Origin of the sequence: Paraglaciecola sp. (assembly GCF_051252315.1) — a bacterium.
Lineage (GTDB): Bacteria > Pseudomonadota > Gammaproteobacteria > Enterobacterales > Alteromonadaceae > Paraglaciecola.
Genome location: NZ_JBPOFP010000014.1, coordinates 1 through 57671, shown reverse-complemented (window position 1 = coordinate 57671; position 57671 = coordinate 1). Strand labels below are relative to the sequence as shown.

Below are 57671 nucleotides of genomic sequence, written 5' to 3'. Positions count from 1 at the left end.
CTAGCCTGACGGCAAATGGCGACCAAATGTACATCGACTCTCATTTATCTTCTGACAACAAAGATTTACAAAAAGATGACTTTATGGCTATCTATAAATTTTGTCAGTCAATTGGAATGAAAAACATCAGTTATGACAGAATAAAAAATGGCCTAAAAACCACTAGAAATATGGACATCATCGAAAATCAAAATCCGCCACCCAAGCTTAGAGTGTGCTAAGTAACCCGCACTTTGGATAAGTCATCTTGTTCACTAACCTGAGTTCAGGTTAACTAACAAATAAGATTCGTGCTCGTTAAATTTTTCAAATTTGATAAGCCCATTATCCTTGTTAAAAGTTAATCGGATAATATCCGTCGCTGCCTTTGTCACCAAAAAATAACGCAGCTTGGTGGACTTCTTTAGGTAAAGAAGGAGCTGGTTTAAAACGACCATTTACCTTGAATTGATTATTAACAGGTATATTGACTTGAGCCGTTAAACCAAATGTATTGGGTTCTTTCACCTTCACTAATACTTCATTTTTCTCACAAGCTAATGAAGCGTCGAAATTTCCTAAATCAATAGTTTTACCCACTCCAGCAACCTTGGCATTTATCCATTGGCCTTTACCTTGGACAACTTGGCAACCTTGGATTAAATCAAAATCCAATTCTTGTAGTTCTATCTTAAAACGACCTTCACCCTGAACTGGAATAGGTAAAGGCAGATTCATCAAAACGATATCTGCAGGAACATAAGCAGTTAAATCGTTAGCGCTTGCCTGCGATGATGATACGCTTAATTCACCCTGAATAGATATTTGATCTGCTTGGCGTAAATTCCCACCTTTAATTTCGACACTAACGCTCCCCATTAATAAGGGTAAAACAGATAAAGACCAATTAACATTTTCGATGGGAAAACCTTGATAGCTGAGCATTTGAGCTTGGCCATTCCAAATGGTGCCTGATACGCCCGAGACTTTTATTTGGGCTGGCATTGGCAATTTAGCTAAGACCAGATTGGCCGGTAGTTTAACAACCAAAAATATACAATAAACAAGTAGGCATGCTGCGCCCCACTTTAAAAATGACTTCATGACTTTCCTAATTTTAAGCGCCTGATCTTGACCTGCCCCGGCTCTCCGGCTTCAGCAATATCAATATCTAAAATGTTTATTCCTGTTTTCTCTAAAGATTGTAACCAGCTAAGCACATCATTAAATGGGGCTTGATCTACCCAAACTTGTAACTCACTGCCTTGTGGTTGCATACGAGAAATCTTAATCTTTAATCGACTAGCAGATTGGTTTACTGCTTGAGGCAAGGAGCCAGAAAACTGAGATTTTTTCCCACCAGTACTTTGTAATTGAATCGCACGATTACTGTTCTTTTTTACCCAAGCCAATAGTGATTGTTGACTACTAAGGCTGTTTTTTCCCCGTTCAATTGAGGTGTTTAACGGTGACCATACTAACCAATAAAACAAAGCAATTACTGTAATAACAGCAGAAATAGAAACCAGTAATCGCTCACGCGGATTAAGTTGTTGAAAAGTGCTTTTGAGTTTTTCCATACTAACTCCTAATCGACAATGAGCCGATTACCTGATTATCTTTTTGATTAATTGCACCTTGTTCAACCACAAATCCTTGGGCTTCTGCTTGTTTTTTAAATGTATCTAGTGCTTCAAAGTTACTGGCCACAGCCTGCAAACGTAATTCAGAACGTTTACTGTCAAAACGTAAGGTTTGTGGTTTCACTTTTGAGGACTCAAAAGCAGGTTTTAACTGACTTAACATCAGTAAAATAGAACTGCCGCTACCCCCCTGTTCCAACGCTTTCATTTTACGTTGCATTGTCGTTTTAAGGTTTCTATAAGCCCCTGCTTGAGGAAATGCTCGTTTATATTCTTTATCTATTTCTGATTTTAGGCTCGCTAACTCGGTATCTATTCGATTTAACTCTAGGGTTTTGTCTACTATGCTGGTGAACAAGGCAATTACGGCCAGTACAGCTGCCAACCGCCATTTTTTCCAGTTACCATTCGATTGAGTTTTGACTTTAAATTCGCCCTGCAATAAATTAAATTTTGCAGAGCTGGCGCCTTCGGCCAATAATTTCATTGGTAATTCTAAAGGCATACTATTAACAGATACGCCCTGTATTTGAGTCAAATCTATTGCTGAGTGATTATCTAGCACTAAATTTTGATCTTCATTTTTTACAACCTGGCGAGCTTGATGTTTAATGGCTTGAGTTAACCATGAAGTTTCACCTTGTAATCCAGCCCAGTTATCTTGACGTACAAGTAATTGTTGGCCTAACTCCAAAACATTCCAAGCATCTTTAGTGATAGGTAAAGCAAGTACGTCTGGCAGCATTAAGTTACAAGCTAATCCAGCTTCTTCAACTATGTCTAACCAAGTTTGTAATTTGTCTTTATTGACAATTGCAACTGCTTGCTGATGACCCTCTTTATGCCCCAAGGCAAAAAACTGTTGGCTAATATCACCGCTAATTTCTTCCTCTAGCATAAAGGGGATTGCGGCTAGTGCTTTTCTTCCGGCCTTTGCTGGTAACTCTACCCATTTAAGCAATACGTCACTGGTAGGTACGAGTGTGGTTATCGGTCTGCCACCAGCTCGGTCTGATAAAGTGTGTAAGTCATCGGCATTGGCAAGTTCACCAGATGCAATAATTTCATCTTGTTGTTCTGACCACACTATCCAATGAATGGCTTCTTCTGGATTGGCGCCAAGGCGCACTACTAACTGTTCCATAACGTCTCATTGCCTTGAAAATGATTGTGGATTATAAAATGAATATTTTTCAAAAGCCGCTAAACTCCCGACTTAATATGCCGACTTTATTGCTGCTATCTATCTTAAATATGGTTTGCATGGCAAAAGTTGCATTGTTGTACTTAGTTCTTGTATGTAAAACAAAATATGACGTTTTAACATCAAACCATTTCTTTTGATTCGCATTTAATGTCACCGCTTTCACCTCTGGTGTGTCCAAAAATTCAGACACGTCTTGAAAGCCTTTTTCACCTCTAGCTGAAATTGCAGATTGGGCTTGATTCAAATCCATTCCAGTCATAGCCGCAATTATACTCACATTTTCTTCAGATACGGTATTTACGTTAATTTTTAAGCTATCGTCATTTGGAATGACACAAACCAAATCCATTACAGGGCCTATCCATTTGGCTTGTACACCGTTTATTAAACGTAGTTCGGATTCGTTTACCATTAAACTATTGGCGGCCATATAGGGAAATTGACGGCTTTCGTATTCGCTGTCTTCAGCACCTAAACCTGTTACTCGACTATCTTTATCTAACCAGTCGACTAATGAATCACGCATTATTTCTATATTGTACGAGGGTATTTCAGCATCAATACCAGAGACAAGCTCTTGAAACACCTTCACTCTCTCAGTTAACTCATTTTTAGTTGTGTTAGTAGTTGCCCCGTTAGAGTTCGAATTCACCGTTCCCGAAGAGTTAGATGAGGAAGAAGTAGAAGATGTTGTAGATCCACTTGAAGAACTTCCTAAAGTACTCGATACACCTAACGCATTCAAATTAAAGCACGACTGTAAATCAATTAATTGCGCTTGAATGCCGCCACCTTCAATTGGAAATGTAAATTCTTGATTCCAAGGTTGATTTAGATGAATCACTTTTTGTTTATCAAACAACTCTTTGAGTGACTTTTGCGCAAATTGTTCTGCTCCCATTGCATACCAATAAGCTTGATTGTTTTCTTTAATGTTTGAAGCGCGTTTAACTTGTAACTGTAAACGTGTGCCCATTTCGGTTGCTAATACGCTGACTATTGCCACAATTAACAAAACGATAATTAACGCCACACCTCTTTGTGACTGGTAACGAGACATCATGAACCATTCGCCAACATAAAGTCTCGGTGAATTTCACCAAAAGTTGTACTGACAATAGTGATCGATATGGCGATAGGCAGGGTTTCGCTAGCGAATTCTTCATCCCAAGTGTCGGGATCATCTAAGTTTTGTAGCTTAGTCAAAAACCTAACCTGAAAATCTTCAATGCCTGACAATAAAACTTTAACTTTAGGTTCGTAACCAATCACGTTGTCCACATAATTGCCATATAAGCGTTGTAATTGGTTTTCTTGTAAACGGTAACCTACCGCTTGTAAGGTGCTACGAGGCAACATGAGTTGAGGATTATGCCAACCGGCTCGGACAAAACCTAAACCTTGGGTTTCACTTTCTAAAACATTCTCTCCCGCGGTCATCAAGGTTTTATTAAGCTCACCTTCAATTCGAGTTGCACGGGGCATTGCCTGCATAATATCTCGCTCAATGGTAAGCATAGCTCTTTGAAGGACTTCTAATTGACTAATACGCTGTTTAGAAAGGTTATCGCTTTCAATGACCTGATTTACTACACCTGCACTGGCCAACCCTATCAAGCTGAAAATAGCCATAGCGACTAATATTTCAATTAGGGTGAAACCTGACGCATGAGTTGTTCTAGAATAATTCATAGCTTATTTCTTAGCTATAAATGCTGTGATAGTGGTGACTGAATTAATCAAGGCTTTGTCTTTCCCCACAGTCACTTCAACTAAGACCAAGTCTTTATCATTGGTTTTTTCAACTTTTTGTTGCCAATACCACGTTCTACCGGCCATATCTTCTGAACCAGATTCATTGTTTTTAACTGGCCAAGTCGTATCCAAATGTAAGTGCGTAATACGGTTATTTGCCACCCAAGTAGCAAAGGTTATATTTTCAATTTGGCCAACGCCTGCTAAGTTATCACCCGCTGCTTTAACAATGGCAGAAGCAACTAGAGCAAAAATGACCAATGCCACCATCACCTCAATTAGGGTCAGACCTAAATTCCTGCGCAAACTAGAAAAGGACCTTGAATTAGAGCGAATCAAGGGGGCCATCTCTCAACAACGGAATACTATCTTGACCATTTACTCGATAATACACAGGTTGATCACTAGAAAATTCAGGCTCATAAGTCAGCGTAACTGAGAATGGCGTGATTTCACCGCTTGAAAATATAAACACTTGAGGCGGGGGGAGTTTCTTTTCTTCTTCGTCACCAATTTGAGTTTCGTCGTCATCAAGTGATAACTCTTCATCAAATACTTCTGTGCTGAATAAATTGTCTTCAGTGTCCCAGGGTAAGTCGGTTAATGATAATTCCAACGAGTACAGCTCTGGAAGTTGATGTTCGTCAAATGTTTTATCAATACTTAACTTAACCCATTCTTGATTTTCGTCCAGCAGCATAAAAAAATAACTATTGGTTTTTTCCTCAATACGCAAACCCAATTGCCTTTGATTTAATACGGCATAATCACTGGCCATATTAAATACCACTTCTAACCTTTGAGTTTGTTTTTTAAGTAACTCAACATTGTCTTGCCCTGCAAAACTAAGCACTACAGTACTGGCTGCAATGCCCATAATAAACAGAACCACCATAATCTCGATTAACGTAAATCCGTGTGATTTGGGTAGTTGAGAAGAGGAAGGCAACACAATAATTTCGATGATTAACTAGTTTAAGTAGTCGTTTAAGTTCCAGTTACCAATATCATCTTCTGTTCCAGCATCCATATCTGGACCATTTGAAAATATATCAATCGCACCCAATTCACCTGGGCTAATTATCTGGTAATCGTTGCCCCAAGGATCTTGTGGTAAGCGACGAATATAACCTCCTTCTGGATAATTACGTGGAATGGGATCAATTGTAGGTTGTTCTACTAGAGCTTCTAGTGTTTGTTCTGTAGTGGGGAATACATTGTTACTTAACTTGTATCTCTCCAACGCAGTTTCTAATTGTTGAATATCTACCGCTGCTTTTTTAAGTTGGGCTTCTTCTTGACTACCTAAAATTTGTGGCGCAATGATACCTGCCATTATGCCAATGATCAGTAAAACGACCATGACTTCAATTAGAGTAAACCCGTGAGTTTTTGTTTGGATTGATTGTACTGTTGGTTTTTTCATTAAATGCCTACCATAGAGTTTAAAGCCATAATTGGTTGTAAAATGGCCAGTACGATAAGTAATACTACTGTTGCCATAATTACGATTAAGATTGGTTCGAATATTTTGAGTGACACACCGACTAAAGATTCAAACTGTCTGTCTTGATTATCTGCTGCTCGTCCGAGCATTTGTTGTAATTCGCCACTGCGCTCACCAGATGCAATCATGTGCATCATCATAGGCGGAAACATTTTGGTTTGGTCCAGTGAAGCTCGTAAACTTGAGCCTTCTTTAACAAAACCTGCGGCTTCTTTAATCGCTGCTTTAATATGCAAATTTTCTAATACATTACCCGCAATGCGCATGCTCTCTAAAAGTGGTACTGCACTGGAGGTCAAAATACTCAAAGTACGAGCAAAACGAGCAGTATTTAAACCTTTAGACACTTTGCCAATAAGCGGCAAAGTGAGAATGAATTTATGATAGCGTTTTTTCATGGCAGGTTTAGTTAACAACCTTTTAATGCCGATGATTAACAACACTATGATCCCCGCTAAAATTAAACCGTAATCTCGTAAAAAATCGCTGGTACTGATCATGACTTGGGTAATAGCCGGTAAATCTTGGCCCATATGCTCAAATTGGCCGACTATTTTTGGCACCACCACAGTCAATAATAGAATCACGATGGCGCTAGCAAAAAACATCATGATCATAGGATAAACCAAAGCTTGCGTGATTTGACTGCGAGTCTTTTGACGGTTTTCCGTATAATCAGCAAGTCGATTTAATACTGTATCTAAATGACCTGATTTTTCACCTGCGGCAACCATGGCACAAAACAAGTTATCAAATACATGGGGGAATTCCGCCAAAGCCTCAGCCAGTGCATGGCCTTCTACTACTTTACTACGTACCGCCATCATCATGTTTTTTTGACGTGGTTTTTCGCACTGCTCGGCCACGGCCAATAAAGCCTCTTCAATGGGCAGCGCCGACTCTACTAATGTAGCTAATTGGCGAGTTAATAAAGATAAGTCAGAAGCTGAAATTTTTGGCTTAAATAAAGTAAATCCTTGTTGAGACTTACGTTCCTTTTCGGCCACTTGGTCAACTTGCATGGGAATTAACCCTAACTCACGCAATTGTTGACGTATTTGTCGTGGATTATCGCCTTCTAATACACCATTTTTAGTTTTGCCACTTTTTTCCATGGCTTGGTAAGCATAGGCAGCCATTAGTCTTCCCTAGTGACACGCAACACTTCTTCAAGTGAAGTAAAGCCTAACAAAACCTTTTTACAACCATCATCACGAATACTAGGAGTGGTTTGACGGATATGTTTTTCAATGGCTTGTTCACCATGTCCATTGTGAATGAGCTCACGTATACCTTCATCTACCACCAACAATTCATGAATGCCAGTTCGGCCTCTGTAACCCGTTTGATTACAGGCAGCACAACCTTTTGGGGAATGTATGAGGTTATTTGCAGCGTCTTTAATATCAACACCTAACACTTTGCATTCTTGCTCGCTGGGTTGATGTGATGTTTTACAGTCAGGACAAAGAGTTCTAACTAAACGTTGAGACAACACAGCCAATAAACTAGAAGATAACAAGAAGGGTTCAATGCCCATGTCTTCCAATCGAGTAATGGCGCCAGCTGCGGTATTGGTGTGTAAAGTAGACATAACCAAGTGACCGGTTAAACTCGCTTGCACACTAATTTGTGCGGTTTCTAAATCACGTATTTCACCTACCATCACCACATCGGGGTCTTGACGTAATATCGCCCGTAAACCACGAGCAAAAGTCATATCAACCTTTGCGTTTACTTGAGTTTGGCCGATACCCTGTAGATCAAATTCTATGGGATCTTCAACCGTTAGAATATTTCTATCTTTAGAGTTAATCTCACTTAAACCGGCATACAAGGTGGTAGATTTACCAGAACCAGTAGGACCTGTGACTAATATAATTCCATGAGGTTTACGCACTAAACTCGAAAAATAATCACGGTTAATTTTTGTCATACCTAAATCTTGAAGATTTAAACGTACATTGTTTTTATCTAATAAACGTAATACTACTCGCTCACCATGACTAGAAGGCATAGTCGATACCCTCACATCGACTGCTCTACCAGCAATACGTAAGGTAATACGCCCGTCTTGTGGTACACGTTTTTCTGCAATGTCCATTTTTGACATAACTTTAATACGCGACACCAACATAGAGGCCATTTTGCGATTAGGTTGCAATATTTCACGAAGTACACCATCAACCCTAAAACGCACGAGCAATTTGGTTTCAAAGGTTTCTATGTGAATATCAGAAGCCCCTTCTTTAATCGCTTCGCCCAACATAGCGTTAATCAGTTTAATGATAGGCGCATCATCTTCACTTTCTAATAAATCTTCGGTGTCTGGGAGTTCTTCTGCAAGACTAAACAGGTCACTTTCGTTACCTATATCTTCCATTAATTGTTTGGCTGCTGACGAATCTCGTTGAAAGGCATTAGTAAGCAGTGACTCAAATTTTTCCAATTCGATTTCTTGTAAGCTAAATTCCTCGCCTAAAAATCGTCGTACTTCTGCAAAAACCTGAAATTCAGTATCTTGTGTATGGTACAAAATCGCTGGTGTTTCGCCTGTATCCAATAGAACCTGATGACGTTTAGCAAAACTAAAGGCTAACTGTTTATGTTCAGGATCCTCAATAGGTGCGTCTAAATCTGTACCTGTTTCTACCAAAGCCTGTTCTTCAGCTTCAGCAATATTTATTTGTTCGGAAGACATGACTAGTCTTGTTCCTTCTCTTTGTTTTGAATGTAGTCTTCAAAACTAGGAGGTAAACTCAATTTATCATCCCATTCAGGTAATGATGGACCTTCAGTAAACGGCATCAAAGGAATACCCTGTGACTGTCGTTTTAATTGCTCTGCTCGAATATATTGATATTTTCTGTGGCTGATTTCATTCATAGTCACACCGTCACGCACAATAGTAGGACGAATAAATACCATTAAATTGCGTTTGCGTTTATTAGTGGTAGTTGATTTAAATAAGTTTCCTAAAATTGGAATATCTCCCAATAACGGCACCTTAGATACGCTTTCTTGAACATCTTCATCAATCAGGCCACCCAACACAATAGTGCCACCGTCATCCACTATGACTGAAGTTTTAATTTCACGCTTACTAATGGCAATATCCACAGAAGTTGCTCCATTTACGCTGGACACTTCTTGCTCGATCAACAATTGAACCGCGTCACCTTCATTAATTTGAGGTGTCACTTTAAGTTTAATTCCCACTTCTTTTCGGTCTACTTGCTGGAAGGGGTTTGAATTACTAGAGCTTGCCGTAGAACCAGTAATAATCGGTACTTCTTGACCTACGATGAAGAAAGCTTCTTCATTATCCATAGTGGTTAAATGAGGCGTTGCAAGAATGTTAGAGTTAGTATCTGTACTGACTGCTTGTACTACCGCCCCCCAACCATCTTTTACGAAACCAGCTATCATGCCATTTACACCACCCAATAAGCTGGCTAAAGGTTCAAAGTTTCCTAACTGAGTTTTAGAAGTAGGGACAACAACCACGTCACCATTTGAAGTGGTGGTCACAGTATCAACCAAGGTTTTGTCTTGAGCTAAATCTGCTGCAACGGCTAATGAACCTATGCCGGCTACACCATTAGTAAATTGTGTACCGCCACCTTTTTCACTGCCAAATTGCACACCAAGACTTGTTCCATCACCTTCAAACACTTCAACAATAATGGCCTCTACTTGTACCTGAGCACGACGAATATCTAATTGTCTAATCACGTCTTCCAAGGAACGCATCATGTCTGGCTCTGCAGTAATAACTAAGGCATTTGAAGCTTCGTGTGAATCAATACTGACAGAACGGTTACTACTGCTAGATGAACGAGAGTTTGTTTTAGAAGAACTTTTGGTCTCAGCTTGGATACTGGCGCTAACACCTTGTAGTACTTTCACCAATTCTTCTGATTTAGCGTAATTCAAGAATATAACACGCGTGTTGCCACTGGTTTCTAATTCTTGATCCATACGCTCAATCAAATTGACTATACGTTGGCGAGCTTTTACATCTCCACTAACAATAATGCTGTTAGTTCTATCATCTGCCACAACCCTTGGTGCTGATTTACTATTAGCAGCAGGAGCCTTACCTTGAGATTTATTAATGCTCTCAATAATGCGCACCATCTCAGACGCTGACGCATATTTTAATTTTACAATTTCGACTTCTTCATCACCCGCTTTGTCCACGCGTTCGATAATTTCAACTAAACGATTCACCACTGCAGCACGGCCAGTTAACATCATCACGTTTGATGCGTCGTGACTCACAACATTTCCACCACCTGTTGTGTCGTTGAGCTGACGTAACAAAGGAGCAAGTTCACGCACAGGTACATTGTAAACAGGCATAACCCGGGTGATCATTTCATCGCCGTTAAAAGGGTTGCCTTCTACCACTGGAATATTCGAAGCCTTTGCGTCTTTTGAACGAATAACTTTTAACACACCACTTGGCATTTCAATAACTGAATAACCATAAACCTGAAGCACGTTTTGGAAAAATTGATAATATTGATCTTCGTTTAATAGGTCATAACTACGTACGGTTATTTTGCCCCGTACATTTGGATCAACAATAATAGTTTTTTTCAGGTTTTTACCAACAATATTAATGAATTCACTAATTTCGGTATTCTTAAAATTTGGAGAATAATCCGCTGCTGCCACTAGGCTAGATACAGCAAAAAAAGCACTACCAAGTGCAATCAATAATCCTTTAATAAAATTTGGGCGTTTGCCACTACTACTGGTCATGCTTAAAATTCCTCTTCCCCTTCGGGTAGATCTAGATAAATGGTTAAAAGGTCATCGTTACGTAATATTGTCATTTGTAAAGATTGCAGCTCTTTTAACATGTTCATGGCTTCTAACGATTGCTGCATATCAGACAAATCTAAGCCATTTATTTCGGTAACTACGTCACCAGCCACAAGGCCAGCGGATTTAAATAATGTAGGATTTTTACCTGGTCGGACTCTGTAACCCACCAAGGTTCCATTTGTACGATAAGGTGAGACTGCAATAAAATCAGTAAAATTAGCGGGTTGGGATTGCAGTGTTCTTGTTGCTTGAATCGCCTCTCTAGACAATGTTCGCCTTTGTTCGCCAGCCCTCTCTTCGCGACTAGATACCTTAGCGGGTTTAGCAATTTGACGCTCACTTGCTTTAGTGTAGTCCACACCATCTAACATCAAGGTTTCATGCTTAGCCCCATTTTTAATAATAACTCTGTCTGCATGCACTTCTTGTAAAGATGCGTTAGTACCCTCAATTTTCTCACCAATTCCATAGGTTTGTTGTTGGCCGCGGTTTTCGATAATTGCCGCCCCTTGGTTTTGTAAACTACTTGCTACCACACCTGTTAAGGTTAAATTCAAACGTGTTACAGGAGCATCTTGTACAACCTCTGCAATGACAGGTCTGGCGGTTAAATCACCAAACAAATTTAGTTTTTTAATCTCTGCTAAATTTAAACGACTCGAATTATTCACCGACAATTTGGATTGCGTTGCTAGAGTTTGCGATTGATTGTTGCTTTCTGGCTGAGGAAATAGTCGCCAAGTCAATTCAGCCGCATAAGCAAGTAAAAATATCAACAATAGTGCAACTACCAACAAATTTAATTTATGCTGGTTTTTAACTAGTTGGAGCCATAATTGATTAACGTTATAATTTGCGACTGTCATTATCTCTCGGTGGGATATTTAAAAAGTGGAACTTACTAATGATAACCAGTAGTAAGTGGGGCTACAACACTAATCCATCAAGGTTACAAAAAAATAACAATGAAGATTACTTATTTATGCCAAAATTAGCATCCCAAAATAAAGAAAACCAAGTTAAAGTACGCTTAGATAAATGGTTATGGGCAGCCCGTTTTTTCAAAACTCGCGCCATTGCTAGGGATGCAGTTCAATCGGGCAAGGTACAATACAATGGACAACGTAGCAAGCCCGGCAAGATAGTAGAGTTGGGCGCAAGCATTAAAGTTCCACAAGGTTTCGATTTTAAAGATATAAAAGTGTTACAAATTGTAGAGCAAAGGCAAGGCGCACCATTAGCTGTGCTCATGTATCAAGAAACAGCTGAGAGTGAAAAATTACGTAAAAACAATGCTCAAGCACGTAAACTGAGTGCTTTTCATAGCCCAAAACCCGATCACAAACCCGACAAAAAACAGCGTCGGAAAATAATCCAATTTAAACAACAATGAAACACTCTAAGTAAACAAAAGATTACACAACAAGGTAAACAACATGGCATTTGACCAACTTCATCGCTATTTATTCAATCAAGGTAACGTACGTGGTGAACTAGTACGCTTAAATAAAAGTTACCAGTCTATTTTGGACTCGTATCATTACCCGCCCGTTATTCAACATCTATTGGGCGAATTAATGGCGGCTGCCAGCTTACTCACGGCAACACTAAAGTTTGAAGGCGAAATTGCCATCCAAATTCAGGGTGAAGGGGCATTAACTTACGCTGTGATTAATGGCACCCATAAACAAGAACTAAGAGGTGTAGCTCGTTGGAACAAAGACTTAGACGTATTACCTGATAATTTTGAAGGCTTAATTCGAAAGGGTGTCATGATTATTACTATTACTCCGGTTAAAGGAGAGCGATATCAAGGCATGGTCGCTTTAGATAAGCCTAGTTTAGCAGAGTGTATAGAGAGTTATTTTGAGCAATCGGAGCAACTTGCGACTAAAGTCATTTTACGTACTGTACTAAGCAAAGGAACCTCACTAGCTTGCGGCATGTTTTTACAGGTACTACCCACCAGCAGTGCAGCAACGCAAACAGAAGAAACTGATTTTGAACATTTGAGTCAGTTAACCAATACCATCAAAAATGACGAATTATTTAGCCTTCCAGCAGAGGACATCCTGCATCGTTTATATCATCAAGAAAATGTTGAGGTATTCCCTGCTACAAAAGTAGTATTTAAATGCACTTGCAGTAAAGAGCGCAGCGCAGGGGCGCTTGTAGGTATAGCCAAAGAAGAACTATTAGATATTGTCACCAAAGAAGGCAGCATTAAAATGAACTGCCAGTATTGTCATACGGAATATTCTTTTGATGGTATTGATGTAGAAAGTATTCATGCGGGTACTTATAACCTACCAACAGGTCAAAATTAGTACAAATATCAATTACCCTGTTTATAAGTTACTAAATAGGGCAATTAGTGTCGTTCAACAGGCCTAATACAATTAATTAAACATTGGTGAAACTACGTGCGTTTTTTAATTTTTGTGATTATATTCAGCCTGTTATTTACCCAGATAGCGCCGATTTCTAATTGGTTTAAAAGCCAATTAGAAAATATACTTGGGCTGCAAGCGACTATCCCCAAACACCAAGTATCACAAACAACATTAATCAAAAAAAACACCCCCGGCCGCCAGGTAATAAAAAACAAAACTACAATCCACGATAGTAATAGTTTACCTAGTCAGCCCTTAAAACCTTACCAACTAAATCTAAACTTTGTGAATCTCTCTGTAGAGCCTCAATTTTCCACCACATTAATACGGAAATTAGATTGGGTATTTACTACGTATAAAAAAATGTTACGCACTAAAAATACGCCAACAGTAGAACTCAACCTGAACTTTGTATTAGGAAGAGTAGAGTATGAAAATCAACTCTTTAACAATGGGTTGTCACCCGTTGGCAACATCGGTATTTATAGTTCTCGCACAAACCAAGCAATCATTGAGTTTAAAGATTATAGTCAAGCTATAAACGTCGCAGTGCATGAAGCTGTGCATGCCATCAACTATGCCTATTTTGGGCGCACTCATAGGTTTATAAATGAGGGCTTAGCAGAGTATTTTGAAGATGTAGATCCCAGCTCAGGTATGGTGGACAAATATACTTTAAAAACTTGGCTTAAAAATCATGCAGGAAACGAACAACCCACTGATTTTAGTTCTCTCGTATATTCAGATATTGACTGGCATTCTTCAAAAACCGGCAGGTTATACGCGAACAGTCAGGCTTGGTTTCACTTTTTGATGAGTAACCAACAAGGTCATCAAGCTGTAATGCATATCATGAAAACTGAAGCTGCCAATCGACATTCCGTAATACCTCGAGGTGATATTTTTATATTGTTAACTGAGAAATACGAAAATGTTGAGATAGAATTTGGTCATTGGTTTGAAGCTCTTCACTAACTAATCAATAACGACTATTTTCTGATTAACCTGCTTTAAGGTGTAGCTTAAAAAAACTAATCGTTCGATCCCACGCTAATTAAGCCGCTTTGGGGTTATATCGACTAGTAGAGTCATTATGAAAACCATGTTGGGTGTTAGGGTAAACATGTGCAGTGAAGGTAACATTATTTGCTTTAACTGTAGCTTGATATTGACCGAAATCACTAAATACGAAACATAAAAAAACCCGATAATAAAAATATTATCGGGTTTTTAATTTAAGCTAAATATTTCGCTTTATTTTGTAACTTTAACTTTTTCGCTAGCAGAAACAGTTGCTACTATACGGCGGTTTTTCTTGTGTGCAGCCGAGGTATTAGAAGAATCTAATAACTGAGTTTCACCAAAACCTTTTGCAGTTAATCTGCTTGCATCAACGCCGTAGCGCTCTACTAATAATGTACGAACAGACTTAGCACGTTTTGCAGATATCATCATGTTGTAATCTGCTGCACCTGGAGCAGATGCATGACCTTCGACAACCGCATCTGTTGATGGGAAACGTTGCATAAAATCAGCAAACTCTTGGAATTGAGAATCGCTAGGATTAGTCACAATAGAACTATTGTTAGCAAACAATACTTCAATGTTAACAGATACTTGTTCTTCGATGAAAACACTACAACCTTTGGCATCAACAATGTCAGTGCTTGGAGTATTGGCACATCTATCTTTATTATCTAAAACACCATCATTATCTGAATCGCCAACTGCTGCGGTAGCGGCTTTCACTGCACAACCAGTAGCGTCTACTTTTGTTCCGTAAGGAGTATTCGCACATTGATCTTTATTATCATTTACGCCGTCACGGTCGCTGTCTCTGGCCGAAACGGGTGTTGCTCCACCATCACCAAATGTATAAGCTAATCCAAATTTATAACCCATGTCAGTATTGCCACTGCTAAGGTCTTGGTATCCAACAACTTCAGTAATCACTTTAACATTGTTATTTACATCCCAATGCTTACCAATACCTAGATCAACATGTTGAGTACTGTCGAATAAATTAGAATGACGAAGACCACCAAATACATACATTAAATCTTCAGGTAAAAAGTACATTGCATCAACACCAAAACGGTTAGTTGATACTTTACCAAGATTGGGTTCATTTGTTTCAATACTTAGGTGAGCAACTTCGAATCTCACACCCCAGTTCGATGGCATTTTATACCCTAGTTCAACACCGAAGCTCTCGCCATTATCTAGATAATTTGGCGCACCTGTTTCTGCATGATCTGTAGAATAATATTCATAAAATCCACCAACCCATTTTTCAACATCTTTATTAGAGTCAGCATTGGCTGCGGAAGTAAAAGCTAATGCAACCGCACTAGCAACTAGTAATTTTTTCATGTGTGATTTTCCTTAAAATTGTAACTTTTCATTGGTATTTTTAGCAATTCTATCATTATTTCTAAAAATCAAAACTTTCTTTTATTGTTATTGCCCAGATAATGTGGCAATAACTAATCGACTTCCAGCTCGATTTCTATGCTCACCCAAAATAATACCTTGCCACATTCCTAACGCTAGCGCTCCATCTGTGATTGGAATCGTAATATCACTGCCAATTAAGCTAGCCTTTATATGTGCAGGCATGTCATCCGCACCTTCATAATTATGTAAATAATACGCCATATTATCTGGCACCATTTTATTAATATGTGTTTCCATATCGAGGCGCACAGTAGGGTCCGCGTTTTCATTAATTGTCAGGCTAGCACTGGTATGTTGAATAAATAAATGCAACAACCCCTTCGAAATAGCCGGCAAGTCGTTCAGCTGGTTGACGACTTCTTCCGTAATTAAATGATAACCCCTTGATTTAGGCGTTAAGGTTAAACGTTGTTGAGACCACATAATAAACTTATTTGTTAAAACACATTTCTAGGTAAACATTACCTGACTCATGAGAGAAAGGCATTATCATTTTTTTTCCATCGACTTGATGGTCAATGGTGTGGTTCTCACCTGAAACAACCATAGGTGTAGCCATTCCGAAATCAAACCCTTTTTCATCCAACTCGTTTTTTGCGCCACCACAAATCATATTGGTAATTTCACCGACCATATCATTAACTTCTGAGTTAATACCGTCAGGTCTTTCACCTAACATTTTATGCATGATTTCTAGGACTAGTCCTTTTTCAAATGAAATAGATAAAGATCCTTGAATGTTCTCACCAACCATTCCGATTAAACCAGAAACATCTCCTCCTGCTTTATCATCTTCCTTTTTTTGCGGTTTACCTGGTTTTAATTCAGTTTGTGCCATCGTTTTAAGAACATTAAGTAATGCAGCAACAAATGGATTTATAAATTCAGCATTCATATATTTTAGGTCTTCCTTAAGTTTTTACATCTTATATTTACAAACACGCGGCGCATGTTCCATGGGCTTCTATGGTTTGTTTTAGTACTTTAAATCCAACAGATTCGGCTTGTTTATTTAAGGTATCTTTTAAGCCGATTGACTGTATTTCTTTGACCTCACCACAAATGTCGCATATTAAAAACTGTACAGGGTGATGACAATCAAAGTGATGGCACGCCACAAAAGCATTGGTAGATTCAATCTTATGTATTAAGCCAAATTCTAATAAAAAGTCTAAGGTACGGTATATGGTAGCGGGTTTAGCATTTGATTCTGTTAATTTAAGAGAATCGAGTAATTCATAAGCCCCTACTGCCCCTTCTTGATTTAAAAGGAGCCCATACACTTTTTCACGCAAAAGCGTAAATCTGGCTCCCTTATCTTCACAAAATTTTCGAGCTTTATAAATTTGCGAGTCTGCAGATTTCGCCATGGTATTCGCCACATTTTATCCTTGAAATAGACAAGTAAAAAAAATATTTATTTAGATTTGGCCGTTTATTATTGTTATAAACTCAGCCCGTTTTACATTCTATCAGCAGAATACACCTTTTGCTGTGTTAATCTTATCATTAATATTGTGAATATTAGTAATTCTTATGATCGAACAAAACATTACAGTTACCCATGATACCCGAGCAATTTGGCTGATACTTAATGAAGATCAATTATTATCGCCCAATTCACCGGAGCTTTTACTTAACTGCCAATGGCAGGAGTTAAAATTTGCCCATGCCTATAAAGAACAAATCGTAAAAATTGGTGAGTACCAGGGCTTATCTTGTTTCTTGATTGATATGGGTAAAGAGAACATAGACCCTCAAGATTTAATACAAACTAATTTACGCGCATTATTAAACGAATGTTCCGATCAGTTTTTTGGTATAGCGGCCAGAGCTTGGCAAGTCGCTTTGTTCATGCGCACACATCGTTTTTGCGGGCAATGCGGCTGTAGCATGCAACAAATTGATTGGGAAATGGCGGTTCAATGTTCTCGATGCCAACACAGATGTTACCCTAGAATATCTCCTTGTATTATTGTTGCTATTCGCCACCAAGGCTCTATTTTACTAGCACAAGGGAAATCACAACAAGCCAGAGATATGCATTCAATTCTCGCAGGTTTTGTAGAAAGCGGAGAAACTCTCGAACAAGCAGTACACAGAGAAGTGATGGAAGAAGTGGGAGTAAAAATCAAAAATTTACGTTATATCTCTAGCCAACCTTGGCCATTTCCTCACGCATTAATGATGGGATATTTAGCAGACTATGATTCTGGCGACATTAAAGTCGACGGTAAAGAAATATTGCGAGCCGACTGGTTTGATATCAATCAGTTACCTAATATTCCCCCCAAATTGTCTATCGCTGGCCAACTAATCGAAAAAACCATTATTGAAATTCAACATGAATCGACCTAGCTAACACCCAATAATTTTATTAACAGCCATTAAAAAACCCCGCTTAATAGCGGGGTTTGAATTAAGTTTAGCGTCTGGTCTCGTGTTCGAGCTTCTTGTTGTTCGGTACGTTTTTGCCACTATTTTATAGCAAAGATAACCGCCCCTGTCTAATTATCCGCTCAAATTTTGTTCAGAGGGTGTTCGTTTTTGTGACTTTTTGTCAGATATAATTCAATTTCCTCTAGTTTCAAGACGTAAAGTCGCTACAATACTGCCCATTCAAGCCGCATGCTAAATTCAAACATTTGGTATTCAGGCTAGCTTTATTCATGATTAGAGGTAACCGATGCAAGAACTGCAAAACGATCGATATTTAAGAGCTTTGTTGCGCCAACCAGTAGATATGACTCCTGTGTGGATGATGCGCCAAGCAGGTCGATATTTACCTGAATATAAAGCCACTCGTGCAGAAGCAGGTGACTTCATGTCTCTGTGTAAAAATGCTGAGTTAGCTTGTGAAGTCACTTTACAGCCACTTCGTCGTTATGAGTTAGATGCCGCAATTTTATTTTCTGACATATTGACCATTCCAGATGCTATGGGTCTAGGTCTATATTTTGAAACAGGTGAAGGCCCTAAGTTTGAGCGACCTTTAACCTGCATGGCAGATATCCAAAACTTGCCTAATCCTGATCCTGAAGTAGAACTAGGCTACGTTATGAACGCCGTTCGTACCATTCGTAAAAATCTTAATGGCCAAGTACCTTTAATTGGTTTTTCAGGTAGTCCATGGACGTTAGCGACATACATGATTGAAGGCGGCTCTAGTAAAGCTTTTACTAAAATCAAAAAGATGGCATTTAGTGAACCACAAGCACTACATTTACTACTCGATAAATTAGCGGACTCAGTGATCTTATATTTAAACGCGCAGATTGCTGCTGGAGCACAATCGGTCATGGTATTTGACACTTGGGGGGGCGTATTATCTGGTCGAGATTATAAAGAATTCTCCTTACAGTATATGCATAAGATTGTTGATGGTTTAACACGGGAAAATGATGGCCGCAAAGTACCTGTTACCTTATTCACCAAAAACGCCGGCCTTTGGCTAGAATCAATTGCCGATACTGGATGTGATGCAGTAGGTTTAGATTGGACAGTGGATATGGCTGATGCCAAAGCAAGAATTGGCGACAAAGTTGCCCTACAAGGAAATATGGATCCTTCGATGTTATATGCGCCAGCCGAACGTATCGAACAAGAAGTTCAGTTAATACTGGATGGTTTCGGAAAAGGTGACGGCCATGTATTTAATCTAGGCCATGGCATTCACTTAGACGTACCACCCGAAAATGCCAAGGTATTTATCGATGCGGTACATAAATTAAGTAAACCTTTTCATCGTTAATACAAGACTAGCTCTATAAAATGAATGTACGGCCGACTCCATTAACTTAATCGAGTCGGCTTTTTAATTAACCTGAATACTTCTTATCCAGTATTCAGGTTAATTAGGCCCCGACAATTTGTCTATGAGTGGCGCGCAATAAATCTAAAGTCGCTTGACTACCCTGCATTTCTGACATCTCTTTACCTTCAAACTCGCCACATACAAAACCGTTAAACCCAGCATCTGTTAATATTTTTAAACTGGCGAAATAATCTATGGTTAGCTCCTGGCCATTAGCTTTAAAGCCATGAGTTTTGGCACTCACACCTCGAGTATACGGTGCTAAATCAATTAACCCCTGTGTTCTGTCATACCTGCGTTGAGGAGAGTGATTCCATCCACCCATAAAGAAATTGTCTAAGTCAGTATAAACACCCAAATTTGGGTGGCCAACTTTTTCAATCAACATAGCTAACCAAGCAGCGTTACTAGAAGGGTGACCATGATTTTCAATAACCAGCTCAATGCCCATATTTTGTGTAAATTCAGCTAACTGCAACATACTCTCAGCATTTTGCTCTAGCTGGGCCAAATACGTACCATCGCCATAAGCATTTACTCTTAATTGCAAGCAACCTAGCTCAGCTGCAGTTTCAACCCAGGGTTTATGTTTTTCTATGGCTTGCTGTCTAAGTATTTTATTACTGCTTCCCAATTTTCCTAATTCGTCACACATTAAACAGGTAAAGCCCACATTATTGTCTTTTGCCATATTTTTAAATTGCTGGATCCAAGCTTTATCTTGTCCACGGCCAAACCAAAGTATATTTGCTAAATCAACATGACCAACACCCAGTTGTCTAGCAACTACCACTATTTCTCTTGGGTCCATAGGACCTTGAAGTACTGCGTCTGGATCGCTGTGAACTAATTTTATAAAGGTTTGATAATTTTTTCGGCTATCACCAAAAATAGAACGATGAAATGAATATTGAGAAAGCGCTATCTCAAAGTTTGGCTTATTTAGTTCAGAGGCTGAAAATACTTGTGGCATAAAACCTGCCGCCGCCATGCTAGACATGGCCTTAACAAACGTTCGACGCTGCATAATTAGTCCTTAATTCAAAGAGTCACAGTAACAACACTATGGGTTATTTTTTCTAAATTGTATTTGTTTTCCTGAGGCACACAATTGAGTGGCTTGCACAGACTCACAATTTTCGTCTATTTCCAGCAAACCAATTCCTGAACTATTAAGCAAAGTTCGGACTTTTTGTCCTTGCGGTCTTCTATGTTGAACCCGCATGTTACGGCGTTTTGTAAACCAATTTAAGGGCGAGTATTTACTGTACAAAATACGGTTTAATCGATCGAACCAACGCAGTAATTTATCTGGAAACTCATTTTTAATACCACTGCTGGTAACTTGGGTAATGTGAGGGCTATTTTGCCTAAACCTAAGGCTAACGTCGTAAACAAATGAATAATGCACGTCACCAGACAAAATAACAAAATTAGGAGGTGTTTTACGGTTACGAAATATGTTCAACATGACACTAGCAGTGCCTTTATGTGCCATCCAATTTTCTGCATCGACTGTCAGAGCTTTACCAAAAAAGGTAAAGATTCGTTGTATAGTCTCAATGAGTTTCACACCAAAGACTGGCGCCGCTGAAACCATAATAACCGATTTTTGACCAATCAACTCTTGTTGTAATTCACATAAGGCCTCCCAATCCATAAGACCTGAAGGTTTAGTCAAACTAGACTCAGATCTCCACCTTTGTGTTCTAGTATCTAAAACCACAATTTTAGGACTAGTATCTAAATGAAAGCTCCAATGCTCCCAATCTAGAACTTTGTCTATAAGCTGATCATGTTCAGTTATACCCTTTTCAGTAAAGTGTTGTGCACATGTATCGAATAATGGTAATAATTTCTGTGGAGTATTTCCCCAACCTTGGCACAACCAGTATCCCAGTAAAGCATTACCAACAATACGTTTAGCAAATTCGTCTTGGTAAACGGCTTCTTCCCATCCCCGAGTTAGATTCCAATCATCAGTAACGTCATGATCGTCAAAAATCATATAAACAGGCACGTGAGCAAGAGCCCGCCTAACTTGGAATAAACCTTTTGAAAAAACCTCGATTATGTCCTGCTCTCGCTTAAATAAATCTTTATATTCGTTTGGAATACTCTGATCAGAAATAGCCACCTTTGACCACATTTCTGGCGACCAAACCAAAATGTACATGGCGATCACTTCAGCAAAAGAAATGAGATGGTTATTTGCATTAACTGAGGTAAAAATCGGTTTCTTTTTAGCTGCAAAAAAATGCGTATAGGTATTTTCTGTGGCTTTTGTATCTGGCAGTAACTCAGGCCTTTGATAATAACCATGTGTATGCTGAAACAGTTCACTGCTATTTGATATTTCAGCTCCATTAAGATTTTCGTGGAATAAACCAAGCTGTTGAATAGTTTGTTCAATTGCCACTAACATGGGGCCTGCAACATCATCCGCATAGACTTGGTCACCTGACATGATCAACAAGTCTGGGGATTGAGCTTCACCTATAATTCCTTCGGAAATTTGTTGATCAACTACAAGTAAACCATCTTCACTATCATGATGCGGCTTACGACAAGAACCGTGTAACATCCGATTAATCTTGCTAGACATGACAAAACTAGGAAATGTTTGGTTTGGATAAAGTAGCTGTTCACAGACTTCCGAAATCGGTAATAACTGACCTTCACCATCAATTGCAGTTAGGTCATAACTCACTCTAGAACCACAAGGAATAGAACCTTCTGGTTTAACATCTATAAGATTAATAAAAGCATGAGTTCCTACTTGAATCTGTGAAACCTGTTCTGGCGCAAGTTCACTATCAAACCAAGATAATTTAGCTTGTTCATCAAATAATCTAAGACTAAAACGATAAGCCTGACTTGTGATCAGCCAAATACAAACCTGAGTTTTATTAGCTTGCCGAACAATAGGTCCGGCAAGTATCGGTGAATGTGAAGAAATAATGGTTCCCAACTAAAACAATTATCTAAATAAATGATTTAAATAGGCTGCGATACGAACGCCCCCCATTTGTAACCGCTTCTTTAAGGTTGGAAGGTGTTGGTACTGATAATCCCAAGATAGCTTTTCATCCTTAGGGTATAAACCTTGTCTTATTTGAGCACTTTCAGCAATCCAAACCAATGGATCAGCATCCATCCACTTATTTGCTTGTTGCTTAGATATTTTTTTGCTCAAGCGACTTGTCCACTCAGTATAAGATAACTTTTGTCTGTCAATTAAGCCTGAATCCCATACCCTGTGTATATTTGAATCTTCCCAAAAGAAGTTCACTTTTATGGTGTTTCCACCTCTATCTTTGTCGGTACCACTATGAAATGGCTGATGTAAATCACCTATGATATGTACGATAAACTTAAGGGCGAGTTGTTTTTCTTCTAGGCTAGAGGTCTTACTTTTTAATTGTTTTGAGAATTTGGCTAACGCTGTGACGGCATCTCCTTCTGATGGTGCTTTTGCATGTTCATACGAGTGTCCTTGATGCACATTAACGTAATGCCAAGTTGTAGACGTTTTTTGCCAAAACTCATCTGGATCAGAACGCATTTCATCAGCATAAGTCGAAACTTCGGCTAAATCTTCGTTGGCCAATAAGTATGAAACCATCTTTTGGGCGTTGGGGGATAAATATTGTTCTGCGATAGCCCCCGTAACTCTGTGCCCTGTTTGCCCCCAACTCAATACTTGAAAACTGATGAGCGAGATTGTCGCACCTAATAAAAATTTATTTATGTTCATAATTTCACTTATTTAATTGGAATTTAGTTATCAAAGCTTTTGATAATAAGTCATGGATGCCACCAAAACTACCGTTACTCATCACTAAAATATGATCACCAGGTTGAGCGCAAGCCACAATTGATTTAACCAAATTATCTAAGTCTGTATACAACAAAGAAGTCACTTCACTTTGCGCTAATAAATCTTCCATAGACCAAGTTAAGTTAGTCGGTTCAAAAATAAATACTTGATCGGCTTGCAGCCATGAGTTGGCTAGAGTGTCTTTATGTATGCCCATTTTCATGGTGTTAGACCTAGGCTCTAACACCGCCAATATTCTGCTCTGCCCTACTTTCGCTCGTAGTCCTTTTACTGTTGTTTCTATCGCAGTGGGGTGATGGGCAAAGTCATCGTACAGTGTCACATCATTAATTTTCGCCTTCACTTCCATTCTGCGTTTAACGTTGACAAATTTGGATAAGGCTTCAATCGCTACATCACTTTTGACACCACAATGTTTTGCTGCAGCAATGGCCATAAGAGCGTTATTGACATTGTGTTCACCTAATAAATTCCAATTAACTGTTCCACAATTCTCTCCTTTAAAAGACACATCAAATTGAGAGCCATCTAGATTACTATTAATGACCTGCCAATCTCCGCCTGCTGATTGCACTGGTGTCCAGCAACCCATGTCTAATACACGGGTTAAGTTTTTATCTTCTTTAGGATGCAGAACCAAGCCATTATTTGGCACCATACGCAACAAATGATGAAATTGTTTTTGTATATCTGCCAGAGAATCGAATATGTCAGCATGGTCAAACTCTAAATTATTCAAAATTAAAGTGCGTGGGCGGTAATGCACAAACTTAGAACGTTTGTCAAAAAACGCACTGTCGTATTCGTCAGCCTCAATCACAAAAAATGGGCTATCACCAACGCGAGCAGACACATCAAAGTTTTGTGGAATACCACCAATCAAAAACCCGGGATTTAACTCAGCGTACTCTAAGATCCACGCTAACATACTAGAGGTGCTAGTTTTTCCATGCGTACCAGATACAGCTACCACCCATTTGTCTTTTAGCACGTTTTCTAACAACCACTGTGGGCCGCTAATATATGGTAAATTTCTGTCTAAGACATACTCGACAGCTTGATTACCTCTAGATAATGCATTGCCAATGACGACTATATCAGGCTCTGTAGAAAACTGGATTGGGTCATAACCTTCAAATAACTCAATCCCTAAAGATTCAAGCTGAGTGCTCATAGGTGGATAGACATTACTGTCAGAGCCCGTCACTTTATGGCCCATGGCTTTAGCGATAGCGGCTATCCCGCCCATAAATGTGCCACAAATGCCTAAAATATGTAAATGCATAAACTGCCAAGATAAATAGTTAATGACACTAGATTATCAGAACAAAGGTGGCTATCCCAAACCTGAATGCAAGTTTCAATTCAATTTTTGTGTTTGATGTTTGGCTTGCGTAAAATTTGTACCCCACCTAATGTTGAAATGTTAGTATCATTATTTTTATACAGAGGCACTCGGGACGATATGGAAAAAGTTCTTTGGGTTATGCTAATTGTTTATACCTGCTCTGTTTCATCAAAGGAAATAGAGGATACTGATCAGTTATTTACGTTAAGTTTATCTGAATTAATGCATGTCAGTGTAGCCTCTAAATCTAAACAAAAAATAAATTATTCACCGAGTATTGTTTCGGTCTACTTAGTCGAGCAGTTAGAGCGTTTTGGTATTAATTCATTTGAAGGGGTGCTCGATTTTGCCCTGAACGTGACCCTAGATCCTGGGTTATCAGGCTCAAACATAGTCGGCATACGAGGTTTATCAGACGCAAGAAATCAAAAGATGTTACTGCTGGTAGACGGTGTTCCTTATTGGATGCCAGCCAATGGAGACACATCCTTAGTAGCAGTGCCTTTTATTGCCATTGAAAAAATTGAAATTTTGCGGGGGCCCGCTTCCATTGTTTACGGGACGAATACATCAGCGGGTGTTATTAATATTGTAACTAAGTCGACAGCGGGTTCCTCTGCATCAACCCATTGGAGCTCTTCTGGAACCAAAAAACTAAGCACGTTTTTATCAAGAAATACCAATGTAGGTGTGTTGAATTTCGCAGTCGAAAAAAAATACGACTCGGGATATGACGTTCAAGTATTAAACTCAAATTTACCAATCGATTTTGATTGTTTTTGTTTTCCCCTTTTGCCACAAGCTACCACGCAAAGAAAGAGTGAAAACACGTCATTTTATTCTACTTTTAGCAGAGACAATTTAAGGTTTAGTTTGCAATATTTTGAAAATACAAAATTTGCATTAGAGTCTGGAGATGTGAATAGCCCAACACAAATTAAAGAACTTGGGGAGCTTATTGCCTTTCAAAATAGTCATAGCTTTAATGATATCCACTTAAGTTACTTTATTGATTGGCATCGATTTTATTTATCTCGAAACGTTAAAAACATACTTGGTTTTTTGGCCATCCCTGGAGATGGCGAAATTACATATGATAATGATGGAGCAAATAATATTCGTTGGCGCACTGGTTTTCAGATGGATTACTCTTTGTCTCAATTTTGGCAATTAACTACTGGTATTGAGTACGAGGCTCGACAATCAGATAATTATAAGTTTAGGGATAATGATAACGGAAAAGTGTTGTTCTCTATCACTCAACCTCCATATAACATGCCGTTTCAACTCGAGTCAGATGGCAGTATTTTACTGCAAAATGCAGATAAGGTGGCAGAAATGTCGCAATTTGTGCAGCTTAAATATGCGGGTGAAAATTGGCAGTCGGTTATAGGCGCGCGATACGTAGACAATAACCAAATTGGCAGTCAGTTTTCTCCAGCTTTATCTTTAAACTATCGAATTTCAAACGAAGCACATATTAAAGTCTTGTATGGCGAAGGTTTTAATTCTCCGTCTCTAGAACAAATGCATGCTCATAATAGTTTTGGGTTTCCATTAGATGTCAATGTTAAGCCTGAAACCACACAAACTTTTGAGCTGTCATACAATCAAACAAAAACAAATTTCAGCCAGGCAATGAGTGTGTTTCAAACTCAAGTTTCTAATTTAATCGCCACCAGTCAGTCAACAGTGTCAAATATTGATTATAAGATTAAAAGGAGCGGAGTGGAGTATGAAGCCAATTATAAAAAGCACCCGTGGAATGTAAGTGCTAATTTTTCTTATTTATTTCAAGGCAACAAGCAAGATGAGAAAGATTTAGATGCTCGGTTTCAAGCGAAATTTTTAGCCAATGTTGGGGCTTCTTATCAAATGAATAAACATTCATTTGGAGGGTATTTAGTTGGAGTTACAGCTAGAGCCGAACAACCTAGTTATCAGCTAGTTAATTTGCATTATCGTTATTACCAAAAAGATTGGGAGGCATGGGCTTCTGTTAAAAACCTACTGAGTGACCTTAACATCCGGCCGAATGTGAAAAATTTTGGTAAAGATGCCATTCAAGGCGCAGACAAGGTAAATTTATCCATCGGATTTGAGTTCTCCATACCTTCATTTTAATGATATTAAGACCCATTGGCTCTAATGTCAGACACCTTTTGTTATAAAGCATGCTTTTTACACACAAGATAAATACCTGATAAACAGGTACAATATCATTGCGTAATGGCGAATTAAAAAAATAAAAACATCGTCATTTGAATACCCCCTACAACATAAGGTAAAAAATCAATGAAGAGACTGAATTCGCAACTTCAGGACGACGGAGCTCCAGCTGAGCTAATATTGCTATTGAGAACATTATTAGCAGGCTGTAAAGAAATCTCGTTTCGAGTTAGCCAAGGTGCATTAGCTGGAGTTTTAGGCTCGACCTTGAGTGAAAATGTACAAGGTGAAACGCAAAAAAAGTTAGATGTCATTTCTAATCAAATTTTAAAAGATATTTTACAAGAATCAGGATACGTCAAAGCGATCTCCTCAGAAGAAGAAGATGACGTAGTGGGTTGTCATCCAAATGGTAATTACCTGGTGAGTTTTGATCCTTTAGACGGCTCTTCAAATACTGATATTAATAGCTTGATAGGCACAATATTTTCTATTACCCATGCACCACAGTGGATGGAACCAGATGATCCATCAGCCTTTATTCAACCTGGTACTCAAGCCGTTGCAGCAGGATACGTGTTGTATGGCCCTTCCACTATGTTGGCGTTAACGACGGGTAAAGGCACACATATTTATACTTTGGATAAAACCCACGGTGGCTTCTTATTAACCACCCCCAATATTCGTATTCCTGAACAAACTTCTGAGTATTCAATCAATGCCTCTAATCAAAGACATTGGCAACCGCATATTCAAAATTATATAAGTGATTTAATAGCTGGTACTCAAGGGCCTCGTAAAAAAGATTTCAACATGCGTTGGGTTGCAGCTATGGTAGGAGACATTCATCGTATTCTGACCAGAGGTGGCATATTTATGTACCCCTATGATGAGCGTGAACCCGATAAAGCAGGGAAACTACGTTTATTGTATGAAGCCAATCCAATGGCTTTTCTAGTAGAGCAAGCAGGTGGAACTGCTGATACTGGAACTGGACGAATTATGGAAGTGATGCCAACTGATATTCATCAAAGAGTACCAGTACTAATTGGTTCAAAAGACGAAGTCGCTACCTGTCTAGAATATTCAGCATAATTTAACATGGCGCTTTTAAAGCGCCATTTTTTTATCTCAATTTAGCAAAAGTACAATTGTTAAATATAAAAGCTACACTACACTTATTAAAACCTTAACAGAATGAACTCAGGGAGAGTGTCGAGCGTGAATATGTCAGGGGCAAAAATTACATATCTCATTTTTGCAATCGTTAGCCAATTAGGTTTAGTGAGTTATGTAAAGGCACAAGAGCCAACATTATTGGTGAAGTACGCCAAAAGTACCAATATAGATCCCCTGTATAAAAAAAATACTGAGTATTTTTACGAGTTAATTAATTTAGCCTTAGCCAAATCAGGCACTCCTTATACGTTAAAAACCACCCGAATTCCCGCCGGTATAGAGCAAGACCGCAGCATAAAACTGATGAACGAAGCTTATTACGATGTGCATTGGTACACCACAAATGCCAGCCGAGAACGAAAATTATTACCCATCCGCATTCCACTGTTTAAAGGATTAATTGGACTGAGGTTAATGTTTATCCATCCAGATAAGCAAAACATGTTTTCAGACCTATCTGAAATTCAACAGCTCAAATCTTATGTTGGAGGACAAGGCCGAAGCTGGCCTGATACAACATTACTTAGAAGCCAAGGGTTTCACATTGAAACTGCCGGAGGTGCAGATGGCTTACTACGTATGCTCAACGCTAAACGTATCGACTATTTTCCCCGCTCTGTATTAGAAATTTGGCATGAAAAAAGTGTCATCAAAGATTTATCTCTAGCAATAGATCAACACATAGCATTACGATATCCGTCAGCTATCTACTTTTTTGTCCGCAAAGATAATCAAAATCTACATGACGTTATAGAACTAGGTTTAACTAACGCGATAAAAGACGGCTCGTTTAACCAACTTTTCAACCAATCCTACGGTGAAATTTTAGCCAAAAGTAAATTAACTGAACGTACTATTTTTGAAATTCCTAATCTAAATATGACACCAGATACACCTTTAGATAAACCTGAATTATGGTATTCAATCAAAAGTTCTAAATAAAACAGCTGCTCAAAAGACACAGTTAATTCCCTTAATCTTGATACAAATCAGGTTTCGTTCCTATTGAAGTAGAATATTTTAATGGAATAGCATAAATATTCGTCAATGCCTTTGAATCGAAGACTGGGACTCTATATAATTCCGCCGAATTAAAATTAATCACCTTAGGTATTCACATGAGTCTAAATGATGTTCCTGCAGGCAAGAATTTGCCAGAAGAAGTTAATGTAATCATCGAAATTCCAGCACACGCTGACCCGGTTAAATATGAAGTAGACAAAGATACAGGCGCTATTTTTGTAGACCGTTTTATGGCAACTTGTATGCACTATCCGACTAACTACGGATATGTAAACCAAACTTTATCTGAAGATGGTGATCCTGCAGACGTATTAGTTATGAGTCCATTCCCATTATTGGCAGGTAGTGTAATTAAGTGCCGCCCAGTAGGTGTACTTAAAATGACTGATGAGTCTGGAACAGATGCTAAGATTTTAGCAGTTCCAATTGATAAACTATCTACCATCTACCGTGGCATTAACGATATTGATCAAGTGCCTGATTTACTTAAAAATCAAATCCAACATTTCTTTGAGCACTATAAAGATTTAGAGCCAAACAAATGGGTGAAAATTGACGGTTGGGAAGACGCAGCAGCCGCCAAAGCTGAACTAGTAAATAGTGTGAAGCTATACAAAGAATCCGAAGAAAAATAGAGCTCTTTGCAATTCAATCACACTTCTCTTGCAAAACCGCTGAATTATCAGCGGTTTTTTCTATCTAATGTAAATCTCGTAAACAATTACTAGACACTTTTAGTGAATTCCTTATAGTTTTACCAAACCGTAAAAATCTGTAAGAGAAGTGTCTTGGAAATGGAAAAGGAATTTTTAGTCGTCGGTCAATGTCATATTGATCGTAAAACCGCTACGGCTCAATTCAACTCTCAATCAATTTCACTCACAGACAAAAGCATACATTTAATGTTTTTGTTAGCCAAAGCACCAGATCACTTTTTGTCCCGCGAATCATTGTTAGATTGGTTATGGCCAGATGTCATTGTATCTGACGATTCCTTAACCAATTTAATCAGTGTTACTCGCGCTCAATTTAAACAACTAGGGCTTAACACCATTATTAAAACGGTCCCTAAAAAAGGTTATTGTTTAGTGGGAGAGGTTAAATTTGAGTCACCCACCAAGCCCATTGCCACTACAAAAAAAACGCTAAAAACAAAGGGTTTATCCTTTTGGATATTAACAATTGTGCTTTGTTTATCAGTGTTGCTGATATTAATCAGCGCCAACAACCCAAAAGACACTTTAACCTTAGCTATTTTACCGGTAGAGCTACATGAACCAAATAGTCCAATTCGCCCCTTAGCCAAAGGTTTAGAACAAGAGTTGCAACAAACAGCCGTTAAACATAATCGAATGCAGGTACTGTCAAAGACTCAAGTAGAAAACCTATGGAGTCATGACAAAAATTTATTTTCATTAAAACAAACATTAAATGCTGATTATGCGATCGAATCTCAAATTCGCGAACAAGAACATTACCTGAGATTAACCTTACAACTGGTCAATGTTGTCACAAGTAAAACCCTGTTCAGTGAAGAGTTTGACGTAGCAACCAGTTTACTCTCCGACAATCAAAGTGAAATATGGCAACAAATTAGTCAACTTTTTATCCAAAGCTCTGTGTATTCCTTAGGTATTTTTGAAAAAAACAAAGCAGTATCAGCCAACCAATTATGTGCACAATACATTCATTATCTCTCCCTCTACGCTGATAGTTATTTAGACGACACAGAACAGATTGCGTTAAAAGGGCAAGATAGCTGCGCACAAGCAATAACATTAAACCCAGAAAACACTGACACACATAGAAATATTTTTCAGCTCTACACTCGCCTCGCAAAAAGTGAAAAAAATGATATGGACCAAAGACTTCATTATTTAGACAAAGCTGATGATATCCTTTCTCTAATATCGACTATGCCAAACTCAGAATTACTCTATGCCGAATCACTCACTGAGTTACTTTTTTTGCAAGTGTTACAAAACACGCGAGAACTCGATATAGATGCCTTATTTAAACAAGCGGAAGAGGTCGTAAATAGACACGAAAAAAGTGGCAATATTAGCGCCACGTTAGCCAAAAATGGAGCGATACTTAGACACCATCATGCTAAACATTTTTACCGCACTGGCAAAAACCCCGACAGCATGATTCTCAAAGCCATTGAATTAATCGACCAAGGGTTAAAACTGGATGTAGATGATTATAGTTTAATTCACACCAAGGCGAGAATATACAAAACATGGTCAAGTATTGCGGTAGTGCGAGGTGAAGATCCTTCTCAGATATTAAATCATGCCATTAGTTTGTATAAGAGAATGATCAAAATAGCTCCTAAACAACCCGCGGGATATGACGCCTTAGCCAATGCATATTCTTCATTAGCCAAATATAAATCGTCCACAAACAAGCCTTACCAGCAAGAATTTACCGCCGCCATAAAAGCATACAGTGAAGCCATCAAAATTGCCCCATCCCATCACTTTACCTATAACAACATGGCCGATTTATATGCAGGCATTATTACCAGCGGTGTGTATTCTGAAGCGGAATTTAATGAGTATGCTGAAAATGCCATTCAGTCGATCAACTCAGCAATGGCCATAAAAAAAGAATATGTGTGGGCCATGTTCAATTTAGCTAATTTACATTCCATCAAAGCACAGCTAGCGTTTGCGACCGACAATAATGATTTTTTGCCCGCAATAGAGTGTGAGCAACACTTCACAAACGGGTTAATACTCAAACCCACAATACCAGAGGCGATCACCCAACTTGCCCAGTGTAAACTTTATATAGCGAAACAACATTTAATGCTCGGACAAATCACTGATGCCGAAGAAAAAATGCAGGACGTCACGCAAACTATCGATCGTTCACTCAGTCTTAACCCTAATTTCCATTTAAGTTTAGCGGTTGCAGCTGATGCACAACTTATTGGCAATCTAATCGCCATCAGTCAAGGAGAAGCAGAACAAAATATTGAACAGTTAGATGAAGCAATAACTTTGGCTAATGATTCGAACAATGCAAATAAAGAAGAAACATACGGTTATTTAGTATTGATCCGAGCCAACTGGTTAAAACAAAAAATATCCCCTAGTGATAACAATGCCCAAGCATTAGAAACCAGCCTTAGGTTATTTAAGGATGAATTTGCATTCGACCAACGTATTAAACAATTATCAAAGTTATTGGCAACTGAAAACACCCCTCCAGTCACCCTTGATTTATACGAGAACTATAGAGATTTTATCGCAGCTAAAGAACTACAAGCAAACTATCAACTAATAAATATATATCTTAACAAATAGTGTTAACGGAGGCTGCCTTTTGAACTGAGGTTGTATTGTATAACTGAATTAAAATCCATTAGCTTTCATTATTTCGCCACGATCAGTTATTAACCATGCAATTAGTGGCAAAAGCTCAAGTCGCACATTTTATTAACGACCAACACGAACATTTACCTTTCTTGAAAACGTTGCAAAAACGTTCATTTTTCAATTAAAAACAGTAATAAGATTAACTTTTAGGTTTTTTTACCTTTTTTTTAGGTATTTCTCTTTTCTGGTTATTACTCTCCAAGCCAATATTAATCAACTTCAATGAATAACCTCAACAAACCAAAAGGATTTTTGTTATGTATAAACTAGCCATAGCCACACTTTTATTAACCGTCTTTACTGGGCAAGTTAATGCCGTTCTTCTAACCTTCAATGGCACCCTTGATCTCAGAAATCGAGGTGGGGATTTAGAATACGACTGGTCTCAACAAACTGCCGGTTTCACGGGGGCAATAGATTTCTTAACTGAAACACCATATCGCTCAGATTATAGAACGGGAACAGATGGCTTCATCAGAGATGAAGCATGGTATGAATACAGCAGCTTTATTTTTTTACTCGATAACGGGGTAACTTGGTCACATACTGGTGGTTATGCAGACAATGATTTTGTCCATGTTTATAACGGTACAGATGGCTCAAATTCGAACACTTTTGATGGAGTGGAGCTTTATGGTCGTGAAAATACGGTGGCATCCAATGGGCTGGTGATTTCTGGAATGCATTTACGCGCGCGAGACTATGACGATACTACATTTGATAGCTCTGGTATTTCCAGCATTACCAGTTTTCAAGAATTGATGGATGGATTTTGGTACCAAGGGCAAATTTCTTTTTATAGTCCTCATAGTCATTATGGCGAGTACAATGTTGGAATTACAAATATTGCGTTTGATCCGTTAAATGAGAACCCTGTTCCTCCTGTGGCTCAGTCTCCCGTCACTTCTGTGCCCGCTCCAGCATCTGCCTGGTTATTTCTTTCTGCTTTGATAGGATTTGCTGGTATTAAACGCAAGAAATAATTAAGGCTACTTCGGTAGCCTTTTGAAGTTTTGCTAATAGGGCACACTTTGTTGAAGCTACGGTTAATCCAGTCGCCATACACCTAAAGTTCAATGAGTTTTTCTTTAAGGCTTATGTCACAATAAGAAATGATTTCTTAAGGCCTTACTATGCAACGCTTTTCTTCTTTCGCTGGGATGCGGAAAAATCCCCAATTGTTACTATTACTCATGGCCTTTGTGATGCCTTTGGTATTTTCTATTTGGAATGCCTTACTTAATAATTTTGTGGTAGAAAAAGCGCAGTTTACTGGTGCCGAAATTGGCATGTTACAAAGTTTACGTGAAATTCCAGGTTTTTTAGCCTTTAGCGCAGTGTTTTTATTGTTGGTCATTAAAGAGCAAACCTTTGCTTTAATATCTTTAGCTGTTATGTGTATTGGTGTAGCGCTAACAGGCTGGTTACCTTTTGAGTTAGGCCTGTATTGCACCACAGTATTAATGTCTATTGGCTTCCATTATTTCGAAACGATAAATCAATCATTAACTCTACAATGGGTTGCTAAAGACAAAGCGGCCCACTTTATGGGTAAACAATTAGCCGTAAAAAGTTTCGCGTCTTTATTGGCTTATGCTGCGGTATGGGTAGTGATGGAATGGATGGGTTACTCATATATAACAATGTATATGTTAGCTGGAGGTATTGGACTTATTATTGTGTTGCTCATGTGGGTTAGTTTCGACACCTTTACCTTAGGTACCACCCAGCACAAACACATGTTTTTAAGAAAACGTTATTGGCTGTACTACGCTTTAGTTTTCTTTAGCGGTGCCAGACGACAAATATTCATGGTGTTTGCCTCATTTATGATGGTGGAAAAGTTTGGCTTTTCGGTAGGCGATATTAGCCTTTTATTCATTATAAATTACGTATTCAACTTATTTTTTGCGCCTAAAATAGGGCGCTGGATCAGTAAAATAGGTGAAAGACGCGCGCTCACAATTGAATACATAGGTTTAATATTTGTGTTTTCTAGTTATGCCTTGGTTGACAATGCCTATCTTGCAGGTGGAATTTATGTCATAGACCACCTATTTTTTGCCATGGCTATTGCCATTAAAACCTACTTTCAAAAGATAGCGGATCCAAAAGACATTGCATCTACCGCTGCAGTCAGTTTTACGATCAACCATATTGCTGCAGTAGTCATACCCGCTCTACTTGGTATAGTTTGGTTAACATCACCAGTTTTGGTATTTTATATCGGTACAGGATTTGCTGTATGTTCATTATTATTAGCGGTCAACATGCCAAATAATCCTATGACTGGAAACGAAGTAATTAAAGATCCTCTGTCTTGGGCGAATAGAAACTCATGAAAAAAACAAATAAATACACTCTAAACCTAGTTCGCATATTAGTAGTCGTGACTTGCTTCGCTACACATGCCAAAGAACCTTTAGAATTGTTTTGGGAAGATATGGTACCTAAAAACTATATTCCACCAGAAGCAGAACTAAGCCATGACGGCTCAATGATGCAATTGGGTGTTAATGCTCCTATTGTTGAAGCACTTGATAATAAATTAGTTAAAATCCCTGGTTTTGTTGTGCCATTAGAAGGTGATGACATCAATACAACGGAGTTTTTACTCGTCCCCTATTTTGGCGCATGTATCCATGTTCCTCCTCCACCAGCTAATCAAATAGTTTATGTGAAGTTTTCTGAAGGAGTGCCGATACATAACATACAAGATGCAGTTTGGGTAACCGGAACTTTGTCCACTAAAACGTGGCAGGGTGATTTAGCGACCGTGGGTTATTCTTTAACTGGTATTAAAATTAGTCCCTACGACGGCTAAAAAATTTAGCAAAATTCGTTACTTAGTGTTAAAACATAAAGTATCTTGTCTATACTCATGTTTTAGATGTAGTCGTTTGAGTGATAGGTGTGCTACTCGCTTTAATTAATATAGGAAAGACAACTCGATGAATTTTTTGACCAAAATGTCAATTGCGAAAAAATTATTTCTGATCCCTATTATTGGTACAGTCGCGTTTTTAGTTTATTTAGCCATAACGACAACTACCGCTTTAAACAATGTTGATTCACTTGAAAATATAATTGAAGTGCAATACCCAGCATTAGACGAAACAAAAAGTGCGTTAGTTCGAATGGAAAAGGTGAAAGATACCTTAAGTGCAGCGGTAACAACCGGTGACGAAGATTCTTTAGCGAATGCTAAAGTTTATGCTGAAGAAACCATTTCACTATTACAAAACATTAAAACCATAGATCCAAACCTCAGCTCACAAGTGAATCAGATTTCTACCTCTTTTAAAGCCTACAACGACCTTGCTTATGCAGTGTCAGAGTCGATGGTAAATGGTACTGCTGACTTTTCTAAGTTAGGTCAATTGTCAGCAGAGATGAACAAAAATTATGACGATGCAGTTGCCACGTTAACCTCATTTAAAGATTCACGAATTGCAGCTTTTCAAACCGATATTAAAAGTGTCGGAGAAAGTGGTGAATCTATGATCATAGTGGGTGTCATTATGGCGCTGGTCACCATTGTATTATTATTCGCTACTGCCATTCCTATTGTAAATGGGATTAGAGGCAGTATTGTCCAAGTGGTAGATTCGCTTAAAGATATAGCTCAAGAAGACGGGGATTTAACCGTTCGAATCAAATCTTCAAACCAAGACGAAATAGGCGACCTAGTTCATTGGTTTAATCAGTTTATGGAAAAATTACAGGGCGTAGTAAAAGAAGTGGTCAATTCTTCGTTGCCACTGTCACAACTTGCTCAAAATCTAAATCAATTAACTGACGACACAAACAAAACAATTGAAGTACAAAAAAGCTCAGCTGACCAAGCTAAAACGGCAGTTGACGATATGAGTACCAGCGTAAACGCAGTCGCTGAAAGTGCCGCTGAAGCTGCCAATGCAGCAGGTGATGCTTCTACTGCGGCTGATGACGGCCAATCTGTTGTAAACCACACCGTGCATAGCATTCAAGAGTTAGCGGCCAATGTTGAAGAAACAGCTGAAGTAATCAGAAAGTTAGAAGCTGACTCAAATCAGGTAGGTGTGGTACTTGACGTGATTAAAGGCATTGCTGAGCAAACAAACTTATTGGCGCTAAATGCCGCCATTGAGGCAGCACGTGCAGGTGAACAAGGTCGAGGTTTTGCAGTTGTTGCAGATGAAGTAAGAACCTTAGCTTCCAGAACACAACAATCTACCGAACAAATTCAAGAAACCATTGAACAGTTACAAGGCGCTGCGCGTTCTGCGGTAAATGTTATGGCTAAAGGTACAGAGCAAGCTACAAATAGTGTTGAAACTGCCAATAAAGCGGGGGCAAGTTTAACGGTAATAACAGATACCATCAGTCAAATTACTAAAATGAATGATCAAATTGCTCGTTCAACTGGAGATCAACAAGCTGTTGCCAAAACCATTAGCAGTAACGTTGATGAAATACACCATAGAACAGAAGAAACCGCTAGTAGTTCGAGAGAATTAGCTTCTGTGAGCGCTGAGCTAGCTCAACTGGCTCAACATTTAGAAGGCATTACCAAACAATTTAAAGTCTAATATCAAACCGTTAATTCATGACATAAAAAAGGCAGCTTCAGCTGCCTTTTTTTGTTGTTCGCTTCTGTGAGTTAAGTATCTTTGAGATTAAGCTTCCAACAAGGGTTTAAGAAATCTAGCAGTATGTGAACCAGCTACTTCTGCGACTTCTTCCGGCGTCCCCTGTGCAATAATTTGTCCTCCACCAGAGCCACCTTCTGGACCTAAGTCAATAATCCAATCTGCGGTTTTTACCACATCTAAATTATGTTCAATTACGACTACAGTGTTGCCGTGATCTCGTAATCTATGCAGTACTTCAAGCAATTGTTTTATATCGTGAAAATGCAAACCGGTTGTGGGTTCGTCTAGAATATACAAAGTTTGACCTGTATCTCGTTTAGACAGCTCTTTAGCTAATTTAACTCGTTGAGCTTCACCACCAGACAAGGTAGTGGCTGCTTGACCTAAACGAACATAAGAAAGCCCGACATCCATTAAGGTTTGTAATTTACGAGCTATAGCAGGTATCACATCAAAAAATGGTCGAGCTTCTTCAACCGTCATCTCTAAGACTTGATGTATGTTTAAACCTTTATATTGAATTTCTAGAGTTTCACGGTTGTATCGTTTGCCCTTACAAACATCACAAGGTACATAAACATCAGGTAAAAAGTGCATTTCTACCTTAATAACACCATCACCTTGGCAGGCTTCACAGCGACCACCTTTAACATTAAAACTAAAACGCCCTGGTTTGTATCCTCGAGACCTAGCTTCTTGAGTGCCAGCGAATAATTCTCGCACAGGGGTAAAGATACCTGCATAGGTCGCTGGGTTAGAACGCGGAGTTCGACCAATAGGACTTTGGTCAATATCAACTACCTTATCCATAAACTCTAAACCAGTAATTTGTTTATAAGGTGCTGCTTCACCCGTAGTGGCGCCATTTAATGCATGGTGAGCTAATTTATAAAAAGTGTCGTTTATTAATGTAGATTTACCAGAGCCAGAAACACCTGTCACACAGGTCATCAGGCCAATTGGCGCTCTAAAAGTAACGTCTTGCAAATTATTGCCAGAAGCCCCAGTAATCTCCACCCATTTGTCTTGATTTATTTCTGTACGTTTTGCCGGTATTTCAATTTTTTCTCTACCAGACAAATATTTACCTGTTAATGAATGTTCGCTATTTTTAATATCTTCAATCGTACCTTGCGCGACTACCTCACCACCGTGTACACCGGCACCAGGACCTATATCTAAAACAAAATCAGCCGCGCGAATGGCATCTTCATCATGTTCTACCACTAACACAGTGTTACCTAAATCCCTTAAGTGAATAAGAGTTTTAAGCAATCTTTCATTGTCTCTTTGATGTAATCCAATTGAAGGTTCATCTAACACATACATGACCCCCACTAAACCTGCACCAATTTGACTGGCAAGTCGAATACGCTGGGCCTCACCACCAGACAAGGTATCTGCACTTCGAGATAATGAAAGGTAATTCAAACCAACGTTTACCAAAAAGCTTAATCGGTCATTAATTTCTTTAAAGATTTTCTCAGCGATTTGTTCACGTTTGCCGGTTAAATTGACACTCTTAAAAAACTCCAACGCTTCGGCAATCGACATATCTGTTATGACATGTAACGGAGTTTCACCGACAAATACGTTTCTGGCTTCTAAACGCAAACGAGAGCCTGAACAACTAGAACAATGCTGCTGGCTTAAATATTTTGCCAATTCTTCACGTACAGCATTTGATTCAGTTTCTTTGTATCGGCGCTCCATATTAGGAATAATCCCTTCAAAGGGATGTTTACGCTCCATAATATCGCCACGATCATTGATATATTTGAAGTTTAAGGACTTTCCTTTACTACCATTGAGTACTAAGTCTTTAGCTTCATCACTCAACTCAGAATAAGGTTTAGTTAAATCAAAGCCGTAATGATCGGCAACCGCTTGCAACATTTGAAAGTAGTAATAACTTCGCTTGTCCCATCCACGAATAGCTCCACCAGAAAGGCTTAGCTCGTCATTGGTGATCACACGATGCGGGTCAAAAAACTGTCTAGTACCTAAACCATCACAGCTTTGACAGGCACCAGCTGGGTTATTAAACGAAAATAATCTTGGCTCGAGTTCGGCCATGCTATATCCACAGTGTGGGCAAGCAAAGTTCGATGAAAATACCAGTTCTTGTTTTTCTGGTTCATCCATAAAGGCAACTTTTGCCGTGCCGCCAGACAAATTAAGTGCAGTTTCAAATGACTCAGCTAAACGTAATTTCAAATCGTCACGAACTTTAAAACGATCGACCACCACTTCAATAGTATGTTTTTTATGTAGGTCTAATTCAGGAGGATCAGACAAATCACATACATTGCCATCAATACGTGCTCGAATAAAACCCTGAGCGGAGAGGTTTTCTAAAGTTTTAAGATGTTCACCTTTTCGGTCTTGCACCACTGGCCCAAGCAACATTAATTTGCAATCTGCGGGCATGGTTAGAACACGGTCAACCATTTGGCTAATCGTTTGTGCGTCAAGAGGCACGTTATGTTCAGGACAACGAGGTTCACCTACTCGCGCATAAAGCAAACGTAAGTAGTCATAGATTTCGGTAATGGTACCTACGGTTGAACGAGGATTATGTGACGTCGATTTTTGTTCAATGGAAATAGCGGGAGATAAACCTTCAATGTGATCCACATCAGGTTTTTCCATCATCGACAGAAACTGCCTAGCGTAAGCAGATAAAGATTCGACATAACGCCTTTGCCCCTCTGCATACAAAGTATCAAAAGCTAAAGAGGATTTGCCTGATCCAGAAAGACCGGTTATGACTGTAAGTTTATCTCGGGGAATGTCTAGATTGATGTTTTTAAGATTATGGGTGCGAGCACCACGTACTTCAATTTTGTCCATTGTGATTCTGTATCAGCGCAAAAGAAGAAGTATTACATACTCTGAATGTTAGCTCTATGCCCTGTATGATTATCTTTTATTAATTCTTGACTAAATAGAAATTAAAAATCTTCTCCACTACTGTTTATTATTTTTTGAACGCTAGAATTTATGCTAAAGTATTCGCCCTTTTAGCTCCTGTTATAAACTTTTTAAAACTGATCTTATCTTGAATTCTACCGAACTACGCACCTCATTTTCTCTCGCATTTGTTTACGTTTTGCGAATGTTAGGCTTGTTTATGATCATGCCGGTTTTAGCAGTGAGTGCTCAACACTACCCTGATTATTCTGCATTTTTAGTTGGCTTAGCGATTGGTGGCTATGGGCTCACTCAAGCAGTATTACAAATACCAATGGGAGTTTTGTCAGACAAAGTTGGGCGAAAACCTGTCATAGTTGGCGGCCTACTAATTTTTGCCATAGGTAGTTTAGTAGCCGGTTATGCAGATAACATGTTTTGGATTGTAATAGGTCGGTTATTACAAGGCGCGGGCGCAATTGCAGGCGCGATCATGGCGCTAGCTGGAGATTTAAGCCGTGAGAGTCAACGACCTAAAGTGATGGCAATCATTGGTATTTCAATTGGATTTTCGTTTTATTTGGCTTTATTGCTTGGCCCTCTGGTTGTCACCAATTATGGTTTGAATGCGATATTTTTTGCAACAGGCGTGTTATCACTCGTATGTATATTGTTAGTATTATTCATGGTGCCTAATGCGCAAAATATTGCACCTAAAGGCGATACATTACCCGTTGTTCAAGATCTTAAAAATCTGTTTGCTAACAAGAACTTATTCCGCTTAAACATCAGTGTATTGGTATTACATATGCTGATAACTCTATTGTTTGTACAAATTCCCATTTTTTTAATTGACCTAAATTGGGCGCTTGACTCACATTGGAAAGCCTATTCAATCGTATTGTTTGCCTCGATACTTGGCTTGGTCGTCTTTATGGGATTAGCCAGAAAGCGCCAAAAATTAGTAGTACTTATAAGTGTGGCGGGTTTGGCCATGGTATTTGCCTTAATGGCCAATGGACACGACTCCATCATTTATTTATTAGTATTGGTTAGTTTCTTTTTTACTTGTTTCAACTATTTAGAAGCAAACTTCCCAGCTATGGTATCGAGTATTGCGCCAGCGGGTAAAAAAGGCTCTGCTATGGGAATTTATGCCAGCTTCCAATTTTTCGGGGCATTTATTGGTGGTGTTTTGTCAGGCACAATAACCGAATACTTAGGCAGTAATTGGGTGTTTGTACTAGCCAGCCTATTGTGCATTATTTGGTTGCCAATAATCCAAGGTTTGACAGCGACGAACCGCTTAAAAAGATATACACTAAGCACAAATCATCAAACACCCGATTCAGCATATTTGCAGCTATCAGAATTGGCAGGTGTGAAAGACATAACTGTTGTTCCAAACGAACACATAATTTATTTAAAAGTAGATGCAAAACACTTCGACATACAAAATGCGCGACGTGTGCTGAACATACAAGATTAGCGAGGAGATAAAATGGCGAGTAAAGGTATAAACAAAGTAATTTTGGTAGGTAATTTAGGGAAAGATCCTGAAGTACGTTACACGCCAAATGGCAAAGCAGTCGCTAATTTAACTTTAGCGACTTCTGAAAGCTGGAAAGACCAAAGCGGACAAATTCAGGAAAAAACTGAATGGCACCGTGTATCAATGTTTGGAAAATTAGCCGAGATTGCCGGTGAATATTTACGTAAAGGTAGTCAGGTTTACATTGAAGGTAAATTACAAACCCGTAAGTGGCAAGATCAACAAGGCCAAGATAGATACACGACTGAAGTCGTACTTGACCCATTCAATGGTGTCATGCAAATGTTAGGCGGCAAAGGCGGCCAATCTTCTGAAGGTGGATTCCAAGGACAACAACGTCCAGCTCAAAATGCACCTCAACAAAATCAAGGTTATCAGCAGGCACCTCAGCAACAACAGCAATACCAACAAAAACCGCCTGCTCAATCAGCACCACAACAGAATCAAGGCTTTAATCAAGCCCCTCAAGGTCAACAACAAGGCCAAAAGCCAGCACCTATGGCAGAGCCTGACTTTGATTTTGATGATGATATTCCGTTCTAGACAAAGACAAAATTAGAAATGTTTATTTTTGTTGTTAAAGCCGCTTTTTAAGCGGCTTTTTTGTTTAAGAGTTAATTTTTCACCCTAAACTCACATTAATTAAATGCTGAAAGCTAATCGCTCGGTGGTAGCACCGGTGTACAAATTAGTTTCCCTTGGAAACACTGGCAGTGACTATTGTTGCATCATCAAAAAAGGTACTTCTTGGCATGACAATAAAGTCAACAGCGTCACCTTGTTTAAGCGCAATATCTGAGCCAGTTACCTGATAAGTTGTGGTTGTTCCAAAACCTGTTAAGTCTTGAGCATCATTTAGTTGATTGCCATTAATCCGAACCGAAACATTTACGCCATCGCTAGTGCATTTAAGGCATTCAATAGTATCCATTGCGAAAAAGTGGCCTGATATATCATAATCACCATCCTGTTGGATCACGTACCTGAGTACTATTTCAACACCGTTATTTCCTGGATGAAGAGTTAGTGTCCCTGACTTAAAAACATTACCAGGAAATAGTTCATCTTTATCACTGTTGTTTAAGTACCCAGCGTGAAAGCCTTTGTTTACCCAACCTACAATTGATGAACGACCAAGCAAAGTTGTGGGACTGTAATCAAACAGCTCGAACACACTGCCGCTATACATGCCAATTTGCCACTCATTCGTGATGGATTGAGTGGGGTCTACCTGATGACTGAGGTTCAGGAAAAACTCGGAAGCATTGGCAGTAAGCACCGAGGGAACGCCACCATAAGTTTTGAGTTTAAATCCTCGTAACAAATCTAAAGGACTAGAATTAGATTCCGAATCACTTAAAATATCTACTGCATTCAGATTAGCACTAATCGTTTTGGTCAACTGCGTACTGATGCTGTACTGGCTTGATAACATCTCTTTTTTATTTGCCGTATATACTTCAGACCAAACTTGGGCTCCAGTACTTCCATTTATTAACCGAGTAATGATTCGAAACGAATTCTGCTCGGATCTAACCGACCCCTCAAGGATGTATTTTGCATTTAATTGTCGTGCAACAGATTGATTTGAAAGCTCATTATTATCAGCTGCTTTTGCCATTGAGCGAGCAATAACATTTAGACTAGAGTTTAAAGACAATTGATGGTTAATTTCCTCAGAAAGGCCTTTAGCAAAAACAACCGACCCATCGTCTGAATCAATTACGTCAAACGTTGACACTAAGATCGATGTATCATTTTCAGTAATAGGTTGCGGCTTAATCATTGTTATTATGATTAACCCAAAGACAAACATTGCAGCAAGGGTAGTAAGCAGCCACTTTTTAGCTAGTTTATTTTTATTATTTTTTTCCTGAACAGCTTCTGCATTTTTTCGATTTGTACTCAACTCTAAGGCTGGCTCACTTAAGATATACCCTCTTTTAGGTTGCGTTGTGATGTAACTTTTATCACTACCATTGTTTAGATATTTTCTTAACATAGCGACAATATTATTTATAGCATGATCAGATACATATCGGCCTTGCCATAATGATTCCATTATTGTTTTACGAGAAACAAGCTCACCGTTTGCACGAATCAAAAGCATAAGCAAATCCATGCATTTGGGTTCCATCTTTATAGTTTGATCGCCATCAAGTAAAAGTCCTCGTGATGAATCTATAACCCAGTCTCCAAGCTGGTATTTACCCATAGCAACACTCCAAACTCACTGGTTTGTGATGTATTAAAAACATCATAAAAATCTAATGTACCTTTTGCGTTCAATATCTATCTGAGATTATGCCTTCGAAGAGAATCAACAGCTACTATAACTTAGGGACTAAATATGAATAAGCTTACGCTTGCACTGCTCGTTTTTGTCGTCAGCATTACCAAATCTAATGCTTCAATAATCACATCTAACGCTTCGGTATTTTTCTTGGATCTCGCTAAGCAATCAGATCCATCCCAGTCCATCTCGAATGAGTGGCAAATTGGCATGTATAGCGGCAGTGTATTCGAGCTGTTTGATTACAGCCCTACAACCGTTCTTGGCAGGCCAAACATAGTAGGTTGGGTTAAAAGTGGTTTTCATGCAGGTTTCTTAAATACCAGTGATAAAGATGAAATATTTCCTGGCAATGTTTTCAAAGCAGGTGCACTGAACCTTCACCCTGGGCAAAACGACGCCGATATAGTGCTCAGGTATTTAGTTCAACAGGATGATGACTATGACATTTTTGGTCATTTTTTCGCGATAGACACAATCGAATGCCTTAGTTGCACCAGTGATGGCGTAAATGTGTCGGTACGGGTCAATGGCAATCAACTAAATGGTGCTCAAGACATAACAGGTTTTGGAACAACCACAACTTATCAGGTAACTGGCTCAGACATCGCACTTGAGCAAGGCGACTTTATTGACTTCATTGTGATGCCCAAGGACACATTCTACGATGACGCAACAATTATCACTGCCAGTGTTTCTAGAGGAGAAATGATTGACGTTAATGAACCAACAACGATTACCCTGATGTTATTAAGTACCAGCATTGTATTTATTCGTCGCAGAATTAATGATTTGTGATTTTTATACAAAGATTTGATGTAAAGAATTTCTATTGTCTTGGTTATGGTCTAACCAAGCTTTAATGCATTAAGAACGTTTTTAAAGTCGCAATATGCGACTTTTTTGTATGTGCAGGTTTTGTCACTTTATTGATCAGCATTCTTAATAGTGTGGTGAAAGGTATTATTTGGGGTAACAATGTATGAACCCAGTCATAACCATTGCTGTAAAAATAACCTATTGTTTACATCTCTAACCACAGGAGCAAAAACATGAAATTAGTCACAGTAGGTTTAATCAGCTTAGCCATATTTTCAACCGGTACTTTTGCAAAAGCGCAGCTGCCAGTTTCTGCACATAACTGTAAGATAGTTAAATCAAAACTCGACGGTATGTTAGAAAGAGAAAAAGTAGGCTCTTCTACTCCCGCACATGCCAAACGTCTTAGATCTAATATCGAAATGTTTGAAGAACTTAAACAAGGCTGCAAACAAAAAGGTTTAGCCCTTAATTAATTATCACTATTAAAATGTTCTCGCAGAAGTGTTAACTAATACACTGTGACAAAAACTAGTAACTAGCCGCATTTCAAATTATTGATACGCGGCTTGCTTCTCACAAGCTACAGCTCACAAAGTCACTCACAAATTCCAGATCAAATACCAAGCTAATTGCATAACAATTTCATTATGAAGGTCTCCTGATATACCATGTATTGAGTTTCTGTCACTAGAGGCAGTTGATCTTTGGTGAATGTTCCTACAATAAAAATTAAAGGAAAGCTGCATGCTGAATGAGCACCAAAGAACAACCGTAATTAAAGTATTTTTGTCAGTTATGATTGTTGTTTACTGGAGTGGATGTACGCCACCTCCTGCGAATACAGTTCCCACTGCCAATGCAGGTAACGACCAAGCTGTAGAGGAGCTATCCAGTGTAACATTATCAGGTTCAGGCATCGACGCAGATGGTTCCATTTCTAGCTATAGCTGGACACAAACATCGGGGACTTCAGTTACTGTAAAAGATACAACTTCAGCAACGGCAACATTCGTTGCACCTGACATAACTTTGGATGAAACACTGACATTCCAATTGACAGTGACAGATAATGACAATGCGACAGCCACAGATACCTTAAATATTGCTGTTAAGAATGTAAACCAACCTCCTACTGTTAATGCTGGAAGCAACCAAGCAGTAAAGGAGCAAGCCAGTGTAACATTATCAGGCTCAGGCACCGACTCAGATGGTTCTATTTCTAGCTATAGCTGGACACAAACATCAGGTACACCAGTTACTATAACCAATGCGACTGCAGCAACGGCAACATTTGTTGCACCTGACATAGCTACAGATGAAACACTGACATTCCAACTAACAGTGACAGATAATCACAATGCAATAGCCACTGATACTGTAGATATTACTGTTCAAAATATAAACCAATCTCCCGCTGTTCATGCAGGTAGCAACCAAACAGTTAAGGAGCAAGCCAGTGTAACATTATCAGGCTCAGGCACCGACGCAGATGGTTCCATTTCTAGCTATAGCTGGACACAAACATCGGGTACTTCAGTTACTTTAAAAAAAGCGACTTCAGCAACGGCAACATTTGTTGCACCTGACATAACTACGGATGAAACACTGACATTCCAACTAGCAGTGACAGATAATGACAATGCAACAGCCACAGATACCGTAAATATTGCTGTTAAGAATGTAAACCAACCTCCAGCGGCCAAAAGCACAGTTGCAAAACCACGACTACCAGTATCTGCACACAACTGTAAGATAGTTAAATCAAAACTAGACGGAATGTTAGAAAGAGAAAAAGTCGGTTCGTCTACCCCAGCACACGCCAAACGCCTTAGATTTAATATCGAAATGTTTGAAGTACTTAAGCAAGGTTGCAAACAGAAAGGCCTAGCTATTAATTAATATTATTGGATTTGCGTATTAGACGTCACAGTGTCTGTATTATAGAGATAAAACTTTAAGTTCAGTCACCATTAAAAAAACTCAATTTGTTGAAGGTGCAGTTATTTAATGGCATTGATTAAAGTACATTATTCTAAATAAGACTTTATTGAGCCTTATCTTAAACGCTTTTAATATTTTCAGAATAAACCAAAACTGAACATGGCGAAGCGTCTATATGCGCGTGTTTTTTTTAATTGTAAACAGTAGGAGATAGTGTGCATGACGAATTTGATTCGAGTTAATCGTAAGGTATTAACGGATTGTGTCAGTGCTCGCATGCAAACTGCAGGCTTATTAAAAGATAGGGCCGATAAAGAAGCTAACATTATGGTGGATGCCGATTTATTAGAGGTACCGTCACATGGTGTACGTATGTTGCCTAATTTGTTGGCGGCGTTAGAAGAAAAGCGTGTTAACGCTAATCCTATCGAAACACTGATCAAATCTTTTGGTGCCATAAGTGTGCTTGACTGTGATAACGGTTCTGGCCGTGTAGCTTCATTAAACGCTATGGAAAAGGCTGTTCAGCAAAGTAAGGAGTTTGGTGTAGGTGTCTGTTTAGCTAAAAATACCAGTCATTGGGGCAGGGGCCATGCTTATGCCAGTTATGCTGCAAAACAAGGGCACATTGGAATTTGCACCACAAATGCCATACCGAGCATGGCTGCTTGGGGGGCAACATCTCGCATAATAGGTAATAACCCCTTGGCAATTGGTATGCCGAGCGCACAACCAGAAGAACCCATTGTGTTAGATATGGCGATGAGTCAAGCGGCGGTCGGTAAAGTCGCGACTATGTTAAGAGAAAATACTGACATTACCTCACCATTAGGATTCAACCCGCAAGGCGAACCAAGCACAGATGCCCAAGCTATTTTGGCAGGAGCAGTGTCTGCAATGGGGGCCCATAAAGGAGAAGGCTTAGCATTAATGATGGAAATGTTAACCGCTACTTTAGCCGGCGCCGCTTTTAGTTTTCAATTATTAGCCAAGGATAAAAGTGGTGCAGATCCCGATTCAACCAAAATATTCATTGCTTTAAATGTACAAGAGTTTGTAGGCTTAGATACTTTTTATCAACAAACCTCCGACTTGTTTACCCACCTCAAACAAGTTACCCCTGCATTTATGTTTCCTAGTGAAAGAGGTTGGCAAGCAAAGCGTAACAATTTAGTTAAAGGAGTGCCTGTCCATACCGAAATAGCCCAAACGTTAAGAACTGTTGGTGTGGATTTATTTGAAAGTAAAATAGGCTAAATAAGGTGAGCATTAGCTCACCTTTTTCATACAAAACTAAAACGGATCTTGGGGTTTTATTTTTATTATCTCTGCGTAATCCACAATTTGGTTTTCAGCTTTCCATGCTTGGCTCAATTTTTCGAGTTTTTTCACTAGCTCAGGTTTATCTGTAGCAAGGTTATTAGATTCACCTGGATCATTTTGTAAATCATACAGTTCATATTGAACACCAGGTACTGCACTAGCTTGCAGATACCAACCCGCCTCCATAAGTAGTTTCCAGCGACCTTGATAAATAACACTTTGTTGGCCTTTGTCATTAAAAAATAAGGCTTCTGGTGGAGCCTGTTGCTGCCCTTTTAAAGACTCCAGAACATCACGACCATCTGGTTGACGAGGTACTGAACCTCTAAACGTTTTAGGAAATGAGGTGTTGGTGATATTTAAAAATGTTGGTAACCAGTCTCCCACCCATATTAAATCATGATTCATGCTGTCGGGTTTGATAACCCCAGGCCAAGTGGCAATAGCATGGGCTCTTGCTCCCCCTTCCCACAACAACGCTTTAACGCCCCTAAAAGGCTTATTCATTAAGTCACCAATATGTGACGCGGCGCCGTTATCAGACATATACACTATGAGAGTATTTTCATATTCTCCAGACTGTTTTAAGCCTTGAATCAGTTTTCCTACGTTTTCGTCTAGTTTTTCCATCATGGCACCATGCACCGCAGACATTAAACGAAAGTCTTCAATTTTGTCTTCAGGTTGCTTAGTCCATTTGTGATTATTTGAATTTGCTTTGGCATCTTTGGGATACATGCCTTCTTTTACTAGATTGGTGTGACGGGTGTCGGCAATATTTTGTAAATCCTGATAACGCTTTAAATATTTTTGTACCAGAGGTTCTGGGGCTTGTAACGGTTTATGTGGGGCGCGGAAGGCGACGTACATAAAAAATGGCTCGGGCTTTTTTGCTGCGTCACTTATCATTTCCACCGCGCGATCTGTCATGCCGTCTGTTGCATAAAATGCTTGGCCTGATTTGCCGTGACATGCGCTGTAATATTTTTTCTCAAATGCTGTTTTGTTATAACAATTCATTTGGTACTGGTAATCGTACTTTAACTTTGCCGGTGAATTACCTTCGTAGTATTCATGTTTATCTGCTGGTGTATAAAACAAGTTGCCTTGGGCGCCGTGAAATACAAAACTTTGTTGAAAACCTCGTTGAGGGGGCAAAGCTAGGTAATCCGCTTCCATTTCCTGGGGAGTTAACTTCATACTTGCCGGGTGAGTTTTGCGCCAGCCTGCGGCCATTTTTTCAGGGTGATTCTTAATGTAACTGCCACCTAAATGCCATTTACCCACCATTAAGGTTTGGTAACCGTTGTTACCTAAAAGCTCTGAGATAAGTGGTTGTTCGTAAGAAAGTCTTGCTCGGTGAGCTTTAAAAGGTAACTCTCTAACCCAGTCACCTACAACACCGCCACCAAAACCAACATGAGCAGCATCTACTCCAGTCAATAAAGATGCTCGAGTAGGACTGCATCGCGCATTGCTATAAAAAGAACTAAAACGCATGCCTTCTTTTGCCATGGCATCTAAATTAGGCGTATCTATTTCACCACCAAAACTACCCAAATCTGTAAAACCGGCATCATCAGACAAGATAACCACAATGTTTGGACGTGGACTATTTTCTGGTTTCGCAATACAAGCTAAGGAAAAGAAAACCAATAAAGTAGCGAATGAAAATTTTTGCATTTTGAAATCAACACTTATTAATAATGTTTCTCATATTAACAGAGTTTAGTATTGCATATTGTATTTTGTATTTTGTCTACAATTTAATTATTGACTGGTTTCACCTATCTTAATGACAAACGCTGTAGAGGTATCAAATTTTCCGCCCATTAGTGCTAAGAATAAATGTGTAGCTTTGCCGTTTTGCATTAACACCTGAGGGCGTTCCATACGCTGTATTTTACTTTCATTGGTAAAATCTACATTAGTGCGATAGCCCAATTGAGGTGCCGACCAATTAATACCATCTTTGGAATCTAACATTAAACCTACATGTGGATGGATAACCCCCATATCACGCATGATCATATAAAACGTGTTGTTTTCAATAAATACATAAGCGTCTTCAACTTGTTTTTTATATTGAGCAAAATTCACCAAAGGATTTTTAGCATGTTTAATGTAAGGGCCTTTAATGTCTTTGGCGATAGCTACGCCCATTTTGCGCATGTCGTCATTATATTTGTCCCAAGCTTTGTAATATAACCAAAACTCTCCATTAGGGTGTTGTAGCAAAGCTGGGTTGGTGGTTAAGTAGCTATCCCAGTCTTTCTTATTTGGGCTAACTTCCAAAATAGGTTCATCGCTGACTCGTTTAAACGGCCCATTTAAACTGTCTGATATGGCTAACCCAATACGCTGAGTAGACGCATGATGACCGTCATACTTTGTGGCATCTGCTAAGTTATTACCAATAAAAAATAAAGCGTATTTGTCGCCCACTTTTTGAATGGTTGGATTGTGAATAGTATCAGCATCCCAATGCCCTTCGCCCCTGCCACTAAGCACCGTGCCTAATACAGTATAAGGTCCTTCAGGTTTATCAGCTACCGCATGGGCAATTTCACTGTGACTTAACCACCTGCTATGCGTGCCACGCCACCTTGAATAAAAAAGGTGGAATTTTCCGTCATCTCCAATAATTGGAGAAGCGCCCCATACGTTCCAGTTTTCTTCCTCAAGTATGCGTTTTCCCTGACTTAACTTATGGCTAAAGTCTGATTCTATAACTTCATAGGGTAAATTCAATTCGGCTAAATCTTCAGGGAAAGCATGAGATTTTTTTGCGGCAATTAATTGGGTTTGAAACCCAAGTATCAAAAGGATTAATAAAACGCGTTTCATTTTTTATCTCCAAAAAATTGCTCTAATACAGGATCATCAGTGGCCAACATTTTTTTGAATATAATGTCGTCAAATGCATTTATTTTCTGCTGCAGCTCAGGCTTTACAGTAGCGATGAGATTATGTGTTTCATCCGGATCATTGATTAAATCGTAAAACTCATCTCTGCCACGGTTTTTATAATCTTTGATGAGTTTGTATTGGCCATCACTGTACATTCTCATCTGAGTCACAGACTGGTGAAGAGTAGAATATGCTGCGTAATAATCACTAGATAAAATGGCCTTTTCATCCAATAAAGCCGTTACAGCACTTTTGCCTCGTATGGTGTGATTTTTGTCGGCTTTACCTTGGCCAATATCTACTAGCGTAGGAAACCAGTCTAGATTAGATAAAGTGGTAGCGTTTCTAGTATTTGCAGGAATGACATTAGGCCAACGAACAATGGTAGGCACCTTTAAACTGGTGTCATACATATTGGGTCGATCACCTTTAGGAATGTTTTTGCTACCTTCAGGACTTTTAGTCAGTAACCAATGGCCGTTTCCTTTATGCCAAATTCCATTGTGCCCCATGTTGTAACCATGGTCTGAGGTAAACACCACTAAGGTGTTTTCTGCCAAACCCAGATCGGCTAACTCTGCTAATAGTAAGCCCACATTTCTGTCGATACTGCGCACACTAGACAAATATTCAGCCATATATCTTTTGGCTTTTTTGACGTCTAAATTCGGGTAATCTGGATGTGGAAGTTTCATATCCATATTTTTGTATGGCGCTGCATCTTCAGGAGCGACAGGCAACCATTTAGTGTGGGGAGCGCGATAATGAAGTGACAAGGCAAACTTTTTGTTTTGGTGGTTTTGTAAAAATGAAATAGCCTCGTTAGTGAGAATATCTGCCGTTAGGCCCTGCATCTTTTTTTCTTTGCCTTGTTTTTCTATTTTAGGATTTGCGGTTTTGGTTCCACCAGCAATAAAACCAGTAAATTCTTGATAACCTAAGTTCGTTGGATGGTACTTGTCCAAGTAACCAAGGTGCCATTTTCCGATTAAGCCAGTGTAATACCCTGCGTTACTTAATATCTTGGGCCAAGTTTCAACTGAAGGATCTAATCCTAGTTCAGGTTCCAAACGAGTTAGAGACTTATAAGTGGTATTGATCCAGTCATCAATACCTTGTTCGTAACCATACTGAGAGGTGAGTAAGCCTGCACGAGAAGGACTACAAACAGGGGTTGTCGTATAACCGTTGGGAAATGACATGCCTTGTGCAGCAAGCTTGTCTAAATTTGGGGTAATAGCTTGCTCATTACCTGAACTACCTATAGCCCAAGGCGCTTGATCATCTGTGTATATAAACAAAATATTGGGTGTATTGAGAGGCAAAATCGACTGGTTTTGTGCTGCTTCTTTTGGAATGAAGCTACATCCTAATAGAATAATTGGCAGAAAGATCATTGAGAAACAAGAAGCCAAAAATATTGGGTTAGTATTAATTTTTTTCACTTTGATACGCGATCCATATAACGGTGATTCATACGAGTTTTTTGCTCAGGTTTAGTAAAAACATATGGAAATTCAGCCATTCCATTTTTTACTGCTACCTAATTAATTGTCGGCAAATCTCATTCTGTATCAAAATATACATATTTAAAACACAAAATTTAAATATAAATATAAATATGCGTAATCTTAATTAACCTCGCTCGCAACTTTATATACATGCAGCGTTTTTCGTAAAGTGTGTTTAGTATCCAGTATGGCACTAGAGAGCATAATCCCTTCGGCTACTGATTCAACATTAGCCGCAAAATCATCAATACTTAAACTAATTTTCTTAAGGCATAGTTGCTTATTATCAAGCGCCATTTGTAACTTTAGGCCAATGGCTTGTCGAGTTTTAATTTTGTTTTCTTCTATTAAATCAGCGCAATAAGATTGCCCGGCATGCAATAAGTCCGTTTTGATAATCGCGTTTGGAATATTGTCAAAAACGTCTGTACATCTTTGCGATAGAAAACCATAAGTATCTTCCCAAAAATCACCAGGGCTACTTATATAACTTTTTAATTGGTCATCTTTTTCACGTAAAAAATTTTGAATAAAGGCTCTGAATAACACTTCTTTTGAAGAAAACTGTTTATGAATAGTGACTCTGGATACGTTCGAATAACGACTAATCATAGCGATACTTGCGGCGCTATAGCCATGTTGAAAAAAACATTGTTTTGCCGTATCGAATATTTTTTGGGTACTTTTTAACATTGAGAACTACCTTTACATTTGATTTCAAGTTTACTGGAAAAGGACTAACCAATCAACAGGGTTTACACTTAATGTAAATGTGTTAACATTGTTTTTTGATTATAAATCAACCAGCGACGTAATTATTTTTGGGGATGAAAATGAAATTGTGGATATATACAAGTCTGTTAGTGCTATTAATAGGTTGTACTGAAGAGGTTACTGTCGTTTCGGACACATCACCCATTGTGGTACAAACATTTGCTGCGGTGACTAAAAAAAATAACCAAGCCTATGAATTTCCAGCTGTGGTATCTGCAGTAAAAGATGTTGAACTTAGATTTGAAGTGGCTGGGCGTTTAATCTCTACGGATTTAATTAAAGGCAAAAGAGTTGAAAAGGGGCATGTATTAGCTCAATTAGATCCCGCTCCGTATAAACGTAAAGTAAAAGACAAACAAGTAAGGCATGAAGTCGCTACCAATGATCTAAAAAGAATCGAAGCTTTGTACAAAAAAGGCGGGGTGTCACACAGTGCTTACGATAGTGCTAAGTCTCTGTTTGAAACGACTCTATTAGATCTCAATAATGCTAAACAGGATTTGAGTTATACCAAAATAGTGGCTCCGTTTGACGGCTTTGTATCCGATAGATACTTAGAAAACAATAGCTACGTACAAGTGGGGAACTCAATCGCCACATTACAAGATCGCTCTAGCATGTACTTCTCATTCGACGTTCCAGAAAAAATAATGACCATACACAGTGGAAATAAAAATGTTTCCGCCACAGCTCAGATAATAGGTTTAGAAGATCGCGTATATGACATTCATTATGTGGAGCATGAAACCACCCCCGATCCAATCACACAAACTTACAACGTTACTTTTGCTATAGATAACACCCAAGAAACCCAGTTAATACCCGGCTCTCGTGCCATGGTGACTGTACAACCTCTGTTAGGTAGTGGAAATATTACCGCAATTCCTATTTCAGCAGTATTTGGCGATGCTAAAGCTGGATTCGCTGTATGGTTGTTTGATAACCAACAATCTGTGGTCAATAAACGAGTTATAAAAATTAGTACATTTGTAGATAAATTAGCAGTTGTTAGTAATGGATTGGCAGAAGGTGACAAAGTCGTTTCTGCAGGTATTACACATATGCGTGAAGGATTAGCAGTAAGAGAATATAAGGCTGAGCAATAATGGATATTGCACGTTATTCATTAACCAAACCAGTTAACGTATGGCTGGCAGCCCTAGTTTGTGTGATTGGTGGATTGATCGCCTTAGATAACATTGGCCGGCTTGAAGACCCAGCTTTTACTATCAAAGAGTCCATGATAATGACTTATTATCCTGGAGCCAGTGCTGAAAAAGTAGAAAAAGAATTAACCGAACAAATTGAGATTGCGCTGCAAAAAATGCCGCAATTAAAACGGCTCAAATCAACTAGTAAACCTGGATTATCTCAAGTTAGAGTTGAGGTACTGCCAAATTACGATACTGATCAACTTCCTCAAATATGGGATGAGTTAAGAAAACGACTAACTGACCTCAGTCCATCTCTGCCAATAGGCACCTCTACTCCTAATGTTATTGATGACTTTGGTGATGTGTATGGACTGTATTACGCTTTAACTGCACCTGAATTTAGCCCCTATCAAATCAGAGAGTTCTCACGAATCATTAGGCGAGAACTACTTACTATTGATGGCGTGGCAAGAGTTGATGTAAACGGGATATTGCAGGAACAAATTGTTGCTACGTTCGACACATACCAAATTGCAGGTTTGGGACTTTCATTCCCAGATATTACCCAGTTATTAGATAACAATTTGAGGCCTTTTAATGGCGGACGTCTATTAGTAGAGGGCAAACAAGTCAGGATATCTTTAGCCGATTCAGCCAATCAGATTCAAGAAATAGGCAATTTATCAATTGTGTTACCGGGTAATAATGCGTCGATTAAATTAAAAGACATTGCCGAAATTTCTATTGAACCTGTAGAAATCCCCCAAAGTGTCATGCGTTATAACGGCAAAGAAGCCATTACGTTTGCCGTATCAGCAAAGTTTGATGTAAACATTGTGGACGTTGGCCAAAAAGTAAATCAAAAAATTGATGAATTATTAAACACCTTTCCGGTAGGCATTGAAGTGGATTCGCTCTATGACCAAGCGGGTATTGTAGAAAAAGCAGTTGATGGCTTTATTATTAATTTAGAAGTATCGGTATTGGTTGTTACTTTGGCCTTGTGCATTTTTATGGGTTGGCGTTCAGGCGTGGTAGTCGGTGTGACCTTGTTAATTACGGTATTAGGTACAGTGCTGATCATGTGGCTATATGATTTACAATTACAACGTATTTCATTGGGTGCCATGGTTATCGCCATGGGTATGTTAGTAGACAATGCCATAGTGGTGGCAGAGGGCATGATGATGCGAATGTCTAAAGGAAAATCCGCATTAGAAGCAGCCAGTTTTATTGTAAAGCGTACACAGTGGCCTCTATTAGGAGCAACCGTAATAGGCATTATGGCTTTTTCAGGCATTGGATTATCTGACGATGCAACGGGTGAGTTCTTATTCTCATTGTTTGCCGTAGTACTGATTTCACTGATGTTAAGCTGGGTGTTTGCCGTAACCCTCACACCTTTACTAGGCAAGTATTTATATAAAGTAGGTGAAGCTCAAAATACGCAATCCACCCCATCTAAATTATCATTGGGATATTTAAAATTATTAAACCAAGCGCTCAGGTTTAAATGGATAAGTTTAGCAATATTAATTGCCATAACGGTTGGCGCTTATGCAAGTTTTGGATTGATAAAACAAGGTTTTTTCCCCCCCTCTAATGCCCCTGTGTTTTTTATCAATTATTGGAGCCCACAAGACAGAGATATACGCAGCACAGAAGCTAATATGAAAAAAGGCGAACAAGTCATTTTAGCAGACAAAAATGTTAAAGCCGTGGCCAGCTTTGTAGGACGAGGGGCGGAACGATTTACGCTACTGTACGGTCCTGAAATGCCCAACGAAAGTTATGGACTATTTTTAGTCCGAGTAGAAAACGCTAAAGATATTCCTATGTTCACTCGAGCCTTGTCTAAAAAATTAAAAAATGTCGATCCCGATGGACGTTTCTACATGAAAGTTATGCAATTTGGACCTTCAGCTCCGGCCAAACTCCAGGCCAGATTTTCTGGACCTGATCCCGTGATTTTGCGACATTTAGCCCAGCAAACCAAAGGCATATATTTTGACGACCCTCACATTGGTAATATTCGAGATGACTGGCGTGAAAAAGGCTTCATAGCCACACCACAATATGACGCTATTACAGCGGGTTTAGCTGGGGTTTCTCGCTTAGATTTTTCCCAAGCCATTCAATTTGCAAGTAGTGGTTTACGTATAGGCCAACTGCAATCTGGCGATTACCTATATCCAATTATTGCAAAAAATCGTTTGCAAACAACGCCTGATTTATCTGATATCAAAAACAGCGTTGTTTGGAGTAGCAGTCAAAGGCGTTACATTCCATTTCAACAAGTATCTAGCGACATTCAATATGACAGTGAAGAATTACTAATTCAACGAAGGGATAGGGTACGCACTATCACAGTATCAGCAGAACCTGGCATTGAAGAAACCGCCGGCGCGGCATTTAGTCGAGTGAGACAAAAAATTGAAAATATTGATTTACCAGTGGGTTACTCATTAGAATTTGGTGGTGAATTTGAATCCGCTAACGATGCCCAAAAAGCATTAGGAGCAGGTTTACCTTTGGGCTTTTTAGTCATGTTTTTAATTAGTGTATTGTTATTTGGGCGCGTAAGGCAACCTCTGATTATATGGCTAATTGTGCCGATGGCCATAGTAGGGGTTGTTGCAGGATTATTAACTGCAGATATGCCATTTGGCTTTATGTCTTTATTAGGTTTCTTGAGTTTATTCGGCATGTTAATTAAAAATGCCATTGTTTTGTTAGAAGAAATTGATCTGCAAATAACTGAAGGCAAACCACCACTTCAAGGTTTAATTGAAGCAAGTGTTAGCCGTTTGAGACCAGTAGCGTTAGCTGCAATCACTACGATTTTAGGTGTAATGCCACTATTATTTGACCCATTTTTTGCAGATATGTCGGTGACTATCATGGGCGGTTTAGCATTTGCTACACTACTTACCTTAGTGGCGGTGCCAGTTTTTTATAGTATCTTTTTTAAAATATCTTACCAGAAGCTTGTTGACTCAAAACCTGCATAGCAAGGCTTTAAAAATAACAAAAACCACTTCAGTATATGTACTGAAGTGGCTTCAATCGATGTTAATCACTTAATAAACTGATAGGAACTTAAAGAGCTCTATCAAAATACAATTCACTGTTAGTTAAACTTGCAATATGTTGCATATAACTAAGGGTTTGTTGTGTAAATTCCATACCTTTCACCATACTTAAGTTACGTAAAATGGGAAATATCAACACATCATCCATTCCCAATTCTTTATTGATAGATAGCTCTGGCAACTGAACTAACACTGCATTTACGGTAGCTATATGT

At 38.9% G+C, this 57671-nt stretch carries 49 protein-coding genes and 2 pseudogenes (1 of these 51 running past the window's edge); 23 read left to right on the top strand and 28 right to left on the bottom strand.

Features of this window, described 5'->3' with window-relative positions; all coding sequences use genetic code 11:
- A protein-coding gene (locus ACSHXM_RS04630; RefSeq protein ID WP_435687561.1) for a hypothetical protein crosses the window boundary here: on the top strand, window positions 1-221 show its 3' portion. 109 nt of this gene lie to the left of the window's left edge; the window shows 221 of its 330 coding nt (coding positions 110-330); the start codon falls outside the window, past its left edge; the stop codon is at window positions 219-221.
- A 112-nt stretch (window positions 222-333) separates the two neighbouring features.
- Here the strand turns inward: ACSHXM_RS04630 and ACSHXM_RS04625 are convergent, their stop codons facing one another.
- From ACSHXM_RS04625 to gspC, 12 genes are read right to left on the bottom strand one after another with little or no spacing between them, the layout of a single operon-like run.
- Entirely contained in the window at window positions 334-1083 is a 750-nt protein-coding gene (locus ACSHXM_RS04625) for a type II secretion system protein N (RefSeq protein WP_435687560.1), read from the bottom strand.
- A complete protein-coding gene (gspM, locus tag ACSHXM_RS04620; RefSeq protein WP_435687559.1) occupies window positions 1080-1559 on the bottom strand; it encodes a type II secretion system protein GspM in 480 nt (159 codons plus the stop codon). Before gspM ends, ACSHXM_RS04625 begins: the two co-directional genes overlap by 4 nt.
- A gap of 1 nt (window position 1560) precedes the next feature.
- Entirely contained in the window at window positions 1561-2766 is a 1206-nt protein-coding gene (gene gspL, locus ACSHXM_RS04615) for a type II secretion system protein GspL (RefSeq protein WP_435687558.1), read from the bottom strand.
- Between the two features lie 49 nt (window positions 2767-2815).
- On the bottom strand, window positions 2816-3892 hold the full coding sequence (gspK, locus tag ACSHXM_RS04610) for a type II secretion system minor pseudopilin GspK (protein ID WP_435687557.1): 1077 nt from the start codon (window positions 3890-3892) through the stop codon (window positions 2816-2818).
- On the bottom strand, window positions 3889-4521 hold the full coding sequence (gspJ, locus tag ACSHXM_RS04605; protein ID WP_435687556.1) for a type II secretion system minor pseudopilin GspJ: 633 nt from the start codon (window positions 4519-4521) through the stop codon (window positions 3889-3891). Before gspJ ends, gspK begins: the two co-directional genes overlap by 4 nt.
- Window positions 4522-4524: 3 nt before the next feature.
- Window positions 4525-4932 carry a type II secretion system minor pseudopilin GspI gene (gene gspI, locus ACSHXM_RS04600; RefSeq protein ID WP_435687555.1) on the bottom strand — a complete coding sequence of 136 codons (408 nt, stop codon included), beginning with the start codon at window positions 4930-4932 and terminating at the stop codon, window positions 4525-4527.
- The gene (gene gspH / locus ACSHXM_RS04595) at window positions 4910-5536 is read right to left on the bottom strand and encodes a type II secretion system minor pseudopilin GspH (protein ID WP_435687554.1); all 627 of its coding nucleotides are present in this window, start codon (window positions 5534-5536) and stop codon (window positions 4910-4912) included. Before gspH ends, gspI begins: the two co-directional genes overlap by 23 nt.
- An 18-nt stretch (window positions 5537-5554) precedes the next feature.
- Window positions 5555-6010 carry a type II secretion system major pseudopilin GspG gene (gspG, locus tag ACSHXM_RS04590; protein WP_435687553.1) on the bottom strand — a complete coding sequence of 152 codons (456 nt, stop codon included), beginning with the start codon at window positions 6008-6010 and terminating at the stop codon, window positions 5555-5557.
- Window positions 6010-7230, bottom strand: coding sequence for a type II secretion system inner membrane protein GspF (gspF, locus tag ACSHXM_RS04585; RefSeq protein ID WP_435687552.1), 1221 nt, complete (start codon window positions 7228-7230; stop codon window positions 6010-6012). Before gspF ends, gspG begins: the two co-directional genes overlap by 1 nt.
- A complete protein-coding gene (gspE, locus tag ACSHXM_RS04580) occupies window positions 7230-8792 on the bottom strand; it encodes a type II secretion system ATPase GspE (protein WP_435687551.1) in 1563 nt (520 codons plus the stop codon). Before gspE ends, gspF begins: the two co-directional genes overlap by 1 nt.
- A gap of 2 nt (window positions 8793-8794) precedes the next feature.
- The gene (gspD, locus tag ACSHXM_RS04575) at window positions 8795-10861 is read right to left on the bottom strand and encodes a type II secretion system secretin GspD (protein ID WP_435687550.1); all 2067 of its coding nucleotides are present in this window, start codon (window positions 10859-10861) and stop codon (window positions 8795-8797) included.
- Between the two features lie 2 nt (window positions 10862-10863).
- Window positions 10864-11793 (bottom strand): type II secretion system protein GspC, encoded by a 930-nt coding sequence (gspC, locus tag ACSHXM_RS04570; RefSeq protein WP_435687549.1) that lies wholly within the window; start codon window positions 11791-11793, stop codon window positions 10864-10866.
- A 116-nt stretch (window positions 11794-11909) separates the two neighbouring features.
- On the opposite strand from gspC, the gene hslR reads away from it, so the two are divergent.
- From hslR to ACSHXM_RS04555, 3 genes are all read left to right on the top strand, one after another.
- On the top strand, window positions 11910-12320 hold the full coding sequence (gene hslR / locus ACSHXM_RS04565) for a ribosome-associated heat shock protein Hsp15 (protein WP_435687567.1): 411 nt from the start codon (window positions 11910-11912) through the stop codon (window positions 12318-12320).
- Window positions 12321-12363: 43 nt separating this feature from the next.
- Window positions 12364-13254 carry an Hsp33 family molecular chaperone HslO gene (gene hslO / locus ACSHXM_RS04560; RefSeq protein ID WP_435687548.1) on the top strand — a complete coding sequence of 297 codons (891 nt, stop codon included), beginning with the start codon at window positions 12364-12366 and terminating at the stop codon, window positions 13252-13254.
- A gap of 96 nt (window positions 13255-13350) precedes the next feature.
- Window positions 13351-14295 (top strand): DUF1570 domain-containing protein, encoded by a 945-nt coding sequence (locus ACSHXM_RS04555; RefSeq protein WP_435687547.1) that lies wholly within the window; start codon window positions 13351-13353, stop codon window positions 14293-14295.
- A 79-nt stretch (window positions 14296-14374) separates the two neighbouring features.
- Here the strand turns inward: ACSHXM_RS04555 and ACSHXM_RS04550 are convergent.
- The 5 genes and pseudogenes from ACSHXM_RS04550 to ACSHXM_RS04530 all read right to left on the bottom strand — a co-directional run.
- A pseudogene (locus ACSHXM_RS04550) lies at window positions 14375-14482 on the bottom strand (dienelactone hydrolase family protein); the annotation flags it as partial.
- Between the two features lie 92 nt (window positions 14483-14574).
- On the bottom strand, window positions 14575-15693 hold the full coding sequence (locus ACSHXM_RS04545) for an OmpA family protein (protein WP_435687546.1): 1119 nt from the start codon (window positions 15691-15693) through the stop codon (window positions 14575-14577).
- A gap of 87 nt (window positions 15694-15780) precedes the next feature.
- Window positions 15781-16203, bottom strand: coding sequence for a secondary thiamine-phosphate synthase enzyme YjbQ (locus ACSHXM_RS04540; RefSeq protein WP_435687566.1), 423 nt, complete (start codon window positions 16201-16203; stop codon window positions 15781-15783).
- 4 nt (window positions 16204-16207) lie between these two features.
- Window positions 16208-16672 (bottom strand): chemotaxis protein CheX, encoded by a 465-nt coding sequence (locus ACSHXM_RS04535; RefSeq protein WP_435687545.1) that lies wholly within the window; start codon window positions 16670-16672, stop codon window positions 16208-16210.
- 37 nt (window positions 16673-16709) lie between these two features.
- Window positions 16710-17147 carry a transcriptional repressor gene (locus ACSHXM_RS04530; RefSeq protein ID WP_435687544.1) on the bottom strand — a complete coding sequence of 146 codons (438 nt, stop codon included), beginning with the start codon at window positions 17145-17147 and terminating at the stop codon, window positions 16710-16712.
- Between the two features lie 166 nt (window positions 17148-17313).
- On the opposite strand from ACSHXM_RS04530, the gene nudC reads away from it, so the two are divergent.
- The gene (gene nudC, locus ACSHXM_RS04525; protein WP_435687543.1) at window positions 17314-18135 is read left to right on the top strand and encodes an NAD(+) diphosphatase; all 822 of its coding nucleotides are present in this window, start codon (window positions 17314-17316) and stop codon (window positions 18133-18135) included.
- A gap of 328 nt (window positions 18136-18463) precedes the next feature.
- On the top strand, window positions 18464-19528 hold the full coding sequence (gene hemE, locus ACSHXM_RS04520; protein WP_435687542.1) for a uroporphyrinogen decarboxylase: 1065 nt from the start codon (window positions 18464-18466) through the stop codon (window positions 19526-19528).
- A 103-nt stretch (window positions 19529-19631) separates the two neighbouring features.
- On the opposite strand, the gene ACSHXM_RS04515 is transcribed toward hemE, so the two are convergent.
- Genes ACSHXM_RS04515 through mpl form a run of 4 tightly spaced genes read right to left on the bottom strand, consistent with a single transcriptional unit; the run spans window position 19632 to window position 24717 of the window.
- Window positions 19632-20618 carry a sugar phosphate isomerase/epimerase family protein gene (locus ACSHXM_RS04515; RefSeq protein WP_435687541.1) on the bottom strand — a complete coding sequence of 329 codons (987 nt, stop codon included), beginning with the start codon at window positions 20616-20618 and terminating at the stop codon, window positions 19632-19634.
- Window positions 20619-20654: 36 nt separating this feature from the next.
- Window positions 20655-22562 carry an alkaline phosphatase family protein gene (locus ACSHXM_RS04510; protein ID WP_435687540.1) on the bottom strand — a complete coding sequence of 636 codons (1908 nt, stop codon included), beginning with the start codon at window positions 22560-22562 and terminating at the stop codon, window positions 20655-20657.
- A 9-nt stretch (window positions 22563-22571) separates the two neighbouring features.
- Entirely contained in the window at window positions 22572-23348 is a 777-nt protein-coding gene (locus ACSHXM_RS04505) for a S1/P1 nuclease (protein ID WP_435687539.1), read from the bottom strand.
- A 4-nt stretch (window positions 23349-23352) separates the two neighbouring features.
- Window positions 23353-24717 carry a UDP-N-acetylmuramate:L-alanyl-gamma-D-glutamyl-meso-diaminopimelate ligase gene (mpl, locus tag ACSHXM_RS04500; protein WP_435687538.1) on the bottom strand — a complete coding sequence of 455 codons (1365 nt, stop codon included), beginning with the start codon at window positions 24715-24717 and terminating at the stop codon, window positions 23353-23355.
- A gap of 180 nt (window positions 24718-24897) precedes the next feature.
- On the opposite strand from mpl, the gene ACSHXM_RS04495 reads away from it, so the two are divergent.
- The 9 genes from ACSHXM_RS04495 (at window position 24898) to ACSHXM_RS04455 (ending at window position 37108) form a co-directional block, all read left to right on the top strand.
- Window positions 24898-26904 carry a TonB-dependent receptor plug domain-containing protein gene (locus ACSHXM_RS04495; RefSeq protein ID WP_435687537.1) on the top strand — a complete coding sequence of 669 codons (2007 nt, stop codon included), beginning with the start codon at window positions 24898-24900 and terminating at the stop codon, window positions 26902-26904.
- A 171-nt stretch (window positions 26905-27075) separates the two neighbouring features.
- Complete coding sequence (locus ACSHXM_RS04490; RefSeq protein WP_435687536.1) at window positions 27076-28044, top strand: class 1 fructose-bisphosphatase; 969 nt, start codon at window positions 27076-27078, stop codon at window positions 28042-28044.
- Window positions 28045-28176: 132 nt separating this feature from the next.
- Complete coding sequence (locus ACSHXM_RS04485) at window positions 28177-29070, top strand: diguanylate cyclase (RefSeq protein WP_435687535.1); 894 nt, start codon at window positions 28177-28179, stop codon at window positions 29068-29070.
- Window positions 29071-29246: 176 nt separating this feature from the next.
- On the top strand, window positions 29247-29786 hold the full coding sequence (ppa, locus tag ACSHXM_RS04480) for an inorganic diphosphatase (protein ID WP_435687534.1): 540 nt from the start codon (window positions 29247-29249) through the stop codon (window positions 29784-29786).
- Window positions 29787-29945: 159 nt separating this feature from the next.
- Window positions 29946-32465: a winged helix-turn-helix domain-containing protein gene (locus ACSHXM_RS04475; protein ID WP_435687533.1), complete on the top strand. Its 2520-nt coding sequence runs from the start codon at window positions 29946-29948 to the stop codon at window positions 32463-32465.
- 329 nt (window positions 32466-32794) lie between these two features.
- Window positions 32795-33520 carry a VPLPA-CTERM sorting domain-containing protein gene (locus ACSHXM_RS04470; protein ID WP_435687532.1) on the top strand — a complete coding sequence of 242 codons (726 nt, stop codon included), beginning with the start codon at window positions 32795-32797 and terminating at the stop codon, window positions 33518-33520.
- Window positions 33521-33670: 150 nt separating this feature from the next.
- Complete coding sequence (locus ACSHXM_RS04465) at window positions 33671-34879, top strand: MFS transporter (RefSeq protein WP_435687531.1); 1209 nt, start codon at window positions 33671-33673, stop codon at window positions 34877-34879.
- Window positions 34876-35361, top strand: coding sequence for a DUF3299 domain-containing protein (locus ACSHXM_RS04460; RefSeq protein ID WP_435687530.1), 486 nt, complete (start codon window positions 34876-34878; stop codon window positions 35359-35361). The genes ACSHXM_RS04465 and ACSHXM_RS04460 overlap by 4 nt, the downstream gene beginning before the upstream one ends.
- A 127-nt stretch (window positions 35362-35488) precedes the next feature.
- Window positions 35489-37108 (top strand): methyl-accepting chemotaxis protein, encoded by a 1620-nt coding sequence (locus ACSHXM_RS04455; RefSeq protein ID WP_435687529.1) that lies wholly within the window; start codon window positions 35489-35491, stop codon window positions 37106-37108.
- A gap of 87 nt (window positions 37109-37195) precedes the next feature.
- On the opposite strand, the gene uvrA is transcribed toward ACSHXM_RS04455, so the two are convergent.
- The gene (gene uvrA / locus ACSHXM_RS04450) at window positions 37196-40024 is read right to left on the bottom strand and encodes an excinuclease ABC subunit UvrA (protein ID WP_435687528.1); all 2829 of its coding nucleotides are present in this window, start codon (window positions 40022-40024) and stop codon (window positions 37196-37198) included.
- A gap of 208 nt (window positions 40025-40232) precedes the next feature.
- On the opposite strand from uvrA, the gene ACSHXM_RS04445 reads away from it, so the two are divergent.
- Entirely contained in the window at window positions 40233-41573 is a 1341-nt protein-coding gene (locus tag ACSHXM_RS04445) for an MFS transporter (RefSeq protein ID WP_435687527.1), read from the top strand.
- Window positions 41574-41585: 12 nt separating this feature from the next.
- Window positions 41586-42179 carry a single-stranded DNA-binding protein gene (gene ssb, locus ACSHXM_RS04440; protein WP_435687526.1) on the top strand — a complete coding sequence of 198 codons (594 nt, stop codon included), beginning with the start codon at window positions 41586-41588 and terminating at the stop codon, window positions 42177-42179.
- Between the two features lie 145 nt (window positions 42180-42324).
- Here the strand turns inward: ssb and ACSHXM_RS04435 are convergent, their stop codons facing one another.
- Complete coding sequence (locus ACSHXM_RS04435) at window positions 42325-43851, bottom strand: winged helix-turn-helix domain-containing protein (RefSeq protein ID WP_435687525.1); 1527 nt, start codon at window positions 43849-43851, stop codon at window positions 42325-42327.
- A 135-nt stretch (window positions 43852-43986) separates the two neighbouring features.
- Here ACSHXM_RS04435 and ACSHXM_RS04430 point away from each other — a divergent pair, with 135 nt between their 5' ends.
- From ACSHXM_RS04430 to ACSHXM_RS04415, 4 genes are all read left to right on the top strand, one after another.
- Window positions 43987-44727: a hypothetical protein gene (locus ACSHXM_RS04430; RefSeq protein WP_435687524.1), complete on the top strand. Its 741-nt coding sequence runs from the start codon at window positions 43987-43989 to the stop codon at window positions 44725-44727.
- Between the two features lie 254 nt (window positions 44728-44981).
- On the top strand, window positions 44982-45224 hold the full coding sequence (locus ACSHXM_RS04425) for a hypothetical protein (protein WP_435687523.1): 243 nt from the start codon (window positions 44982-44984) through the stop codon (window positions 45222-45224).
- A 271-nt stretch (window positions 45225-45495) separates the two neighbouring features.
- Window positions 45496-46650, top strand: a complete 1155-nt coding sequence (locus ACSHXM_RS04420; protein WP_435687522.1) for a PKD domain-containing protein — start codon at window positions 45496-45498, stop codon at window positions 46648-46650.
- Between the two features lie 261 nt (window positions 46651-46911).
- Complete coding sequence (locus tag ACSHXM_RS04415; RefSeq protein ID WP_435687521.1) at window positions 46912-47949, top strand: Ldh family oxidoreductase; 1038 nt, start codon at window positions 46912-46914, stop codon at window positions 47947-47949.
- A gap of 36 nt (window positions 47950-47985) precedes the next feature.
- On the opposite strand, the gene ACSHXM_RS04410 is transcribed toward ACSHXM_RS04415, so the two are convergent.
- From ACSHXM_RS04410 to ACSHXM_RS04395, 4 genes are all read right to left on the bottom strand, one after another.
- Complete coding sequence (locus ACSHXM_RS04410; RefSeq protein ID WP_435687520.1) at window positions 47986-49698, bottom strand: sulfatase-like hydrolase/transferase; 1713 nt, start codon at window positions 49696-49698, stop codon at window positions 47986-47988.
- Window positions 49699-49785: 87 nt separating this feature from the next.
- Window positions 49786-50862, bottom strand: a complete 1077-nt coding sequence (locus tag ACSHXM_RS04405; protein ID WP_435687519.1) for a glycoside hydrolase family protein — start codon at window positions 50860-50862, stop codon at window positions 49786-49788.
- Window positions 50859-52370 carry a sulfatase-like hydrolase/transferase gene (locus ACSHXM_RS04400; protein WP_435687518.1) on the bottom strand — a complete coding sequence of 504 codons (1512 nt, stop codon included), beginning with the start codon at window positions 52368-52370 and terminating at the stop codon, window positions 50859-50861. The genes ACSHXM_RS04405 and ACSHXM_RS04400 overlap by 4 nt, the downstream gene beginning before the upstream one ends.
- Before the next feature lie 186 nt (window positions 52371-52556).
- Complete coding sequence (locus ACSHXM_RS04395) at window positions 52557-53129, bottom strand: TetR/AcrR family transcriptional regulator (protein ID WP_435687517.1); 573 nt, start codon at window positions 53127-53129, stop codon at window positions 52557-52559.
- A gap of 140 nt (window positions 53130-53269) precedes the next feature.
- On the opposite strand from ACSHXM_RS04395, the gene ACSHXM_RS04390 reads away from it, so the two are divergent.
- Entirely contained in the window at window positions 53270-54316 is a 1047-nt protein-coding gene (locus ACSHXM_RS04390) for an efflux RND transporter periplasmic adaptor subunit (RefSeq protein ID WP_435687516.1), read from the top strand.
- Window positions 54316-57375: an efflux RND transporter permease subunit gene (locus tag ACSHXM_RS04385; protein ID WP_435687515.1), complete on the top strand. Its 3060-nt coding sequence runs from the start codon at window positions 54316-54318 to the stop codon at window positions 57373-57375. The genes ACSHXM_RS04390 and ACSHXM_RS04385 overlap by 1 nt, the downstream gene beginning before the upstream one ends.
- 88 nt (window positions 57376-57463) lie before the next feature.
- Here the strand turns inward: ACSHXM_RS04385 and ACSHXM_RS04380 are convergent.
- Window positions 57464-57671, bottom strand: a pseudogene (locus tag ACSHXM_RS04380) (hypothetical protein); the annotation flags it as partial.

What these genes read in the sequence shown, in the direction of transcription:
- gspJ (WP_435687556.1), bottom strand. Translation starts at nt 4,521, where the DNA reads ATGAATTATTCTAGAACAACTCATGCGTCAGGTTTCACCCTAATTGAA.
- ACSHXM_RS04415 (WP_435687521.1), top strand. Translation starts at nt 46,912, where the DNA reads ATGACGAATTTGATTCGAGTTAATCGTAAGGTATTAACGGATTGTGTC.
- gspK (WP_435687557.1), bottom strand. Translation starts at nt 3,892, where the DNA reads ATGATGTCTCGTTACCAGTCACAAAGAGGTGTGGCGTTAATTATCGTT.
- ACSHXM_RS04530 (WP_435687544.1), bottom strand. Translation starts at nt 17,147, where the DNA reads ATGGCGAAATCTGCAGACTCGCAAATTTATAAAGCTCGAAAATTTTGT.
- ACSHXM_RS04485 (WP_435687535.1), top strand. Translation starts at nt 28,177, where the DNA reads ATGTCAGGGGCAAAAATTACATATCTCATTTTTGCAATCGTTAGCCAA.
- gspM (WP_435687559.1), bottom strand. Translation starts at nt 1,559, where the DNA reads ATGGAAAAACTCAAAAGCACTTTTCAACAACTTAATCCGCGTGAGCGA.
- gspG (WP_435687553.1), bottom strand. Translation starts at nt 6,010, where the DNA reads ATGAAAAAACCAACAGTACAATCAATCCAAACAAAAACTCACGGGTTT.
- ACSHXM_RS04390 (WP_435687516.1), top strand. Translation starts at nt 53,270, where the DNA reads ATGAAATTGTGGATATATACAAGTCTGTTAGTGCTATTAATAGGTTGT.
- mpl (WP_435687538.1), bottom strand. Translation starts at nt 24,717, where the DNA reads ATGCATTTACATATTTTAGGCATTTGTGGCACATTTATGGGCGGGATA.
- ACSHXM_RS04545 (WP_435687546.1), bottom strand. Translation starts at nt 15,693, where the DNA reads ATGAAAAAATTACTAGTTGCTAGTGCGGTTGCATTAGCTTTTACTTCC.
- ACSHXM_RS04385 (WP_435687515.1), top strand. Translation starts at nt 54,316, where the DNA reads ATGGATATTGCACGTTATTCATTAACCAAACCAGTTAACGTATGGCTG.
- ACSHXM_RS04425 (WP_435687523.1), top strand. Translation starts at nt 44,982, where the DNA reads ATGAAATTAGTCACAGTAGGTTTAATCAGCTTAGCCATATTTTCAACC.
- ACSHXM_RS04410 (WP_435687520.1), bottom strand. Translation starts at nt 49,698, where the DNA reads ATGCAAAAATTTTCATTCGCTACTTTATTGGTTTTCTTTTCCTTAGCT.
- hemE (WP_435687542.1), top strand. Translation starts at nt 18,464, where the DNA reads ATGCAAGAACTGCAAAACGATCGATATTTAAGAGCTTTGTTGCGCCAA.
- ACSHXM_RS04505 (WP_435687539.1), bottom strand. Translation starts at nt 23,348, where the DNA reads ATGAACATAAATAAATTTTTATTAGGTGCGACAATCTCGCTCATCAGT.
- ACSHXM_RS04475 (WP_435687533.1), top strand. Translation starts at nt 29,946, where the DNA reads ATGGAAAAGGAATTTTTAGTCGTCGGTCAATGTCATATTGATCGTAAA.
- ACSHXM_RS04490 (WP_435687536.1), top strand. Translation starts at nt 27,076, where the DNA reads ATGAAGAGACTGAATTCGCAACTTCAGGACGACGGAGCTCCAGCTGAG.
- ACSHXM_RS04460 (WP_435687530.1), top strand. Translation starts at nt 34,876, where the DNA reads ATGAAAAAAACAAATAAATACACTCTAAACCTAGTTCGCATATTAGTA.
- ACSHXM_RS04495 (WP_435687537.1), top strand. Translation starts at nt 24,898, where the DNA reads ATGGAAAAAGTTCTTTGGGTTATGCTAATTGTTTATACCTGCTCTGTT.
- ACSHXM_RS04420 (WP_435687522.1), top strand. Translation starts at nt 45,496, where the DNA reads ATGCTGAATGAGCACCAAAGAACAACCGTAATTAAAGTATTTTTGTCA.
- hslR (WP_435687567.1), top strand. Translation starts at nt 11,910, where the DNA reads ATGCCAAAATTAGCATCCCAAAATAAAGAAAACCAAGTTAAAGTACGC.
- gspI (WP_435687555.1), bottom strand. Translation starts at nt 4,932, where the DNA reads ATGGCCCCCTTGATTCGCTCTAATTCAAGGTCCTTTTCTAGTTTGCGC.
- ACSHXM_RS04455 (WP_435687529.1), top strand. Translation starts at nt 35,489, where the DNA reads ATGAATTTTTTGACCAAAATGTCAATTGCGAAAAAATTATTTCTGATC.
- ssb (WP_435687526.1), top strand. Translation starts at nt 41,586, where the DNA reads ATGGCGAGTAAAGGTATAAACAAAGTAATTTTGGTAGGTAATTTAGGG.
- ACSHXM_RS04465 (WP_435687531.1), top strand. Translation starts at nt 33,671, where the DNA reads ATGCAACGCTTTTCTTCTTTCGCTGGGATGCGGAAAAATCCCCAATTG.
- ACSHXM_RS04515 (WP_435687541.1), bottom strand. Translation starts at nt 20,618, where the DNA reads ATGCAGCGTCGAACGTTTGTTAAGGCCATGTCTAGCATGGCGGCGGCA.
- ACSHXM_RS04470 (WP_435687532.1), top strand. Translation starts at nt 32,795, where the DNA reads ATGTATAAACTAGCCATAGCCACACTTTTATTAACCGTCTTTACTGGG.
- gspF (WP_435687552.1), bottom strand. Translation starts at nt 7,230, where the DNA reads ATGGCTGCCTATGCTTACCAAGCCATGGAAAAAAGTGGCAAAACTAAA.
- ACSHXM_RS04535 (WP_435687545.1), bottom strand. Translation starts at nt 16,672, where the DNA reads ATGAATGCTGAATTTATAAATCCATTTGTTGCTGCATTACTTAATGTT.
- ACSHXM_RS04430 (WP_435687524.1), top strand. Translation starts at nt 43,987, where the DNA reads ATGAATAAGCTTACGCTTGCACTGCTCGTTTTTGTCGTCAGCATTACC.
- gspC (WP_435687549.1), bottom strand. Translation starts at nt 11,793, where the DNA reads ATGACAGTCGCAAATTATAACGTTAATCAATTATGGCTCCAACTAGTT.
- gspE (WP_435687551.1), bottom strand. Translation starts at nt 8,792, where the DNA reads ATGTCTTCCGAACAAATAAATATTGCTGAAGCTGAAGAACAGGCTTTG.
- uvrA (WP_435687528.1), bottom strand. Translation starts at nt 40,024, where the DNA reads ATGGACAAAATTGAAGTACGTGGTGCTCGCACCCATAATCTTAAAAAC.
- ppa (WP_435687534.1), top strand. Translation starts at nt 29,247, where the DNA reads ATGAGTCTAAATGATGTTCCTGCAGGCAAGAATTTGCCAGAAGAAGTT.
- ACSHXM_RS04435 (WP_435687525.1), bottom strand. Translation starts at nt 43,851, where the DNA reads ATGGGTAAATACCAGCTTGGAGACTGGGTTATAGATTCATCACGAGGA.
- ACSHXM_RS04625 (WP_435687560.1), bottom strand. Translation starts at nt 1,083, where the DNA reads ATGAAGTCATTTTTAAAGTGGGGCGCAGCATGCCTACTTGTTTATTGT.
- nudC (WP_435687543.1), top strand. Translation starts at nt 17,314, where the DNA reads ATGATCGAACAAAACATTACAGTTACCCATGATACCCGAGCAATTTGG.
- ACSHXM_RS04395 (WP_435687517.1), bottom strand. Translation starts at nt 53,129, where the DNA reads ATGTTAAAAAGTACCCAAAAAATATTCGATACGGCAAAACAATGTTTT.
- hslO (WP_435687548.1), top strand. Translation starts at nt 12,364, where the DNA reads ATGGCATTTGACCAACTTCATCGCTATTTATTCAATCAAGGTAACGTA.
- gspD (WP_435687550.1), bottom strand. Translation starts at nt 10,861, where the DNA reads ATGACCAGTAGTAGTGGCAAACGCCCAAATTTTATTAAAGGATTATTG.
- ACSHXM_RS04405 (WP_435687519.1), bottom strand. Translation starts at nt 50,862, where the DNA reads ATGAAACGCGTTTTATTAATCCTTTTGATACTTGGGTTTCAAACCCAA.
- gspL (WP_435687558.1), bottom strand. Translation starts at nt 2,766, where the DNA reads ATGGAACAGTTAGTAGTGCGCCTTGGCGCCAATCCAGAAGAAGCCATT.